The organism is Anaeromassilibacillus sp. An172 (assembly GCF_002160515.1).
Taxonomy (GTDB): domain Bacteria; phylum Bacillota; class Clostridia; order Oscillospirales; family Acutalibacteraceae; genus Limousia; species Limousia pullorum.
The window spans coordinates 1-57,671 of record NZ_NFKS01000017.1; the positions used below are offsets into that span (position 1 = coordinate 1).

Sequence of the window (57,671 nt, forward strand, 5' to 3'; positions counted from 1 at the left end):
TGGCAGAAGAGTGCGGTATAAGCCAAAAAACCGATGCTGCAAACTGGAAAAATATTGCCGGTATTTCCATAGGGTGGGAACACACAGTGGGACTTAAAAAAGGCGGCACGGTTGTGGCTGTAGGGGCTGATTACGATAAACGCTGTGATGTTGGCGATTGGAAAAATATAAAAGCTGTTGCCGCCGGGTATGATTGTACCGCAGGTCTTAAAGAAGACGGCACGGTTGTGGCAGCAGGCAATAATAATTATTATAAAAGTTATGTGAACTTCTGGAAAAATATTAAGGACATTTCGGCAGGATTTAGGTTTATAGTAGGCGTGAAAAACGACGGCAGTGTTGTGTCTACAGGAAATAACGTCAATGGTCAGTGTGATGTTAGTAAATGGAAAAATATCGTGTCTGCATCGGCAGGCTGGCACCACACAGCAGGATTAAAAAGCGACGGAACAGCTGTTGCTGTAGGAGGAAACACATACGGTCAATGTAATTTAAAGGGCTGGGAAAATATGGTTTCTGTTTCAGCAGGTATGAATCACACAGTTGGACTTAGAAAAGACGGTACTGTAGAAGCTGTGGGGGATAACCACCACGGCCAGTGCGATGTAGAGGACTGGAACGATATAGTGGCTGTTTCCGCAGGCAACAAATATACGTTAGGACTTAAAAGGGACGGAACGGTACTTATAACCAAAAATTTAGATTACGGTCAGAGCGATGTGGAGAAGCTTATGGAGGATTTATAAGGCTTGCAGATAAACTGAGTTCACATTTATAAAAATATGTTTTTGGTCGGTGTATTATTTAACACAATCTCCGTAAAAAGACATATTTTTTATCATTTACCGTTGTGTTACCGGACGGATATACAATCCGCCCCTACGATGTATAGTTCTATAAAAGAAAATAAAGAAACAGCCATGGTTCAAAAATAAAACCATGGCTGTAAATTTATAATTTTAAAATCAAACCCTACCGAGGGCGAACCATTCCAAAGAATAAGAAAAAGGTTTCGCCCGCCTTGAAACGGTGCTGATTTCTTAAAGAAAGTTTTACAAGGCGGAAACAAAAGACTCGCCCGACCTGAAACGGAAGTCAATTTTTATATCCTCCCTTTGCAGGTCGGATATAAAAAAGTCGGATATAAAAATCACTCGAAGAATTTGGAGTGGATGGCTGCAACAGCTGTGTCGGCGTCGTTCTTGTCGATGAGAACGGAAACCTTGATTTCGCTGGTGCTGATCATCTGAATGTTGATGTGTGAGTCATAGAGAGCCTCGAACATCTTGGAAGCAACGCCTGCGTGGCTTTCCATACCTGCGCCTACGATGGAAACCTTTGCAATGTTGTCATCGTAAAGAACTTCCTTAGCGCCGATTACGTTGATGTAGTCCTTGAGGATTGCAACAGCCTCTTCACCCTTTGACTTAGCAACAGTAAAGGAGATGTCCTTTGTATCGTTGCGTCCGATTGACTGGAGGATAATGTCAACGTTTATGTCCTTTGCAGAAAGCTTTGCAAACATCTTGAATGCAAGGCCTGGTCTGTCAGGAATACCTGTTACAGAAATTCTTGCTACATCTGTGTCTTTTGCTACGCCGCTGATTAACATTTTCTCCATTTTTGCATTCTCCTTTACCAATGTACCCGGGGCTTTTGTAAGACTGGAGAGAACCTCGAGTTCAATATTATATTTCTTAGCCATTTCAACTGAACGGTTGTTGAGAACCTGAGCACCAAGTGTAGCGAGCTCAAGCATTTCGTCATAGGAAATTTCTTTAAGCTTAATAGCTTTTTTAACCTTTCTCGGGTCAGCTGTGTAAACGCCTTCAACGTCTGTGTAAATCTGACAAAGGTCAGCGTGAAGAGCTGTAGCGATTGCAACTGCGCTTGTGTCTGAACCGCCTCTGCCGAGAGTGGTTATATCGTCATATCTGTTAAGACCCTGGAAGCCTGCAACGATTACGATGCGTCTCTGGTCAAGTTCTTTTTTAATTCTGTCAGGAACAACTCTCTTAATTCTTGCGCTGGTGTGAGCGGAAGTTGTCTGGAAGCCTGCCTGCCATCCCAAAAGGGAAACAACAGGATAACCCAGCTTTTCAATAGCCATTGCAAGCAAGGAAATTGAAATCTGCTCGCCGGCTGACAAGAGCATGTCTGTTTCTCTTTTTGAAGCGTGGGGATTTATCTCCTTTGCCTTTTCTATAAGGTCGTCTGTTGTGTCGCCCTGTGCCGAAACAACAACTATAACATCGTTTCCTTTGTTATATGTGTCTGTAACGATACCTGCAACATTCATCACACGCTCGGCGTTGGCAACAGAGCTTCCGCCGAATTTCTGGACAATAAGACTCATATTATAGTACTCCTTTTTTGCTTATTATAGATCACCGATTCTCAAAGCTGAGAGGACGCAAACGTCCTTTGCTTCAAGGTCGGAGATTTTATTTTTAATCATGCCGTAAGGCATGGGGTTGGTGATAACAGCGATTTCGCTTTCCTGAGCTTCCTCAAGAACAAGAGGCTCGACATTTCCGTCGAATACTTCTTTTGCAATATCATATGCACAATGTTCGTCTTTGGATTTAAGACGGAGATACATAGCTGTAACTGACTCATCGTAAGGAATAACAAGATCCTCGCCGCCGTCTGTCCAGAAAATTCTCTTTCTGGCTTTTAAGTGCTTGCAGCAGTCCACAATGTCGGCAACCACTGCGCTGGCGGTTGGAAGCTTTCCTGCTCCTCTTCCGTAGAAAACAACGTCTCCTGTGCAGTCGCCTCTTACCATAATTCCGTTGAATACGTCGTCAATATCGGAAAGCTGGCTCTTGTTTGGAACAAACATAGGAGCTACAAAGATATCAAGCTTCTTGTTTTCCAAAAGCTTAACCTGTCCGATAAGCTTTATTACGCCGCCCCATTTTTCTGCATATTTTACGTCCTCGAGGGTTATGGCTGTGATACCCTCTGTGTGAACGTACTGGGGATAAACATGTTTGCCGAAGGCGAGAGAAGCCAAAATACATATTTTGCGGCATGCGTCGTGTCCTTCGATGTCTGCGGCAGGGTTTCTCTCTGCATATCCCAGCTCCTGTGCAAGCTTTAATGCGTCCTCAAACTGCATGCCGTCGTTAATCATCTTTGTGAGGATGTAGTTTGTTGTGCCGTTGAGAATACCTGCAACCTCGTCAACATTGTTAGCCACAAGGCACTGGTCCATAGGTCTGATAATCGGGATACCGCCGCCTACGCTGGCTTCAAAAAGGAAGTTTGCGTTGTTTTCCTTGGCAATAGCCAAAAGCTCTGCGCCGTGTGCGGCAACAAGCTCTTTATTTGATGTGACAACGCTCTTTCCTGCCTCAAGACAACGCTTTACATATTCGTAAGAGGGGTGGACTCCGCCCATAACCTCGGCAACAACCCTTATGTCAACGTCGTTTACTATGGTTTCAAAATCCTTTGTAAATCTGTCGGCAAGTGGGTGGTCCGGAAAATCTCTGAGATCCAATATGTATTTTATGTCGATTTCTTCACCTAAAGCGGTGAAAAGTTTGTTTTTGTGTGTTGTGATAATTTCTGAAACGCCGGAGCCTACGACTCCGTGTCCCATAATTGCGATAGAAATCATATTTGCGCCTCTCTTTCGGTTTTTCTGAAAAGACAAACAGTATTCCGGTGACACCGGTATCCGGATTTAATCTAATATCGGCGTCACCATATTTTAGGTTAAACTGTCAATCAAGTGTGACCGGCATCAGACGAAGATGGTGAGGTCGGTGAAGTGTGATCTTCTGAAGATGAAGGCGGTTCCGTTGGTTCCGTGGTTGGCTCTGTGTTAGAGTTGTGGCCCTCGGTTGTCCGTTCTTCAGTATTGTCGGTTTTGTTTTCATTCTCGGAAGAAGTCGGTTCGGTATTGTGAGCGGTTTCAGAACAATAGGACGGTAAATTATCCTCTGCATAATATCCTATGTCTGTATTGGAACATGAGGATGAAGCCAGAAGTCCGGTGTCTTTGCAATACCTTGCGGAGATAAGTGTATCCGGCAGCTCATAGTTTATGTTTTTCTTGTCTGAAAGGTACTCCGCCATAACCTTTTGGAATATGGTAAGGGAGTTTATAGAGCCGTTTCCTGTGATTGTCTGAGGCTCGTCATAACCTGTCCAAACAGCCAGTGAAGCATAAGGTGAGCATCCGCAGAACCAAGAGTCTTTTCCTGAGTCTGTTGTACCTGTCTTACCGATAATATCCCAGCCGCTTACTCTTGCTCTCCAAGCCTGAGTGTGCTGAGCTGTTGTAACATTGTAGTGAAGAAGTCTGTTCATAATGCCGGCGGTTTCCTCGGAATAAACCTGTACGCCGTCGTTGCTTCTGTTGTCCAAAATAATATTGTCATTCTGGTCTGTAACGTAGTAATAGGTGTAAGGTTCGTAATACTTGCCGCCTGTAATAAGGTAATTGTAAGCGGAAGCCATTTCTCTTACGGTAACGCCTCCGGAAAGACCGCCAAGAGAAAGACCGCCCAGATTTACGCTGTCCTGCTCAGGGTCAAGGTTTTCAAATCCGAAGCCGTTTGTGGCTTTGTCATAGCAGTAAGAAACTCCTGCCAAATCAAGAACTCTTACGGCAACGGCGTTAGATGACCATTCAATGGCGTCGGCTACAGTCATGTAGTCGTTGTAATATCCGTATACGTTGTTTGGTCCTGAGTGCCACTGACCGTTATAATATGCCCATTTGTCATATGGCTGGTCTTCTACCAAGCTTGAATAATTCAGTTTTTCCTGCTCAATAGCCGATGGATAAGGCAAAACCGGCTTTATTGATGAACCGGGCTGCAAAGGTGTGTTTGATCTGTCGAAAAGAAGCTTTCCTTCACGCTCGTCTGAGCTTCCTACTGTTCCGACAATTCTTCCGTCGGATTCAATAAGTGTAAAAGCTGTCTGCAAATCCTCGTCTGAAGCAAAGCTGCTTACGGAAAGAGCAGTATCTTCCATAAACTCCTGCATCTCTATATCCATGGCACAGTATATCTTGAGACCCTCTGTGTAAATTTTCTCCTCGGCTGCATCCTCGGTGATGTTGTATTTCTCTGCAAGGTCTCTGCGCAGATCACGGAACATTACATCTATATACCAGTTCCATTCCTGTGTATCGGTATCATCGTCTTCATCTTCATCTGAATACCGGAAACCTACAAATTCCATATTTTCAGATTCTTCCAAAGCATCGTTATATTCGACTTCGGTAATCTTTCCCTGGTTATACATTTCATATAAAACGTCCTCACGGCGTTCCTTGTTGTTTTCAGGATAAACAAGCGGATTCCACAGAGAAGGGTTTTGGGTTATTCCCGCAATGGCGGCACACTCGGCTATTGAACAATCTGAAATATCCTTGTCAAAATAAAGCTTTGCCGCTGCCTGAACTCCCTGACAGTTGTTTCCGAAGTTTACAACATTTAAGTAAGCCTCAAGGATCTGGTCTTTGTTGTACTCGTCCTCAAGCTTTAAAGCACGGAAAATTTCTCTTATCTTACGTGTAAGGCTAACGTCATTGTCAAGGGTAACATTCTTGATAAGCTGCTGGGTAATGGTGGAGCCGCCGTAGCTGTCCTGACCTGTGAAAAGGTTTAAAACAGCGCCGCCTGTTCTTATCCAGTCAACACCGTTGTGTTCTTTAAAGCGCTTGTCCTCAATTGCAATAATTGCATCTTTCATGGCTTTGGGTATTTCGTCGAAATCAACCCATACACGGTTTTCCGTGTCGTAAAGGGTCTGATATTCCTCAAATTTACCCGTTTCCGGATTTTCGCAGTAAATAAAGCTTGTAAGGTTCAAGGATTTTGCCTCAAGGTCAATTCCCAAAGGTTCGTTGGCTATTCCTATAACATATGAAACAGCGGAAACAGTCAGGATAATACCTGCAAAGATACAAACCATAATCACCGTAACAAGCAGTTTTCTCAGCATTGTAAAAAATGTCTTTACTCCCGATGTTTTTTCAGCGGTCATATTTCCGGAATTGTTCCGGTTCTGTTGGTTCTTTTTCATTTCATGTCCTCCGTATTCCTTTAAGAACAATTCTTGTTATTGTTACGACAGTGTTGCAAGCGCTTGTTTGACATGAGAACGTGTAAAAATTTAATAATATGAAATTTTAAAGGTACGATTATTCAGGGTCGGCAAAAGGCTTTCCGCAGTCTGCATTTGTATACAGCTAATTAGTATTATACCATTTATTCAAAAGGAAATAAATGTTTTTTGAAATTTATATTTTAAATTTTATTTTGTGTTTTGTATCAAAAATTATGTATATTAACGATATTATCTGAAAAAATAACAACGGAGGTGTAAAATAATGAGAAAAATACTGCTTATATCCGCAGCCGCAGTTTTTGTGTGCGCAATTATTTCCATAACTGTGTCAAGCCTGGATAACGGCGCTGACACTGTATTGGCAGAAAAAAGCTACGCTGACGCAGATACAAAGGAGATTTATGTTTTGAAAGAATACAAGGGGCTGGTTGCGGTGTTTAAAGAGGGTGGGGAGGTACCTATAAAAATAACCCAGACAAGAGTTGATACTCTTCCGCCCTATGACGCTCAAAAGCTTACAGAGGGAATAGCCGTTGAGGGTGAGGAAAAGCTTAGGGAAATTCTTATGGATTTTTGCAGCTGAGAACCGGTTTTTTACAATGTACAAAAACAAAGAAAGTATATTTTTTGTTGACAGAAACATTGTCTGGGTGTAAAATTATTATGCCAGAATATACTATTGTGGGTATCTGTGCCCTGGCTTAATAACTGTTGTTTTCAAAGTTTATTAGGACGGGAAAATGTTTTGTGCGTTTTTTCACAAGAAGAGGTTTTTATATATTATTTTAAAGATGTATTTTATTATGTCTTTAAACAAGCGAAAGTTTCTCGGGGAAGATAAAACACAAATGAAAAAGTCATAAATCTTTTATGGCTTTTCAGAAATATTCCCAAAAAATTCCAAAAGAAAACGGAGGTAGAGATAATGAGCTTTTCGATTCTCGGAACCGGCAGAGGGGTTCCGGCTTATGCCATGACCAACGACGAACTGTCCACAATGGTTGACACAAGCGACGAGTGGATTGTTCAGAGAACAGGCATAAAAACGAGACACATCTGTAAAGAAGAAACCATGACGGATATGTGCGTAAAAGCTGCAAAGGAAGCGCTGGAGGACGCCGGTATCACAGCGGAAGACCTTGATCTTATAATCTGCGCAACCTTGAGAGGCGAATATATCACACCGTCACAGGCATGTGTTGTACAGAGAGAGATAGGCGCAAAATGTCCGGCATTTGACGTAAACGCAGCTTGTTCCGGCTTTGTTTACGCATTTGACGTTGCGGACGGATTTTTTGCAAGAAACCGTGTTGAAAAGGTTCTTGTAATCGGATACGACAACCTTTCAAACACAATGGACTGGACAGACCGTTCCACCTGCGTTCTTTTCGGCGACGGCGGCGGCGCAGTTGTTTTAGGAAAGGGCGACGACCTTCTTTCAATCCACATTACAGCAAAGGGTAACCCCGATGTTCTCTATGCTCCAAGGGGAGAGAACCTTTCTCCTTTTGCAAAGGAACAGCGCAAGCCTGCTATTTTTATGAATGGCCACGAGGTGTATAAATTTGCGGTTACATCTTTGGTAAAAGGCGTAAGAAAAGCGGTTAAGGATGCAGGTCTTACAATGGACGATATCGACTATGTAATTCCTCATCAGGCAAATATGAGAATAATCGAAGCTGCGGCGGACAAGCTGGGTATTCCGAGAGAAAAGTACATATGTACTATCGGGGAATACGGCAACACATCAGCCGGCTGTATGCCAATAGCTTTGGACGTAGCAAGAAGAGAAGGCAAGTTCAAAAAGGGCGACATCATTGTGTTCTGCGCTTTTGGAGGAGGACTTACGTCAGGAAGCTGCGTAGTAAGATGGGCTATGGACTGATTGTCTGATAATTAAGATTTTTACCGCATTTACGGAATTATCCGGCGGAAAAATATATTGTCCCAAAATATGCGAAAACAAAAATTAAGTTTTTGTAGGAATGGAGAGTAGTTTATTATGATATCTACAGTTATAAATGAACAGCTGGGAATTAAATATCCAATTTTCCAGGGCGGTATGGCATGGGTTGCCGACGCTTCTCTGGCTGCCGGTGTTTCAAACGCAGGCGGACTTGGAATAATTGCCGCTATGAATTCAAACGGAGAACAGCTCAGAGCTGAAATCAGAAAAGCAAGAGAGCTTACAGACAAGCCTTTCGGCGTAAACATCATGCTTATGAGCCCATTTGTACAGGAAGTAGCTCAGGTAGTAGTAGAAGAGAAAGTTCCGGTTGTTACAACAGGAGCAGGAAACCCGGGTAAATACATGAAAGCATGGAACGAAGCAGGTATCAAGGTTATCCCTGTTGTTCCTTCAACTGCCCTTGCAAAGATGGCAGAGAGAAACGGCGCATTTGCGGTTATCGCAGAGGGCGGCGAAAGCGGCGGCCACGTTGGCGACCTTACCACAATGGCTTTGGTTCCTCAGGTAGTTGACGCAGTTTCAATCCCTGTAATCGCAGCAGGCGGTATTGCAGACGGCAGACAGGTTGCAGCTGCATTTATGCTGGGTGCAGTAGGTATTCAGGTTGGAACAAGATTTTTGGTTGCAGAGGAATGTACAATTTCTCAGGAGTACAAAAACAAAATCTTAAAGGCTAAGGACATAGACACAGTTGTTACAGGTAAAAGACTCGGTCACCCTGTACGTTCAATTAAGAACTCATTTACAAGAGAGTATACAAAGGCTGAGTACGACAGCAGCAACGTTTCTGACGAAGAGCTTGAAAAGATGGGCTTGGGCGTTTTGAGAATGGCTGCAAGAGAAGGCGAAGTTTCCAAGGGCTGCGTATTGGCAGGTCAGGTTGCTTCAATGGTTAAGAAAGAACAGCCTGCAAAGGAAATCATAGAGGAGCTCTTTGAGGGCGCAGAAAAAGTATTGGGCGGTGCAATGAAATGGGTAAAATAGCATTTGTTTTTTCAGGACAGGGAGCCCAGTACACAGGAATGGGCAAGGAGCTTTACGAGTGCTCACCGGCAGCAAAAGCCGTTTTTGATATGGCAGATTCCATAAGACCGGGAACATCAGAGCAGTGCTTTACAGCAGACGCTCAGACACTGGCGGTAACAGCAAACACACAGCCCTGCGTTTTCGCCTGCGATTTGGCAGCAGCCTGCGCAGTTGAGGAAAAGGGCATAAAGCCTGACTACATATCAGGTTTCTCACTGGGAGAAATCGCCGCACTGGGATATTCAGGAATGCTTTCATATGAAGAGGCTTTCAAGCTTGTATGCAAGAGAGCAGAGCTTATGGACAAGGCTGCAAAGGAAAACAAGGGCGCAATGGCTGCGGTTATGAAGCTTTCTCCTGAAAAGGTAGAGGAGATTTGCGCAAAGTTTGAAAAAGCATGGCCTGTAAACTACAACAGCCCTGCACAGATAGTTGTTGCCGCATCCGAAGAGGATATAGACCCTCTCTGCGACGAGGTAAAGGCTCAGAAGGGCAGAGCAAAGAAGCTTGCAGTAAGCGGAGCTTTCCACTCACCGTTTATGCACGACGCAGCGGTTGGCCTTGCAGAATATATGGAGAACATTGAATTTGCAGAGCCTAAGGTTCCTGTTTACGCAAACGTAACAGCACAGCCTTACGAGGGCGAATACAAGAAGCTTACAGCGGCTCAGGTTGAAAGTCCTGTTAAGTGGATTTCAATAGTTGAAAACATGATTGCAAACGGAGTTGATACCTTTATCGAAGTGGGTGTAGGCAAAACACTTTCAGGCCTTATCGGAAAGATAAATCCGGATGTAAAGGTTTATAAGGTTGAAAACAAGGCAGATTTGGACAATCTTGCAATCTAATCCCATGACAGAAATTTCTGTCTGAGATTGTTTATATATAAAAAGTATTATTAAGGATTAAAAGAAAAAGGAGAATAGAGATATGCTTAATTTGAAAGGCAAAACAGCGGTTGTAACAGGCGGTTCAAGAGGAATCGGCGAGGCTATTGCGGTAAAGCTTGCAGGACTTGGCGCAGATATCGCTATAGTTTATGTAGGCAGTGAGGAAGAAGCTCAGAATGCCAAGGCAAAGGTTTTGGAGCAGGGCGTTAAGGTAGAGCTTTACTACTGCGATGTTTCCGATTTTGCAGCAAGCGAGGAAACCGTAAAGAAAATCATTGAAGATTTCGGCGGCATTGACATTCTTGTAAACAATGCAGGTATTGTAAGAGACTGCCTTGTGCTTTCAATGAAAGAGTCAGATTTTGACAGCGTTATCAATGTAAACCTCAAGGGCGCTTTCAACATGATAAAGCACACATATTCTCACTTTATGAGAAAGAGAAAGGGAAGAATCATCAGCATTTCTTCCGTAGTAGGACTTAACGGCAACGCAGGACAGGCTAACTATTCCGCTTCAAAGGCTGGAATTGTAGGCATGACCAAGTCAGTTGCAAAGGAGCTTGCAGGCAGAGGCGTTACCTGCAACGCTATTGCTCCGGGATATATTGAAACAGACATGACAAATGCTTTGAGCGATAAGGTTAAAGAGCAGGTTGCAGCTTCAATTCCAATGAAGAAGCGTGGCAAGCCGGAGGATATCGCAAATGCAGTTGCATTTTTGGCTTCCGATGAGGCTTCATACATCACAGGTGAGGTTCTCAGAGTAGACGGCGGTATGGCAATGTAATTCAGCATAGTAAAAAAAGTAAGGAGTGTGCATATGAGAAGAGTAGTAGTCACAGGTTTGGGTGCAGTAACACCGGTTGGAAACGACGTAGAAACCATGTGGAATTCCCTGATTAACGGTATCAGCGGAGTAGATGTAATCACAAATTTTGATACTTCCGACCTTAAAGTAAAGATTGCCGCTCAGGTTAAAGACTTCGATGCGACAAAGTACATAGAGAAAAAAGAAATAAGAAAAACAGACCTTTATACCCAGTATGCAGTTGCAGCAGCTCAGCAGGCTATTGACGACAGCGGCATTATGGGAGCAATAGCAGAGGACAGATTCGGCGTTTATGTAGGCGCAGGAATCGGCGGTATGCACGCATTTACAGACAACGTGCTTGCAATGGATAAGGGCGGCGCAAGAAAGGTTTCCCCTTACTTCGTACCAATGATGATTGCAAATATCGCAGCAGGTACAGTTGCTATTAGATTTAAGGCAAAGGGCGTTTGCGTTCCGATAGTTACAGCCTGCGCAACAGGTTCTCACTCTATCGGCGAGGCTTTCCACGCAATCAAAAACGGCTATGCAGACGCAATTATCGCAGGCGGCGCAGAGGCTGCTGTTACTCCTCTTTCAATCGCAGGATTCAGCAACTGCAAGGCACTGACCACAAATCCTGACCCAAAAACAGCTTCTGTTCCTTTTGACAAGAGAAGAGACGGCTTTGTAATAGGCGAGGGCGCAGGCATTCTCATCCTTGAGGAGTACGAGCACGCAAAGGCAAGAGGCGCAAAGATTTATGCAGAAATCTGCGGCTACGGCAATACCTGCGACGCTCACCACATCACAGCTCCCGACCCGGAGGCAGAGGGCCCTTCAAGAGCTATAAAGCTTGCTTTCGAGGAAGCTCAGGTTACCGACAGCGATGTTATTTACATCAACGCTCATGGTACAAGCACACCGCTCAATGATAAGACAGAAACAAAGGCAATTAAGCTTGCATTGGGCGAGGAGAGAGCAAGAGAAATCAATATCAGTTCCACAAAATCCATGACAGGTCATATGCTTGGAGCTGCCGGCGGTGTTGAAGGCGTTGTTGCAGCATTGGCAATTAAAGAGGGAATTATTCCTCCAACAATCGGCTATGAAGTTCCGGACGAGGAATGTGACCTGAACTACACACCAAACAAGGCAGAGAAAAAAGATATCACAGTTGCGGCTTCCACAAGCCTTGGCTTCGGCGGTCACAATGCATGTATCGTATTCAGAAAGGTGGAGGAACAATGATGTATACAATCGACGAAATTAAGGAAATAATCAACGCTTTGGATAATTCTTCCGTAACAGAAGTTGAGCTTACCTGCGGAAACGGCGAGAAAATAAAGCTTAAAAAGAAAAGTGAAGTTAAGGTAGTTGCAGCAGAGCCTATAGAGGTTCCTGCCGCTCCTATGGTTATTCCGGCTGCTCCTGCGGCTCCTACAGCTCCTGCTGTACCTGCTGCTGAGGCTGCTCCTGTTGCTGAGGGCAAGGAAATCAAGTCCCCGATGGTAGGCGTATTCTATGCAGCAGCTTCCCCTGACAGCGACCCATATGTTCAGGTTGGTCAGGCAGTTAAGAAGGGCGACACACTCTGCATTATCGAAGCTATGAAGCTTATGAATGAGATTAACGCAGAGGAAAGCGGAGTTATCACAGAAATCTGTGTTAAAAACGGTGACCTGGTTCAGTTTGGTCAGCCTTTGTTCAAAATTAAATAATAAACCTCAGGTGTAGAGGATAAGTATAAAGAAGGGGGCAGAAAGCCATGAATCAGGAAGAAATTAAGAAGATTATACCCCACAGAGATAACATGCTTCTTGTAGAAGAGGCTGAAGTTATAGACGAGAAAACCTCAAAGGGAAAAATCACCATTAAAGGCGACGAGTTTTTCCTTAGAGGTCACTTCCCCGGAAATCCGGTAGTGCCGGGAGTTATTCTCTGCGAAATGATGGCACAGGCAAGCTGTGTGCTCCTTGCCGGAAAAGCAGAAAACTGCACACCGTATTTCACAAAGATGAACAACGTAAAATTTAAAAATAAGGTTCTTCCGGGAGATACTCTGGAGAGCGTTTGCGAGCTTGTAAAAAGCAGAGGTCCTTTCTATTTTGTAAATACAAAGGGTTATGTTAACGGCAAGCTTTGTGTTGAAGCAGAGCTGTCATTTGCCCTTATTAAAAATGAAGAGTAATGGAAGTGAGTAAAGTTGTTTTCTAAGATACTTATTGCAAACCGTGGCGAAATAGCGGTAAGAATTATCAGAGCCTGCCGTGAAATGGGCATAAGTACAGTGGCAATCTATTCAGAAGCAGACAAGGACGCTCTTCATGTTGAACTTGCTGACGAAAGCTACTGCGTAGGAGGCCCTCTTGTTACAGACAGCTACCTTAACATGGCGGCTATTCTCACTGTTGCCATTGAAACAGGCGCTCAGGCTATTCACCCCGGCTACGGACTTTTATCAGAAAATGCAAAATTTGTTTCCCTGTGCGAACAGTGCAACATAGAATTTATAGGCCCTTCCTCCCGGATGATTTCCCTTTTGGGAGACAAGGACATGGCAAGAAAGACAATGCGTAACGCCGGAGTTCCTGTAACTCCCGGCTGTGACGTATGCGAAAGCCTTGAGCAGGCAAGAGAAGAAGCCGAAAGAATCGGTTTCCCTCTCCTTATAAAGGCAAGATCAGGCGGCGGCGGACGTGGTATCAGACGTGTTGACTCAATGGACGAGTTCGATAACGCTTACAATTCCGCCCAGAGCGAGGCTGCCAGCGCATTCGGCGACGGCGCAGTTTATATTGAAAAGTTTTTGCATCCTGTTAAGCATATCGAAATGCAGATTCTCTGTGACAAGTACGGCAATGTTCTCTGCCTCGGAGAAAGAGAATGTTCCGTTCAGAGAAAGAACCAGAAGCTTATTGAGGAAAGTCCAAGCCCTGCAATTACAGATGAAATCCGCAAGGGCATGATGGAAGCTTCCGTAAAGGCTGCAAAGGCTGTTGACTATGTAAACGCCGGAACAGTTGAGTTCCTTTTGGATAAGGACAACAACTTCTACTTTATGGAGATGAACACAAGACTCCAGGTTGAACACGGCGTTACAGAGATGGTAACAGGCATGGATATCGTTCAGTGGCAGATAAGAATTGCCGCAGGCGCAGAGCTTAACAAAAAGCAGAGCGAGGTATTTATCCACGGCCACGCCATCGAGTGCAGAATAAATGCTGAAAATCCTGACGAGAACTACCGTCCAAGCTGCGGAACAATTCAGAGACTTCATGTTCCCGGCGGTTCTTTCGTAAGATTTGACACAGCTATATATCAGGACTACACAATTCCTCCTTTCTATGATTCAATGGTTGGAAAGCTCATTGTTCAGGCAAGAACAAGAGAGCATGCCATAAGAAAAATGAAGATGGCTCTTTCTGAATTGAATGTAATAGGAATTGACCATAATAGGGATTTGCAGATTGAAATTTTAAGCGACCCGAGATTTTTGGACGGAAGCTATACAACTGATTTTATGATAGATTTTGAAGAAAAGAAAAAAGCGAGGAAGAAATAAGGCATGGATTTGTTTACTTTTTTAAAGCCAAAAAACGAGCTTGAAGGCGCTTCTGCCGATACCGAGCTTAACCGCCCCTTTGTGCCTGACTCAATGTGGGTCAAGTGTCCCGGATGCGGAGCCATGCTTCTTATGTCGGACATCGAAGAAAACGATAAAATCTGCACAAAATGCGGTTACCATTTCCGTCTTACCGCCAGAGAGAGAATAGCTCTCCTTGCGGATAAGGACAGCTTTAAGGAATTTGACGCAGACCTGAAAAGCAAAAATATAATTGATTTCCCGGACTACAACAGAAAGCTCAAAAGCGCAAAGCTTAAAAGCGGCGAAAACGAGTCTGTTGTAACAGGAAGATGCACAATGGGCGGCTATGATACCGTTCTGTGCGTTATGGAGCCGGGCTTTATGATGGGCAGTATGGGAACCGTCACCGGCGAAAAAATTACAAGAGCTTTTGAGTATGCCACAGAAAATATGCTTCCGGTTGTTGTATGCACAGTTTCCGGCGGCGCAAGAATGCACGAGGGTATCATGTCCCTTATGCAGATGGCAAAGACCTCGGGAGCTGTAAAGCGTCACAGCGACGCAGGACTTTTGTACATAACAGTTCTTACAGACCCTACAACCGGCGGTGTTACAGCATCTTTTGCAATGGAGGGAGATATTATCCTTTCCGAGCCTAACGCTCTTATCGCCTTTGCAGGCCCGAGAGTTATCGAGCAGACTATAAGACAGAAGCTTCCAAAGGGCTTCCAGACCTCAGAGTTTGTTCTGGAAAAGGGCTTTATTGATGCGGTTGTAAACAGAAAAGACCTTAAGGTTACTTTGGTAAGACTTTTGGGACTTCATAGTACAAACAAAGCAGGGGAGGTGGAGAACTGATGTCAGCATTTGATAAAGTAATGGCGGCAAGAGACGCCAAAAAGCCTACTACGGTAGATTTTATTGAGAATATGTTCGGCGACAGCTTCTTTGAACTCCACGGCGACAGAAGATTCGGCGACGACAAGGCGGTTATCGGCGGACTTGCAAGCCTTAACGGTATGCCTGTAACAGTAATCGGACTTGAAAAGGGCAGAAACACAAAGGAACGTATGGAGAGAAACTTCGGTTCAGCTCATCCTGAGGGCTATAGAAAAGCTCTCCGCCTTATGAAGCAGGCGGAAAAGTTCCACAGACCTGTACTTTGCTTTGTTGATACCAGCGGCGCATTCTGCGGAATCGGCGCTGAGGAAAGAGGTCAGGGACAGGCTATTGCCGAAAACATAATGGAAATGATGACTTTGAAAACCCCTGTTCTCTCAATTCTCATAGGCGAAGGCGGAAGCGGCGGCGCTTTGGCTTTGGCTGTTGCAGATGAGGTTTGGATGCTGGAAAATTCAGTTTATTCAGTAATTTCTCCTGAGGGCTGCGCAAGTATTCTCTGGAAAGACGAAAGCCGTGCAGCAGACGCCGCACAGTGCCTGAAGCTTACAGCACAGGATTTGTTCAAGCTTGGTGTTATCGAGAGAATTTTAAGAGAACCAAAGGTTGAGGACAAGAAGATTTTTGAAAGCCTTAAAATGCTCATTGCAAGAACCTTTGAAAAAAATCTTGCAATGCCTGTTGAAGAGCTTTTGGAGGCAAGATATAACCGATTCAGAAAAATCGGCGATTGCACTGACCTGTAATTTATAAAATATAAAAACATAAAAGGAGAGATGCGCTTGTATCTCTCCTTTCGCTTATATAGGTTAAAAACAGGAGGTTTTATGAAGAGGGTTATTGTTAAATCTGTTTATGATGCCTTTGAGTATGTTATGCAGCACTACTACCCGGCAGGGTTTAAAGAGTTTGCGGAAAAGTCCGACGCCTATGCTGTTATTTCAATTCAGGACACACATACAAAGGGTTTCGGTTTCACTTTTTCGGAAAATCAGTTCTGCAAAGGTGTCCTTACTTTGTATTTTGACGATATTGTAAAAGAGGTTGAGGGTGCAGTTTTGTTTAATGAGGAAATGGCTGAAAAAATCATCGCTTTTATTGAGGAACATAAAAAGGAAGAAACTCTCCTTGTGCATTGCTACGGAGGCCAGTCCCGCTCAAGGGCGGTGGGAGCTTTTGCGGTGAAAATGCTGGGCGGAGATAATTCCCATTATTTAAAAACAGGAGTGCCAAACATGCACGTTTACGACACTTTAATAAAAGCTTACAGTGAAAAAAGGCAAAAAGAAACCGTGGTTTGAAGCCACGGTTTTGTTTTACATGTTTTTAAGCTTTTGGGCGGTGGTTGTGTCACGGGAAATTATTCTTGAATCCAGCTCATAAGAGGATATGGAAATAATCTCTTCATTTATAAGACCGATTATCATGCCAACAGCCTTGTCGCCCATTTCCTTTAAAGGCTGGGATAAGGTTGAAATGCTTGGATGACATTTCTTTGAAAGGATTGAATTATCAAATCCAATAACAGCTATATCCTGAGGAACTTTATATCCGTGCTCGTAAAGAGCCTTTATAAGGTCGCAGGCGGTGGAGTCATCGTGGGCAAAAAGCGCCTGACTTTTAATCTCGTTGCTGTTGAGATAATTTTTAATGTGATTAAAGGGAAGAAGACTTTCGATTGATTCAACAACCGGAAGTTCAATTATATCGCACAGCTCATAGCCCTCCTCTTTCAGAGCGTCTCTGAAGCCGTTGAACTTTGAAGCTGATGTGGACACGTTTGTGGGACCTACATAGCCGATTTTTGTAAAGCCTAAAGAAAGCAGGTGAACTGCGATTTTTCGTCCTCCGTTATAGTGGGATATGCTTATGGAGTTAAAGCCTTTAAGCTCCTTTGTAATGGCTACAACAGGAATGTTTATTCCCGTGTAGGTTTTAACGCTTTTGGAGGAGGAAACAGGGACGGTTATTATTCCGTCAACTCCTATAGCTCTCATTTCATTGATGAGATTTTTCTCCCTATCCAGATTTTTGTTAGTGCACATTACAACTATACTGTAGCCCTCGTAGTTTGCGGTTGATTCTACAGCCGCAAGGATTTCAGTAAAAAAGGGGTTTATAAGGTCGGGCAAAATAACGCCTATAAGGTTTGACTTGCTTTTTACCACAGCGCCTTTTCCTTCACCGGTCTGGTAATTGAGCTTTTTTACCCAGTAAAGCACATTTTGCTTTGTTTCCGGTTTTATTGACGGGTGATTGGACAGCACTCTTGAAACGGTAGCCTGGGAAACACCCGCCTTTTCTGCGATTTCTCTCATACTTGCCATATTTAGTGTTTATGCCGGCAAAATAACTGCCGGCTTTTCCTTTCAGTTTAATATAATATTATTCTCATGTATGAATGAATGTATAATGTTATGAAATGCTCTGCAAAAAATACAAAAACGATACATGCTTAAAACAATAGAAAAAACGGTTTACATAAGAATATCATAGCATAACATTGACTTTTAAGCAAGAATTATTTTAAAATTCTGTTGCATTTGCAACAGAATAAGGGCGGTTTTTATGCATAATGTATCATTGCGTTTCATTTGCTATGCATAACAGCAGGATTTTAATGGGTCTTAAAATGCCTTTATATGAATGTAAAGTGAATTAAAAACAGGCATTAAATGGTATAATTGTATATATTATTTAAATTATTAAAATTTTTTCAATAAGGTATTGACAAAAGACTAATTATGTATTACTATATTCATGTAACAAAGATGTATCAATGAAACGTGATACATCGAAATAAATTATATACAAAGAAAGGGTGTTTAATGTGAAGCTGGATTATGGGAAGATGGCAAGAGAAATCATCGAAAAAGTAGGCGGAAAAGAAAATATCTCATCCGTTACTCACTGTGCCACAAGACTCAGACTCATCGTTAAAAACAGAGACATTATCGACGACGGAAAGGTTACTGAAATTGAGGGCGTTAAGGGCGTGTTTTATAACGCCGGTCAGTATCAGATAATTTTGGGAACAGGCGTAGTAAACCGTGTTTATGACGAATGCTGCGCAATGGATATTTCCGTTTCAACAAAAGAAGAAATCAAAGAACTTAAAGAAACCAATAAAAATAAGCTTCAGAAAGCTGTTCGTACACTGGGCGACGTGTTCGTTCCTATTATTCCTGTTATAGTTGCAACAGGTCTTATCCTTGGTTTAAAGGGCGCATTGCTCAATGATAACTTCCTGGGACTTTTCGGCGCAAGCTCTGCCGATATTCCTCAGAATGTTTTGGTTCTTTTGGACGTTTTGTCAGGTACAACCTTCTCATTTATGCCTGCTCTTGTTTGCTGGTCAGCATTTAAGACATTCGGCGGTAATCCGGTTTTGGGTATTGTTTTGGGACTTATGCTGGTTTCAACCTCATTGCCAAACGCATATTCCGTTGCAGACCCGTCAAGCGGAGTTACACCTCTTTACCTGTTCAACTTTATCCCGATTGTAGGCTATCAGGGCAGCGTGCTTCCTGCTTTTGCAGTTGGTCTTATCGGTGCAAAGTTTGAAAAATTCCTTCACAAAAAGGTTCCTGCAACTTTTGATTTGCTCATAACTCCTTTTGTGGTTTTGGTTGTTATGATGTGCCTTGCTCTCATCGTTATCGGACCAATCCTCCACGTTGTAGAACAGTTCGTTTTGAATACACTTACAATGTTTATGGGCTTGCCTTTCGGTATCGGCGGATTCCTCATCGGTTTCTTCTGGTCAATTATAGTTTTGACAGGTATACATCACCTTTCAAATATTTTGGAAATCTCAATTCTCACACAGACAGGCTTCAACCCTGTTAACGCAATTTACACCTTTGGCGGATTTGCAAATGCAGCTTGCTGTCTTGCACTTACATTAAAGAGCAAGGATAAGCCTACAAAGCTTTTGGGAAAGAGCGCAACAGTTTCTTCACTTTTGGGTATCGGTGAGCCTGCTCTTTTCGGTGTAATTCTTAAAAACAGTATCAGACCGTTTATGATAATGTGTCTTTGCAGCGGATTTGCCGGAATGGCTTCCTCACTTTTGGGACTCCAGGGTACAGGTAACGGTATCAGCACAGTTCCGGGACTCTTGCTCTTCGTATATTCACCTTATCAGCTCCTTTGCTACATAGGCGTTGCAATCTTCACATTCGCATTGACATTTGCAGCTACATGGTTCTTTACAAAGGCCGAATAATTAAATTATAATCAAATACAGATAATTATATGGGAGTGAAAGTATGGAAAACAATATTATCAGTGGTAAAAAATACCGTATCACAATGCTTACCCAGCGTCTTGTAAGACTTGAGTACAGCGAAAACGGAGTTTTTGAGGACAGACCTACTCAGGCGGTAATCAACAGGGATTTCGGAAAAACAGAATTTACAGCGGAAGAGAAAAACGGTGAACTGATAATAGAAACTCCGTACCTGAAGCTTACATACAATAAAAAAGAATTTTCCAACAACGGTTTAAGCATAAAGGTTTTGGGAAATTGCAGCAATTACCGCAGTACATGGTACTACGGAGACGACTTTATGGATTTGGGAGGCACTGCCAGAACTTTGGACAAAGCCAACGGCAGCGTCCCCCTTTCCAAGGGACTTATTTCAAAAAACGGTTTTTCAGTATACGACGACAGCAAGTCCCTTGTGATGACCGACGACGGGTTTGTTAAACCACGTGAAAATCAGGTTACCGATATTTACTTTTTCGGTTACGGACATGACTACAAGAGCTGTATAAAAGATTTTTATCACCTCTGCGGAAGTCAGCCTCTGCTCCCGAGATTTGCGCTGGGCAACTGGTGGAGCAGATACTATAAATACACCCAGCAGTCCTATATGGAACTTATTGAAAAATTTGAAAATAAGGGTATTCCTTTTTCAGTGTCCGTTCTTGATATGGACTGGCATCTTGTGGATATTGACCCTAAGTACGGAAGCGGCTGGACTGGTTATACCTGGAACAGAGAGCTGTTCCCAGACCCGAAAGCCTTTATGACCTGGCTTCATGAAAAGGGACTTAAAATCACACTTAACGTTCATCCTGCCGCAGGTGCAAGAGCCTTTGAGGATAACTACAAGGAAATGGCTCAGGAACTGGGCGTTGACTGGGAGAAGGAAGAAACAATAGAGTTTGATATTTCAGATAAAAAATTTCTCGATGCGTATTTTAAATACCTGCATCATCCTAATGAGGAAATGGGTGTGGATTTTTGGTGGATAGATTGGCAGCAGCAGTCCCATACAAAAACCGAGGGCCTTGACCCATTGTGGATGCTTAACCACTTTCATTATTTAGACAGCGGAAGAGAAGGCAAAACTCCTCTTACTTTCTCCAGATATGCGGGCATCGGAAGCCACAGATACCCCATAGGATTTTCAGGAGATACATATATAACTTGGGACAGCCTTGATTTTCAGCCCTATTTTACATCAACTGCGAGCAATGTGGGCTACGGCTGGTGGAGTCACGATATCGGCGGGCACATGCATGGTTATCGTGACAGTGAGTTACAGCTCCGCTGGATACAGTACGGTGTGTTCTCGCCAATAAACAGACTGCACTGCTCAGATAACATTTTCTGCGGAAAAGAGCCTTGGAACTACGATATAGGCACAGAAATCGTTATGACAAAGTTTTTAAGACTCCGTCATAAGCTGGTTCCTTATCTCTATACAATGAATGTTTGTCTGAGAGAGGAGGGCAGACCTCTTATTCTGCCAATGTATTATGAGTATCCGGAAGCAAAGGAAGCCTATAATTTTAAAAATCAGTATTATTTCGGAAAAGACATGATTGTTTGTCCTATAACCTCTCCTTCAAATAAAAAATCCTGTCTCGGCAAAGTCACAGGATGGCTTCCTTCCGGCTACTGGTACGATATTTTCACAGGCACAAGATATAAGGGCGGCATGACTAAGGACTTTTACAGAAACAATGAGAGTATTCCTGTTTTTGCAAAAGCCGGAACCGTGCTTCCGTTAAGCGCAGAGGTTGAAAACTCTGCAAAAAATCCTGAAAGCTTTGAGGTTCTTGTTTTCGCCGGCGACAGCGGAAGCTTTAAGATGATTGAGGACAAAGATGAGAAGGCTGAAACAAGGCTTGAAACAGAATTTGTCTACAGCTGGGGAGATGCTCCTAAGCTTACAATTTCCGCTTCCGGATGTTTTGAAAGCGTTCCGGAGAACCGCCGCTACAGCGTTAAGGTTTACGGACAGAGCTTTGAAAATGCTTCTGTTTTGGCAGATGGAAAACCTGTGGACTATGAGGTTTCACAAAAGGAAAAATCCTCTTATACAATTACTCTGCCTTATATGAAATCCGATACAAAGCTTGAAATTGTCTTTGGCAACAACGAACTTGCAGAAAATCCTGTTTTGGACATGACTGAAAAAATCCTCAATATGGCAAGTATCGGGTACGATAAAAAGCTTGAAATTTTCACAGCAGTTAAAAATAATATGGATGAAAAAAATGTCTGCGCAAGCCTTTTGACCATGAAAGACGAGGGCGACACAACAGTTGACTCGATAGTTGAACTTATATGTGCTCAGTGATGTAAAAATTTAGAATTAGTGAAAAAACGCCAACACTTTTCAACCTGAAAAAATATAAAAATATACAGAAAATACCATCAAGTATTATCCGGAGAAAAGGTTCTTAAATTGAGAACCTTTTTTCTTTTGTGGAAAAATAACTGGTAAAATTGAATAATAAATCATATACAAATGTTGGGTTTTGTGAGCTTGTGTGAAAGAAAAGAAAAAAATCTTCGAAAAATTTAATTCCAAATCGGAAAAATGTTTTAAAAAAAAGAGAATGTTATTGCGTTTTTTGTAGTGTTTTTTTGTCATACCGTTCTTTTTAGAAAATATACACGAAATTTTAATATTTTTTTCGTGAATTTACTTGAAATTGACTGTATAATTTGTTATTATATATGTGTATGAATAAGGTTTAATTTATTATTGTATAGAGGCATATTCTGCGAAAGGGAGTGTCAGAAATGAACTACTCATTAAATGATTCGAGATATCCGTTGGATCTTTTTCACGACGGTGACGCCGTAAGAGCTTATGAACTTTTGGGTTCCCATTTTGTAAAATGGAATGACCGTGACGGAGTTGTTTTCCGTGTTTGGGCACCTAATGCTCTTTCCGTGTCCGTTGTAGGCGATTTTAACGGATGGGACAAAACCGCAAACTTCATGTACAAAATAAGCGAGCCGGGAGTATGGGAGCTTTTTATTGAGGGTATACAGCAGGGTGAAATATACAAATATTGTGTGGAAACTCCAACACATGAAAAAGTGCTTAAATCAGACCCTTACGGATTCTGCTTCCAGATGCGCCCCGACAATGCTACCGTAGTTTATGATATAGACGGTTATAATTGGAACGACAATGCTTGGGTAAAACACAAAAGCGAAACAAATCACAGGGACTGCCCTTTGAATATCTATGAAGTTCATGCAGGTTCATGGATGAGAAAAGAGGACGGCTCCTCTTTGAGCTACATAGAGCTTGCCGACAAGCTTATTCCTTATGTTAAGGAAATGGGCTTTACTCATATTGAGTTTATGCCTCTCACTGAGTACCCTTATGACGGTTCATGGGGTTATCAGGTTACAGGTTACTTCGCACCGACAGTTAGATACGGAAATCCTAAGGATTTTATGTATTTTATTGATAAATGTCACCAGGAGGGCATAGGCGTTATTTTGGACTGGGTTCCTGCCCACTTCCCAAGAGACGCCCACAGCTTGGGTAAATTTGACGGCACATGCTGCTATGAATATGCCGATACAAGAAAAGGCGAGCACAAAGAGTGGGGTACATATGTTTTTGACTATACCCGTTATGAGGTTATCAGCTTCCTGATTTCCAGTGCAATGTTCTGGCTCGATATGTACCACATAGACGGTATTCGTGTTGACGCTGTTGCTTCAATGCTTTACCTTGATTACAACAGAAGAGACGGCGAGTGGGTTGCAAACAAATACGGCGGCAAGGAAAACCTTGAAGCTATTGAATTTTTGCAGAGACTCAACACAGCTACTCACCTGTATCATCCTGACGTTATGATGATTGCAGAAGAAAGCACCTCATGGCCTTTGGTTTCACGTCCTGTTGCCGACGGCGGTTTGGGCTTTGACTATAAATGGAACATGGGCTGGATGAACGATATGCTTCATTACATGACCCTTGATCCCCTTTGGAGACCTTTCAACCACGACAACCTTACATTCAGCTTCTTCTATGCATTTTCAGAAAACTTTATTCTTCCTATTTCTCACGACGAGGTTGTGTATGGAAAGGGTTCTTTGATAAACAAAATGCCGGGAGACGAAATTCTTAAGTTTGCAAACGTGAGAACATTTATGGGCTATATGATGAGCCATCCTGGAAAGAAGCTTTCCTTTATGGGTTCTGAAATAGGCCAGTTCAACGAATGGAACTTCAATGCTCAGATTGAGTGGGAATTGCTTGACAAGAAACAGCACAAGCAGATTCAGGATTTCTTCAGAGACATAAACAAATTCTATCTTGAAAACAAGCCCCTTCACGAGATTGATTTCTCTTGGGAAGGCTTTAACTGGATTCACCACGACGACTATACACAGAGCATCATAGCTTTCAGAAGAATGGATAAGAGCGGCGACGAGATTATCTCCGTATGCAACTTCCAGCCTTTGGAAAGACAGAACTACTGCATAGGCGTTCCGAAATACGGCGTATACGCAGAGGTATTCAATACCGACGCAAAGAAGTACGGCGGCATGGGAATTACAAACGGAAAGAACATTAAAACCGTTGACGAGGCAATGCACGGCTACGAGCAGTCAATAAGCCTTGATATTCCTCCTATGAGCGTTATGTACCTCAAGTGTGTAAAGGAAACAAAGAAGCCTGAAAAGAAAAAGGCTACGGTGAAAAAATCCACATCAAAAACCGCAGACAAAGAAAAGATTTCAAAATCTGCCAAAGCATCAAAAGCAGACAAAAAATAATTATTAAACAATAATATTGTAGCCTGCCGAAGATGTCTTTACGGCAAGTTGAATATAAATTTAAATCAGCATAAATATTGTTTGGAGGTAGCTATTATGATTCCTAAGCAAGAAGTTGTAGCAATGTTGCTTGCAGGCGGTCAAGGCTCACGTCTTGGTGTGCTTACAAAGAAATTGGCAAAGCCCGCTGTTCCATTCGGCGGTAAATACAGAATTATTGACTTTCCGCTGTCCAACTGCGTTAATTCCGGCATCGAAGCTGTCGGCGTTTTGACACAGTATCAGCCATTGGTACTCAACGAGTACATCGGCAGCGGCGCACCATGGGACCTTGACGGTATGCACTCAGGCGTTACATGCCTCAGCCCATATCAGGCAGTTGAGGGCGCAGACTGGTATTCAGGTACTGCAAACGCCATCTATCAGAACATTTCCTACATCGACAGATACAATCCTGAGTATGTTGTTATCCTTTCCGGTGACCACATCTACAAGATGGACTATTCTAAGATGATAGCTTATCATAAGGAAAAAGAAGCAGCTTGCACAATCGCAGTTATTGACGTACCTCTTTCAGAGGCATCTCGTTTCGGTATCCTCAACACAAATCCGGACGGCTCAATCTATGAGTTCGACGAGAAGCCTGCTGTTCCTAAGAGCACAAACGCTTCCATGGGTATCTATGTATTCAGCTGGGGCGCACTTAAAAAGTACCTCATCGAGGATGAAGCTGATCCTAATTCCAGCAACGACTTCGGTAAGAACGTTCTTCCTGCAATGCTTAACGCAGGCGAGAGAATGTTTGCTTATCCATTCGAGGGTTACTGGAAGGACGTTGGAACAATCGACAGCCTTTGGGAGTCCAACATGGATCTTCTCGACCCTAATACAACATTGGATCTTAAAAACATCTATTCCCGCAACCCAATGATGCCTCCTCACCATATCGGCGAAGAAGCAGAAATCCAGAATTCTCTTATAGCTGACGGATGTAACGTAGACGGAAAGCTCGAGTTCTCTGTATTGTTTGCAGGCGTAAAGGTTGGCAAGGGTGCAGTTGTTAATTCTTCAATCATCATGCCTGGCGCAGTTATTGAGGAAGGCGCAGTTGTTCAGTATGCAATAGTTTCCGAAAACTCTGTAATCGGAAAGAACGCTGTTGTAGGTGCAAATCCTGAGGATGTAGAAAACAGAGCTGACTGGGGAATTGCTGTTATCGGCGATAATCTTAAAATCGGCGAGGGTGTTGTTGTTCCTCCTAAAGCTATGATAGATCATGACATGGAGGTATAAGAATCATGAGAAGCAATAATATTTTAGGTCTTATTTTTTCCAACATAAATGACGATAAAATTCCTGAGCTTACCGCTAAAAGAACTATGGGCAGCGTGCCTGTAGGCGGCAAGTACAGAATGATAGATTTTCCTCTTTCAAACATGACAAATTCAGGTATCAACAACGTAGGTATCGTTGCAAGAAACAACTACCTCTCCCTTATGGATCACGTTGGTACAGGCGCTGCTTGGGACCTTTCCAAGCGTCATTCAGGTTTGACAGTTTTGCCTCCTGTTGGAACAAACAGTTCCCTCAACAAGGTTGAAACAATCTACAGCATCAGAGGCTACATAAATCACTGTCAGGAAGAGTATGTTTTGATGTGCTCCAGCGACTTCGTTGCAAATGTTGACTATCAGAAGGCATTCTATGAGCACATGAAGACAGGCGCTGACATTACAATTATGTATAAATACATGCAGATTCCTGCAAAGCGTACAAATCCTGTAGTTCTTTCCTTCGACGTTAACAAGAGAATCACAGAGCTTTTGATTAAGCCGGGCGCAGATGACAACTACTACAACATGGCAACCGGTACAATCATCATCAAGAAGGACCTTCTTCTTCAGCTTATCGAGGGCTGCGTAAGCTCCAACAGATTGAACTTCAACAGAGACGTTCTTCAGGTAAATGTTGATAAGCTCAAAATCTGCGGATATGAAATCGAAGGCTACTGCCGTTTCATCAACTCAACAGCAGATTACTTTGATGTAAACATGAGCCTTATGGACGCAAACGTAAGAGCACAGCTCTTCAACAGCGACCGTCCAATCTACACAAAGGTTAGAGACGATATGCCAAGCCGCTATGGTCTTGGAAGCCACGTTAAGAACTCCTTGGTAGCTCAGGGCTGCGTTATCGACGGTGAAGTTGAAAACTGCATTATTTCCAAGGGCGTTTACATTGCTAAGGGCGCAAAGATTAAGAACTGCGTAATCATGCAGGATTCAAAGATTGGCCCTAACACAAACCTCAACTATGTTATCATTGATAAGGACGTAGAGGTTAAGGAAGGCAGAAATCTTATGGGATTTGTAACCTGCCCAACATATATTCCAAAGCAGTCAATCGTTTAATTTAATAAATATGGGCAATGCGGTAAAACGCATTGCCCGATAAAATAAAAGTCGGATTGAAAAAGATGCCGGCTGATTTGTCATAAAGAATATATTGAGAACATCTCAAGGAGGAATTACAGTTGAGAATTTTATATTGTTCTTCAGAAGCACTCCCATATGCCGGCAGCGGCGGTCTTGCCGACGTAGCAGGAAGTCTTCCACATACATTGTGCAAAAAAGGTGAGGATTGCAGAATAGTAATGCCTCTTTACGGCACAATTTCTCAGGAACTCAGAAACACTTTGAACTTTATCACAAACTTTACAGTTCCTGTTGCATGGCGTCATCAGTACTGCGGACTTTTCTGGGCTCGCTGGAATGACTGCACATACTATTTCATAGACAACGAATACTATTTCAAGAGAAACGCTCTTTACGGCTTCTATGATGACGCCGAGAGATTTGCATTCTTCTCAAGAGCTATTCTTGAAATGCTCCCATATATCGATTTCCATCCGGATATCATCAATGCCAACGACTGGCAGACAGCTCTTGTTCCTACATACTACTATCTTTTCTATTCAAAGAATCCATGGTATGCAAACATCAAGAATATTATCACAATTCATAATATTCAGTACCAGGGCGAGTATGGCTGGGAAGTTAACACAGAGTGCGTTGGTATTCCAAAGAGCGACGAGTATCTTTTGGAGATGAACGGAAACCTGAATTTCCTCAAGGGCGCAATCGAAACAGCAGTAAGAGTTACAACAGTTTCTCCAAGCTATGTTTCAGAAATCAGAGACCCATGGTTCAGCCACGGTCTTGACCCTGAGCTCAATCTCCGTTACTATAAGCTTTGCGGTATCCTCAACGGTATCGACGTTGACAACTACAATCCTGAAACAGACCCGAATGTTTATGCAAACTATTCTTTGAACAACATGGCAGGCAAGGCAGAGTGTAAGCGTAAGCTCCAGGAAAGACTTTCTCTCGAGCAGAGAGCAGACGTTCCTATGGTTGCAATGGTAACACGTCTTGTTTCCCATAAGGGTCTTGACCTTGTAAGAATGGGGCTTGAGCATCTCATGAACACAGAGGATATGCAGTTTGTAATCCTCGGTTCAGGCGACGCAGAGTACGAAGATTACTTCAGATACATGCAGAATAAGTATCCGGGCAGAATTTGCGCTTGCATCGGCTTTATCCCAGAGCTTGCAAGAAAGATTTATTCCGGTGCAGATATATTCCTTATGCCTTCAAAGGCAGAGCCATGCGGACTTTCACAGATGATAGCTTTGCGCTATGGTACAATTCCTGTAGTTCGTGAGGTAGGCGGACTTAGAGACTCTGTTCACGACAGTATGGACGGTTTCGGTAATGGATTTACATTCAGAAACTACGATACAGCAGACATGCAGAACGCAGTAAGACGTTCTCTCCAGGGTTACAGAGATCACGACGGCTGGCAGCAGCTTGTTGAAAGAGCTATGAAGAGCGACAACAGCTGGTCACGTTCCGCAGATGACTATATCAATGTTTACCGTGACACTCTTAATTGGGACTAATTTTAATATCTGAAATTTTTCAAAACAATATTCTCTTTGCAGAGGGAGAAACGGTAACCTTTATGGGTTGCCGTTTCTTTTTTTATTTGTGGGGTAATATGTATGAATGGGTTTACTATTTTATCATTCTTAGAATGTGTGCTGTTTCTTTTTTATCAAATCTTTTTGGCAAAATTCTTATCTGTGGGAAAGAGAAAGAAAGCGTTAGTTTTAACTGTGGCTTTTGAACTGGCAGCAGCGTTTATTTTGTGCGGCTCCATTGTATACTCTTATGTAAACAATATAAATTTTATAAATATGCTTCGCTTGATATTGATATCTGTATTTTTAATGTTGTTTATTATATTTCAGTTTTTCCTCAGAGAACGTATTCCCATAAAAAGGGGAAAAACAGCCATTTGTATTATTCTCAGTTTAGTAATATCAGTCTTAGCGGCAAAAGGTATTTTTATAATTGAAAGCAATATAAAAAGCTTTGATACTCCGGAACAGGCTATCGAATACTCAGTAGGACAGCATGTTTTTGAAGATTATACAGTTATCAATGAAGGAAACTATTGCTTTGTAGTAGATGCAAAAAGTGATGTATCCAGCGGAATATACCCGTTGTACTATTCGCAAAAAGATTTAAAGACCGGAAAATGGAGTATGCTTTTCATGGTGGAGAATTCCGTGGAGAAACAGCTGGACAGTGAATCTCTGTTGATGAACACTTTAATTTTCTGTAAGTATATGCCGGAAACAGATAAGTGTTTTGTTTTGGCTGAAAACAGAAATGATAAACTTAAATTTATGGAAAGCGTCACCGATAAAAACGACGTGTCCTTTGAACCGATTTTTACAAAAGAAGACATAGAAAAGGATGAAACAATTCCAACATTCTTTTATGATGTGTTGGACTGTGAAAACGAAAAAATAGAAATAAAAATAAACGGCGCATCCAGAACTATAGATGTACCAGAAAAATAGAGAGTAATTAGGAAATCGTAATATGGAATGAAAATATTATCGACTTTATTGACTTAAAGAAAATCGGAAATACAGACCATTATTTGGCGGATAAAGCTGTTAAACTGTACGGAAAAGAATCTTTAAATTATAATAAAAAGCTTTGCGACAACTTGTGTTTATTAAAGATAGTTTTTATAGATAACACATACTTTGAGGTTGTTTGCAATGAAGTTTTAATTAGAGATTCTATATTCGATGCTGATAGAAAAATCAAAGTGTGATTTTATAGAAAAGGAAATAAAAAAACAGACACAACGCATTTACGTTGTGTCTGTGTAATTTGGTTGCGGAGGCAGGATTTGAACCTACGACCTTCGGGTTATGAGCCCGACGAGCTACCGAGCTGCTCCACTCCGCGATATATATGAAGCACTTTCGTGCGCTTCATCGTTTCAGCGTATTTTATTATATCAATTGGAAAGGCGTTTGTCAATACTTTTTTAAAAATTTTTTATTATTTTTATTCTTTATAAAAATATACTGAAAAATGTATTTTGCATTGCTATTTTTCTATGGAAATAAATTGCATTTCGATGGGTTTATTGGTATAATAATATGAAAGCCGTTAAGCGGCACTAAATTTACAAAGAAAGAGGAGTGTTCAACATGTGTCAGAAAACACCGTATTACATTACGACCGCTATCGCTTACACATCCCGCAAGCCACACATCGGCAACAGCTACGAGATTGTATTGACAGACGCTATTGCGAGGTACAAGCGAATGCAGGGATACGACGTGTTTTTCCTTACCGGTACTGACGAACACGGTCAAAAAATAGAGGAGTACGCAGCCGCCGCAGGTGTTTCTCCAAAGGAGTATGTGGACAAGGTTGCAGGTCAGATTCGTGAAATCTGCGATATGCTCAACGTATCCTACGACAAGTTTATCAGAACTACAGACGATTATCACGAAAAAGTGGTACAGAAAATATTTAAAAAGCTTTACGAACAGGGCGATATTTACAAGAGTGAGTACGAGGGTCTTTACTGCACACCTTGCGAGAGCTTCTGGACAGAGGCTCAGCTTGTAGACGGAAAATGCCCTGACTGCGGCAGAGAGGTTAAAAAGGCAAAGGAAGAGGCTTACTTCCTTAAAATGTCAAAATACCAGAAACAGCTTGAAGAGTTTATCGAAAACAACCCTGACTTTATTTTCCCTGAGAGCAGAAAGAAAGAGATGCTCAACAACTTTATAAAGCCGGGACTTCAGGACCTCTGCGTTTCAAGAACCAGTTTCAAATGGGGTGTTCCCGTTGACTTTGACGACAAGCATGTTATCTATGTTTGGATTGACGCCCTTTCAAACTACATCACTGCTTTGGGTTACGACCCGGACGGAAGCTCAGATCTTTATAAAAAATACTGGCCTGCCGACGTTCACATTATCGGCAAGGACATTTTGAGATTCCACACAATCTACTGGCCTATTATGCTTATGGCTTTGGGCGAGCCTTTGCCTAAGCAGGTATTCGGTCATCCATGGCTTTTGTTCGGAACAGACAAGATGAGCAAATCCCGTGGAAATGTTATCTATGCTGACGACCTTATCAATCTCCTTGGTGTTGACGCAGTTAGATACTATCTCCTGTCTGAAATGCCATATACAAGCGACGGTTCAATAACCTATGAAACAATTATCGAAAGATACAATTCAGACCTTGCCAACACTTTGGGCAACCTGGTAAACAGAACTATCGCCATGAGCAACAAGTATTTCGACGGCGAAATTCTCCCCGGCGATGTTAAGGAGCCTGTGGACGATGACCTGATAAATACAGCTCTCACAACAGTTGAAACAATAGATAATCTTATTAAGCAATACAGAATGAGCGACGCTCTTGACGCTCTCTTCAATCTTGCACGCCGCTGCAACAAGTACATCGACGAAACAGCACCTTGGGTTCTTGCAAAAGACCCGGAGAAGAAAGGCCGTCTTGGAACTGTACTTTACAATCTTTTGGAGGGTATTCGCTTTACCGCAGTGCTTTTGGCTCCGTTTATGCCGGACACTTCAAAGAAGATTTTTGAACAGCTCAACTGCGACGTAACCGATTACGAAAGCCTTAAAACCTTCGGCGGCACAAAGGTTGGCGGCAAGGTTGGAACTCCTGTTCCTCTCTTCTCAAGAATTGACACTGAAAAGATGCTCAAGGAAATTGCCGAGAAGCAGGAAGAGGCTGCAAAGAAAGCCGACCCGAAATCCGACAGAGAAGAAAAGAAAGCAGAGCTTGAGGGTATCGCACAGATAGGCATAGAGGACTTCTGCAAGGTTGATTTGCGTGTTGCAGAAATCAAAGCCTGCGAGCCTGTAAAGAAAGCCAAAAAGCTTTTGAAGCTCACCCTTGACGACGGCGCAGGTGAAAGAACTGTAGCCAGCGGAATTGCAAAGTTCTACAAGCCGGAAGACCTTATCGGACACAGAGTTGTTCTCGTTTCAAACCTGAAGCCTGCAAAGCTCTGCGGTGTTGAAAGCTGCGGCATGATTCTTGCTGCAACCTGCGGCGAAGAAGTAAAAGTAATCTTCGTAGATGACATGACCCCCGGCTCCAAAATCAGTTAATTTTAGTTCCGCTTATTTTGATTCCGCCTTGGAAAGGTTTTAGCTGGAGGTTGCCGTTGTGCATGCGGCGGGTAATACTTCCTTTTGGCGGTAGAAATTCCTATTCTCACAGATAGGATTTGTTTTGATTCCGTCTATTTTAATTCCGCCTTGGAAGGGTTTAAACTGGAGGTTACCGTTGTGCATGCGGCGGGTAAAACTTCCTTTTGGCGGTAGAAATTCCTATTCTCGCAGATAGGAATTGTTTTGATTCCGTCTATTTTAATTCCGCCTTGGAAGGGTTTAAACTGGAGGTTGCCGTTGTGCATGCGGCGGGTAAAACTTCTTTTTAGTGGTGAGAGTTCCTATTCTCTGAGTGGAGTTATTTTATCACTTCACGTAGGGGCGGATTAACATATCCGCCCGGTAGCAGTAGGGTTTCTGTTAAAAATAAGTCAGTTTATAAAGCTGAATTTAATTAACAGATGAACCGATTCCACAATTATAAAAATGTTAACGCAGAAGCAGAATTTTTAATTAAACAATAAACAGATAGCGGGCGGATAAAATCCGCCCCTATTTTTAAACAATAAAAATAATCAACCCTAACCGAGAGCGAGCCATTCCAAATAAAAAAGGAAAGGTTTCGCCCGCCTTGAAACGATGTTTATTTCTTAGTCAAACCTTTGCAAGGCGGAAATAAAAAAAGAGAGGTTAAAAAGCTATGGAACCTAATTTTCACAATATATTTGACGTCCACGCCCATTATTATGATGAATGGTTTGACGAGGATAGAGAAAGCCTTTTCGAGCTTTTGCCGCAAAAGGGCGTTTGCAATGTTATAAACGCCGCCGTTGATTTGGAAACCGCTGAAACAATAAAAAACTACAGTGAAAAGGTGGACTATTTTTATTTTGCAGCAGGCTTTCATCCGGAAAATCTTGAAAACCTGCCTGAGGATTATCTCGAAAGAATAAAGCCCTATCTTTCCCACAAAAAGTGTGTGGCTCTTGGCGAAATAGGACTTGACTATTACTGGGATATTCCAAAGGATAAGCAGAAAAAGGTTTTTGAAGAACAGCTTATTCTGGCAAAAGAGCTGGACATTCCTGTTATTGTCCACGACAGAGAGGCTCACGGCGACACACTGGAAATGCTCAGAAAATACAAGCCTAAAGGAATTCTGCATTGCTTTTCCGGAAGCGTTGAAATGATGCGTGAGGTTGTAAAGCTGGGCATGAGTATCAGCCTGGGCGGAGTTGTAACTTTTAAAAACGCCAAACACAGTGTAAACGTGGCAAGCGAAATTCCCCTTGACCGCCTTATGCTGGAAACAGACGCTCCCTACATGGCTCCTGTGCCTTTCCGTGGCAAAAGATGCGACAGTTCAATGATTATCTACTGTGCAAAAAAAATCGCCGAGCTGAGAGGCCTGCCCACCCAGAAGCTTCTGGACATAACCAAAGAAAACGCAGAAAAAATGTTTTTAAATAAATAATTAAACAGAAAAACCGTGGTTTTCAATGAACCACGGTTTTTGTTATAAAGAATTATATTATTTTAAAAGCGGAGCAACGTCTGTGCTGTGTCCCATTATTATAAGTGTTTCGTCACGTCTGAAAACGTGGTCAGGACTTGGGAGAGGGCTTATAACGTCGCCCATCTTTGTTGCCAAAATGCTTATATTGTATTTTGAACGTATTGATTTTTCAATAATACTCTTTCCTACCCAAGGTGTTGGCACGGATATTTCGTATATTGCATACTCAGGTGTAAGCTCGATGTAGTCAAAAACATTCTTTGCGCCGAATTTCATGGCAAGACGCTCTGCTGTTTCCTTTTCGGCATAGATTACATAGTCTGCGCCGTTTCTCAAAAGGAGCTTTTTGTGAACCTCTGTATCGGCTCTGGCGATTACGAATTTTGCTCCGAAATCCTTCAAAAGAACTGTGATTTCCAAAGCACTTGGGAAGTTGTCGCCGATTGCCACAACGCAGATGTCAAAGTTTGCAACTCCGAGAGAACGGATAAACTCTTCATTCGTGCAGTTGCCTATTTCGACATTTCTCACATATTTTAACGCGCTTTCGGCACGCACTTCATCTTTGTCAATGGCAAGAACTTCGTTGCCCTCTTCGATGAGCTTTTTTGACATGAATATTCCGAATCTGCCAAGACCAATAATAAGAACGCTTTTCATTTTTGTTTCCTCCGTAAAAGGTCTGTTTTCTTTTATGTTTTTCTAAGTGGTAAAATTTATTCTAAATCAGCCGATTTGAATTTTTTCCTGTGGAAGTCTTGAAAGCGGTGAAAGATGTTCCGCTGAGAATGCGAAAAGAATTGTGAGAGAACCAACTCTTCCGAATATCATAAGAAGAACAAGAATTATTTCCGAAACAACGGAAAGTCCCGGGGTTATTCCCAAGGTAAGTCCTACGGTAGCAATTGCCGAAACACATTCAAACATGGCGGCGTTAAGTGTAACACCTTCAATGGCTGAAACCGCCATTGTTGCTGCTACGGAAAGCACAAGGTACATTGCCACAACGGTGAAAGCTCTTTTTGCTACATCGTCGTCAATTCTTCTTCTGAAACATTCGATTGACTTCTTTCTTTTAAATGTGGAAATAATACTTAAAAGAAAAACCACAAATGTGGTTGTTTTAATACCGCCGGCGGTAGAACCCGGGGAACCGCCCACAATCATAAGACAGATTATCAAAAACTGGCTGGCATGGGTGAGATTTGCAAGGTTTACCGTGTTAAATCCTGCGGTTCTGGCGGTTACAGACTGGAACAGGGAATTTAAAATCTTTTCACTTATTGACTTGCCCTGAAACTCAGTTCCCTTAATCTCGCAGAGGAAAATAATCAAAGCACCGGAGATTATGAGAAATGCGGTAAAGGTGAGAACAATTTTACTGTGAAGCCTTAAATATTTAAAGCGTCCCTTGTTTGTAACAATATCGTTCCAAACAAAAAATCCGAGACCGCCCACTATAATAAGAAGCATGATAATCAGATTAAAATACCAGTCTGCCTGTACGCTTGTAAGGGAAGAGAAAGCCTGTCTGTATCCCATAAGGTCAAAACCTGCGTTGCAGAATGCGGAAATGGAATGGAATATAGAATAAAAAATACCCATACCGATTCCAAGCTGTGGTATAAAGTAAAAGGACAGCAGAAACGCTCCGATTGCTTCAATAAGCATAGAGCCCATAAAGATGAACTTTGTGATCTTGACTATTCCTCCAAGCTGAGGCATCGCAACGGATTCCTGCATGAGAACACGCTGGGATAAGCCGATTTTTCGCTTAGTAAGGGTAATAAGAGAAATTGCCAAGGTCATAAATCCTATACCGCCTATCTGTATCAGCGCCAAAATAACAATCTGTCCGAACATGGACCAGTATTGATATGTATCAAACCTTATAAGTCCGGTAACACAGGTGGCTGAGGTTGCGGTAAAAAGTGAATCTACAGGGGATGTGAATATCCTTTCCTTTGAAGATATGGGAAGCATCAAAAGCAAAGTTCCCAAAAGGATTATAACACAATAGCCCAAGAGTATCTTTTTCATAGTTGAAATATTTCTGATTTTTTTCATAACAGAAATCTTTCCTATATCGCTCAAAAAATCATCTCCCGAACAAAATTTTTTTATTTGAAAATAAGCCTTCAAAAATACACATGTGAAAGCTTAGGATATATTATAGCACATAAAAAATAAAATACAATTTCTTTTCAATTATTTTTTCAGTTCTTATCACAAAGTAAAAATAAGGCGGTTATTTATAGCGGAATTTGTGTTTTTTGAACGTAAAAAAGTAAATTAAGGTAATATTTGAGAGTTTTATTTTTCTTATTGTGTGAAAATCAATTTATAAATCTGCCGGCACTTTCAAAAAAGGGTTTATTTTTTCATAGTTACATGATATAATATTAAAGATTATTTATAATGTGTAGTATGCCTATTTTCAGACAGAGGTTTTTGCACGTTTAAAATGACAGTCACAGATTCATGTAACGAAAAAAATGCTGTTGTTTTTCCTATTAAAAATGAAAACAGCAGGTCTTAATAGAAAGAAATCCCTCGGGATAGATGAAAGGATGAACAGTTTATGAGTCTTCTTAAAACATTGTTCGGCAATTACAGTAAAAAGGAGCTTAAAAGAATTCAGCCCATCTGCGACAAGGTTCTTGCCTTGGAGGATAAGTATGCGGCGATGACCGATAAAGAATTAAAGGCCCAGACACCTTTGTTTAGAGAAAGATTTGAAAAGGGCGAGTCTTTGGACGATATTCTGCCTGAGGCTTTTGCCGTTTGCCGTGAGGCTTCCTGGCGTGTGCTTGGAATGAAGCACTTCCCTGTACAGATTATCGGCGGTATTGTTCTTCACCAGGGAAGAATTGCAGAAATGAAAACCGGTGAAGGTAAAACACTTGTGGCTACACTTCCTGCATACCTCAACGGTCTTACCGGAAGAGGCGTACATATAGTAACCGTCAACGATTACCTTGCACGCCGTGACTCCGAATGGATGGGTAAGCTTTACAGATTTTTGGGACTTACCGTTGGACTTATAGTTCACGACCTGGATAACGATAAGAGAAAAGCCGCTTATGATGCGGACATCACCTACGGTACAAACAACGAATTGGGCTTTGACTACCTCCGTGACAACATGGTTGTTTACAAGGAGAAAAAGGTTCAGAGAGAGCATGTGTTCGCTATCGTGGACGAGGTTGACTCAATCCTCATCGATGAAGCCAGAACACCTCTCATTATTTCCGGTAAAGGCGACAAGTCCAGCGACCTTTACGAAAGAGCAGATAAATTCGCTCAGACCCTTACATGTCACAAGTTTACAGAGATAGACGCTAAAGAGGACATGGAGGATTATTATAAGGAAAACAAAATCGACTTTATAGTTGACGAAAAGGCAAAGACCGCAACACTTACCCAGCTTGGTGTTAAGAAAGCGGAGGAATATTTCCAGCTTGAAAACCTTACAGACCCTGAAAACCTTACAATCCAGCACCACATAAACCAGGCTATAAAGGCCCGTGGAATTATGAAAAGGGATATCGACTACGTTGTTAAGGACGGCGAAGTTATAATCGTTGACGAGTTCACCGGACGTCTTATGTACGGAAGAAGATACAACGAGGGACTTCATCAGGCTATTGAGGCAAAAGAGGGCGTTAAGATTGAAAGCGAAAGCAAAACCCTTGCAACAATCACATTCCAGAACTTCTTCCGTCTTTACAAAAAGCTTTCCGGTATGACCGGTACAGCGGCAACAGAGGAAGCCGAGTTCCGTGAAATCTACATGCTGGACGTTGTGGAGATACCAACAAACAAGCCTTTGGCAAGAAAGGATTTGCCTGACCTTGTTTTCCGTACCGAAACAGGAAAGTTCAACAATGTTATTGAAGATATAATCAAGTGCCACGAAAAGGGACAGCCTGTCCTGGTTGGTACAATTTCCATTGAAAAATCAGAAATCCTCAGCAAGATGCTCAAGCGCAGAGGAATTGAACATAACGTGCTCAACGCAAAACAGCACGACCGTGAAGCTGAGATTGTTGCTCAGGCAGGTAAGTTCGGTGCAGTTACAATCGCCACCAACATGGCAGGACGTGGTACCGATATTATGCTGGGCGGTAATGCTGAGTACATGGCTAAAGCCAAAATGAGAAAGCAGAACATTCCGGAAGAGCTTATTGCCGAGGCAACAGGTTTTGCTGATACAGATAACGAGGAAATCCTTGAGGCAAGAAGAATTTACAAGGAATATTACGACAGCTTTAAGGACGAGATAAAGGAAGAGGCTGAAAAGGTAAGAGCAGCCGGCGGACTTTATATCATGGGTACAGAGCGTCACGAGTCAAGACGTATTGATAACCAGCTCCGTGGACGTTCAGGACGTCAGGGCGACCCGGGTACCAGCCGTTTCTATCTCAGCACCGAGGACGACCTTATGCGTTTGTTCGGCGGCGACAGAATGAAAGCCATGATGCAGCGCCTCAATGTTGACGAGAATACACCTATCGAAAACAAGATGCTTTCAGGAATTATCGAAAGCTCACAGGAAAAGGTTGAAAGCCGTAACTTTGCAATAAGAAAGAACGTATTGCAGTACGACGACGTTATGAACAAACAGCGTGAGATAATCTACGGACAGAGAAATCAGGTTCTCGACGGAGAGGATCTCCACGATACAATTATAAAGATGATAGAGGAAACTATTTCCGACGCTGTTTCCAGATATGCTCACAAGGACAGCCACTGGGAGGACTGGAACCTTACAGGTCTTAAAGATTTCTTTAGAGGCTGGGTAATCACAGACGAGGAAAAGTACACCTTTACAGAGGAACAGCTTGAGGACTTGAAGCCTGAAAAGCTCACAGAAATGATAACCGAGGACGCAATGGCTATCTATAAGGAAAATGAAGCAATGCTTCCTGCTGAGGTTATCAGAGAGATGGAGAGAGTTTACCTCTTGAAGAGCGTTGACGTTCACTGGATGGATCACATCGACAACATGGAACAGCTAAAGCAGGGTATCAGACTTAGAGCTTACGGTCAGCGTGACCCGGTTGTTGAATACCGTCTCGAGGGCTTCGACATGTTCGATGAAATGATTGCCATGATAAGAGAGGACACCTCAAGAGCAATGCTGGTAGCTCCAAAGCGTTATGTAAAGATTATGGAGAAGCAGGCAGAGCTTGCAAGACTCAGAGAAGAGGCAGCAAAGAAAGCCGCAGCGGCTCATCAGGTGGTTATCAATCAGGAACAGCAACAGCCTAAGCCTGTTACAGTTCCGGCGGCGGTTCAGGCATCTCTCAAGAGAGAGCAGGTGGCAAAGCCCACTGCAACTTCCGGCGACGGCACAGACACTTCAAGAAAGACAGTTGTTAAGGGCAAGAAGGTTGGCAGAAACGACCCATGCCCATGCGGAAGCGGCAAGAAGTACAAGAAGTGCTGCGGAAAAGACCTTTAATAATTAAAAAATTATGGGCGCACATATCTGTGCGCCCACAGTATCCAGAATAAAGAAAATAAAAGTTAAATAAGAGCGAGCCATTCCAAAGAATAGAGAAAAGGTTTAGCCCGACCTGTGTAGAACATAAAGATTAGATGAACATTTGCAGGTCGGATATAAAAAATAAAGGTTTCGTCCGCCTTGAAACGACGCTTATTTTTAAAGTGAAGTTCTGCAAGGCGGATATAAAAAATACGCCCGACATGTGATGATGTTAATTGAAAAATAAAACCTTTGTATGTCGGATATAAAAAACTCGCCCGACCTGTGTAGAACATAAAGGTTAGATGAAACATTTGCAGGTCGGATATAAAATAAAAAGGGTGGAGGAAAAAATGAAAGTTAGGACAAGATATGCCCCAAGCCCAACAGGATTTATGCATGTTGGAAATCTTAGAACTGCATTGTATGAGTATCTTATCGCTAAATCTCAGGGCGGTTCTTTTGTATTGAGAATTGAGGATACAGATAGAGAAAGACTTGTTGAGGGCGCAGTTGACGTTATATATAATACATTGAAGATTGCAGGCTTAAAGCACGATGAGGGTCCGGATATCGGCGGCGATTACGGTCCTTATGTTCAGAGCGAAAGAAAGGATATGTATCTTCCTTACGCTATGAAGCTTATCGAGGAGGGCAAGGCTTATAGATGCTTCTGCTCCAAGGAAAGACTTGAGAAAATCCAGAACGAGAACGTGGGCGGCGGCTACGACAGACACTGCCGTGATTTGCCTCAGGAGGAAATCGACATACTTCTTGCCGAGGGCGTTCCTTATGTTATAAGACAGAAAATGCCTACAGAGGGAAGCACAACCTTTGTTGACGCAGTTTTCGGTGAAATCACAGTTGACAACAGCGAGCTTCAGGACCAGATTCTTATTAAGACAGACGGATACCCGACATATAATTTCGCCAATGTTATCGACGACCACACAATGGGTATCACACACGTTGTAAGAGGCTGCGAGTATTTAAGCTCCGCTCCTAAATATAATCTCCTCTATGAAGCATTCGGCTGGGAGGTTCCGACTTACGTGCATCTTCCTCTTATTATGGGTAAAAACGAGGACGGCTCTGTTTCCAAGCTTTCAAAAAGACACGGCGCAACAGGCTTTGAGGATTTGCTTAGAGAGGGCTATCTCCCTGAGGCTATCATAAACTATATAGCACTTCTGGGCTGGTGTCCTGCTGATAATCAGGAGATTTTCTCCCTTAAAGAGCTTGAGCAGGTTTTCTCTGCGGACAGAATAAGCAAGTCACCGTCAGTATTCGACTATGACAAGCTTACATGGTTTAACGGCGAGTACATCAGAAGGATGTCCCTTGAGGAGTTCACAGAGCATTGCATGCCTTATTACAAGGAGTTTTTCGGTGACAAGGAAATGCCATGGGAGAAGCTCAGCGCAATTTTGCACCAGCGTGTTACAAAGTTTACACAGATTCCGGAAATGGTTGATTTCTTCAAGGAGATTCCGGAGTACGACGTTTCTATGTTTGTAAATAAGAAGAGCAAAACAAATATGGAAAACGCTCCTGTTATGCTCAAGGCAGTATACGATAAGCTTTCTTCCCTTGAAAGCTGGACTCAGGAAGCTATCCACGACGCTCTTATCTCCCTTGCAACAGAGCTTGGAGTTAAGAACGGAACAGTTATGTGGCCGGCAAGAATTTCAGTTGCCGGAAAAACAGTAACACCGGGCGGCGCAGTGGAAATTCTCGACATTTTGGGCAGAGAAGAGTCCTTGAAGAGAATGGAAGCCGGACTTGCAAAGTTTGAATAATGAGGGACGGAGGAAAGATTATGCCGGAAAATAAAAAACCAGTTGCCGAAGAGCCGGTAATGGCAGGCAACTTTATTCACGATATTATTGAAGAGGAAATCGCCGAGGGCGGCAGATGTGAGGGAAAAAAGGTTCACACACGTTTCCCTCCGGAGCCTAACGGTTATCTCCACATAGGCCACGCAAAGGCTATCTGCATTGACTTTGGTACAGCGGAAAAGTACAAGGGTATCTGCAACCTGAGAATGGACGACACAAACCCTACAAAAGAGGATGTAGAGTATGTTGACGCCATAAAGGAAGATATTCACTGGCTGGGATTTGACTGGGAAGACAGATTTTACTATGCTTCCGAGTATTTCGACGACATGTACAACTATGCCGTTGAGCTTATAAAGAAGGGCCTTGCATATGTGTGCGAGCTTACACCTGAGCAAATGAGAGAGAACCGTGGCGATCTTTCCACACCTGCAAAGTCACCATACCGTGACAGACCTATTGAGGAAAGCCTTGACCTTTTTGAAAGAATGAAGAACGGCGAGTTTGAGGACGGAAAAATGACACTCCGTGCAAAAATTGACTTGGCTTCCGGTAACTTCAACATGCGTGACCCGGTTATCTACAGAATTAACCGTTTGAAGCACCACAGAACAGGGGACAAGTGGTGCATATATCCTATGTACGACTTTGCTCACCCAATCGAGGACGCAATGGAGGGCATCACCCACAGCCTTTGTTCCCTTGAATTTGAGGACCACAGACCTCTCTATGACTGGGTTGTAAATAACACATCTGTTCCGTCAAAGCCACGTCAGATTGAGTTTGCAAGACTTGGTATCAACAACACAGTAATGAGCAAGAGAAAGCTCAGAACTCTTGTTGAGCAGAACTATGTAAGCGGCTGGGACGACCCGAGAATGCCAACACTCTGCGGACTTAGAAGAAGAGGTTATACACCTAAGTCAATCCGCAATTTCTGCGACAGAATAGGCGTTTCAAAGGTTAATTCCATTGTTGAATACAGCTTTTTGGAGCACTGCCTCCGTGAGGACTTAAACGAAAGCGCACGCCGTGTTATGGCTGTTATCAACCCTGTAAAGCTTGTTATCACAAACTATCCTGAGGGCATGACAGAGGAATTTAAGGTTGAAAACAACCCTAACCGCCCTGAGGACGGCGAGAGAACAATAACATTCTCCCGTGAATGCTATATCGAAGCCGAGGACTTTATGGAAGAGCCAATCAAAGGCTATCAGAGATTGTACCCGGGCAACGAAGTTCGTCTTAAATCAACCTACATTGTAAGATGCACAGGCTGCAAGAAGGACGAGAATAACAAGGTTGTTGAGGTTTACGCCGAGTACGACCCGGCAACAAGAGGCGGCAACACACCTGACGGCAGAAAAGTACGTGGCACAATCCACTGGGTAGACGCCAACAACTGCGCCGAGGCAGAAGTAAGACTTTACGACAGCCTTTTCACAGTTCCTGACCCGGACACAGGGGACAAGAACTTCCTTGACTACCTAAGCGAGAACTCATTGAAAGTAATAGAAAACTGCAAAATTGAAAAGTCAGTTGAAAATGTTGAGGCTCCAATGAGCTTCCAGTTTATGCGTCTCGGTTACTTCTGTGTAGACAACAAAGACTCCAAGCCGGGTAATCTTGTATTTAACCGCAGCGTATCCCTTAAAGACGGCTTCAAGAAAAAATGATTTTTTGGTTCCGCCGTGCCAAGGCTTTAGTAGAAAGTTAACAACAGCACAGGTTGGGCGAGACGTTATGTTTAGTTTTTGGAATGGTTCGCCCGCATTTAGATTGAACTTTTTTTATTAAAAAATATATTATTATAACGACAACCGCGGTTTTGGGAATTTGGAACCGCGGTTGTTTGACTGTCAGTCCGATAAAATCAATTTGTCTGAAAATGAGTTTATAAAGATAAGTGATAAATATTGATTTTTTTGGGAAAAGCTGTATAATTATATTTGTCGATATATATGTTTAAAATTTTGGAATTTAAACATAAAACAAAGGAGGTAAAAAAGATGAAAGGTAAAATCAGTAAATCGGTAAGCGTTTTGTTGTCGCTTTTTTTGTTGGTTTCAATGAATACAGTGACTTTTGCCGATGAAACATCCGATGAGGAAAAGTTAAAAGGCGATTTCAATATGGATAATGTTGTCTCTGTTGAGGATATAACCTTGCTGCAAAAGTATTGTGCAACGCTTATATCTTTAGATGACGAAAACTATGATTTTTCCACTGCGGATATTGACGGCAACGGAGAAATTTCAATCACAGACGCAACAATTCTTCAGATAGAAATATCATATAGTTCACCAAGCGACCCGACAGAAACAACCGAGCCGACTGACCCGGCAGAAACAACCGAGGAAACAACAGACCCGGTGGAGACAACCGAGGAAGCAACAGACCCGGTTGAGACAACCGAACCAACAGAGCCGGTTGAAACAACAGAGCCGACAGAGCCGACTGAACCGACAGAGCCAACTGAATCAACCGAGCCGGAAAACGATTATTATATTCTTCCGGAATCCGACATAAGGCTTTTGAACATGAGCGATATAAGGGATTTGTCAGCGGAGGAACTGGAGCTTGCGAGAAATGAAATATATGCAAGACATGGCAGATTGTTTGACACGGACTATATACAAGAATATTTCAGCAATCAGAAGTGGTATGATGGAACCATAGCGCCGGAGGATTTCGATTATGACGTTTTAAGTGAAACCGAGCTTGCCAACGTGTGGTTTATCTATTACTATGAGCATAACGATTACTATATGATTCCCGATTCGGATACACGACTGATAACCGTGGACGATATCAAGTATTTTAACGAAACCGAGCTTGAATTTGCAAGAAATGAGATTTATGCAAGACACGGCAGAATGTTTGTAACGGATTATATCAGGGAACATTTTGAAAACCAAAAATGGTACAGCGGAACCATAGCTCCGGAGGATTTCGATTACGGCGTTTTAAGCGAAACGGAGCTTGCCAACGTGTGGTTCATTTATAATTATGAACATGAAATATACTGAAAAGAGGTTTCATTCCGGATTTTGGAATTAAAAGAATAATAAATCAGCCACGGCTTTTTTATAAAGCCGTGGCTTCCTATTTATAAAATCATGTTCAAAAAGAAAAAACCGCCGCAGCAAAATAAAACCTCGGCGGTAAAATTATAATTGAAATAAAACCTAAGTGAGAGCGAGCCATTCTAAAGACTAAACAGAACGTCTCGCCCGACCTGTAACAACGTTAATTTCCTAAACTAACCTTTGCAGGTCGGAAATAAAATAAACGTTTCGCCCGACCTGTGCAAGGCATAAGATTTAGACTAAACCCATGCATCTTAGATATTAAGAAAAAACAAAGTCAAAATAGGGCGAACCACTCCAAAGATTAAGAAAAACGTCTCGCCCGACCTGTGCAGTACATAAAGATTAGATTAAACCTATGCAGGTCGGAAATAAAATAAACGTCTCGCCCGACCTGTAACGACGTTAATTTCCTAAAATAACCTTTGCTGTAAAGTTGGTAAATATAAACCTAACCGAGAGCGAACCATTCCAAAGATTAAAGAAAAGGTCTCGCCCACCGTGTGCTGTCGTTAACCTCCTACGAAAGCCTTGGCACGGTGGAAATAAAAGAGTTAAAAGGAGAGGTCGTCGGCGGTTTCTTCGTCGTCGGGGGATAAGTCTCTTGTTATTGTTGGCTCAGGCTCGGCGGTTGCTGCCTCTTCTGCGTCCTCGAGAATTAAATCCTCTGTTTCTTTTTCGGCGGCTTCCTTTTCAGATTCGTCCTTGAGAACAGCTTTAAGCTTTTCTGCACGGGCGGCTGCCGCTTCGTCAAAAGGATTTACGTCGTAGTCGTCCTCGTTGGAGCAGGCAAGAGTGATGTCCTCGATATCGTCGGAATCATCTTCGGCTTCTTCATAGGAAGCATTGTCGCCGCAGCATGGGCATACGCAGATGCTTTCTTCATAGGCGGTGAGCTTGTCGTAACGCTCTTTAGCCAGCTTGATTTTCTCTATGGATTCTTCTATTGTATGGCAAAGCTCTTCGTTTTTTTCATTTTCCGGGTCACGAAGATTCTTCATGTAATACTTGCCAAGCTCGATGAAAGCCTTGTCGATAACACGGTTTTCACACTGGATTACCGCCTTGATACGGTTTTTCTGTGCGTGAACTCGGTTCTTTTCAACCAAAGCCTGAGCTGTGTCGGACAAAGTTTCCACAGCGTTTGATACACCTGATTTTACATTGTCAATAATACTCATTGTATGTTCCTCCTGTATGTAAATTTGCTTTCGTGCATTGTTTTTAAAAAATAATAACGATTGGGCAATAACTTTCGTTCCCAATAATACTATTATGGCAGAAATTTCGTCCAAAATCAATAATAATTTAAAAAATTGCTTGATGAATTTCAAAGCTGTTGGTATAATGTTGTAAAGGGGAGTGTTTTTAATGCCAAAAACGGAAATCAAGAAAGTTGTATGTCTTAAATGCGGTAAAACCACAGAGGTAAAGCTTTCAACAAGTATAAACGCCGCTGAGGATTTAAACATGAGAAGAGAACTGCTCTCCGGCAGACTTTTTTCCTTTAAATGTTCTGCCTGCGGATATACCGGAAAACTGTTTTATCCTGTGCTTTACAACGACCCAAAAAATAAATTTATGGTTTACCTTATTCCCGATGTTGACAGATTTCAGATTGCCGATAAGGATATTGAAAAGGACTTTGACGGCGGCGTTGACAATGTGAGAAAGCGCATTGTTCCGGATTTCAACAGCTTTTTGGAGAAAATATATATCTTTGAATGTGGTCTTGACGATATGGCGGTTGAGATTACAAAGCTTGCCATAAGCAATGCTGTTGCCAAGAAATTTGACTTGGAAAAGGTTGAGGACGGATATCTTTCCATGTATGACAGAGAGTCAAATACAATGGGATTTACTTTCTTTGTGGGCGAGGACAGAGAGCCGTATATTCAGAGCGTGCGCCTTGAAATCTACGGAAAGTCCATGAAAATCACAGAGGAGTTTGCCGCAAAGGACAGAAAGCTTAAAGGCTTTTTAAAAATTGATAGAGAGTGGTCAGAAAACATTCTCTACCGCTATAAGCAGAGCAAAAACAATAATTGATTTAAAGCGTAAAAATGCAATTTATCTTAATGGGTATCTTGCATTTTTATTTGTTTTATTGAATATACTGAATTTTTTTGTAATTGAAAAAAACTATTGATATTCAATGATGGTTTTGGTAAAATAATATTTAAATATTTCAAAAGGGGGAAGAAATTTGATAAACGCAAGTTACGAAGAAAAGTTTATTAAAGAAGGATTAACATTTGACGATGTTCTGCTGATTCCCGGTGAATCCGACGTTGAACCTAAAATGGTTGATGTTTCCACTCATCTCACAAAGAAAATCAAGCTGAACACCCCGCTTATGACAGCGGCTATGGACACAGTTACCGAAACAAGAATGGCTATTGCCATTGCCCGTGAAGGCGGTATCGGTATCATCCATAAGAATATGAGCATTGAACAGCAGGCAGACCAGGTTGACAGAGTTAAGAGAAGTGAAAACGGCGTCATCGTAAATCCCTTCTATCTTGCTCCTTATAACACAGTTAACGAGGCCAATAACCTTATGGCAAAATATAAGATTTCCGGTGTGCCAATCTGCGAAAACGGCAAGCTCGTTGGTATTCTTACAAACAGAGACCTCCGCTTTATGACAGAGCAGGACTACAGCCAGACAATCGCAAGTGTTATGACTAAGGAACAGCTTGTTACTGCTCCTGTAGGCACAACCTTGCTTCAGGCTCAGGAAATCCTCAGAAAGCATAAGATTGAAAAGCTCCCTATCGTAAACGAAAGAGGAGAGCTTAAGGGTCTTATCACAATCAAGGATATTGAAAAATCAGTTCAGTATCCAAACTCCGCAAGAGATGAAAACGGCAGACTTCTCTGCGGTGCAGCTATCGGTGCAACTCCTGACGTATTGGAGAGAGTTGACGCTCTTGTTAAAGCAGGTGTTGACGTTCTTGTTTTGGACTCTGCACACGGTCACAACAGCAACATTATAAAGTCAGTTGCAAAGGTTAAGGCTGCTTATCCAAACGTACAGCTCATCGCCGGTAACGTTGCAACTGCTGAGGCTACAGAAGCTCTTATCGCCGCAGGCGCAGACTGCGTAAAGGTTGGTATCGGCCCTGGTTCTATCTGTACAACACGTGTTGTTGCAGGTATCGGTGTTCCTCAGATTACAGCTATTTTCGACGCAGCAAATGCAGCTTCAAAGCACGGTATTCCGATTATCGCTGACGGCGGTGTTAAGTACAGCGGCGATATCGTTAAGGCTCTCGCAGCAGGCGGCAGCGTTGTTATGGTTGGCTCACTTGTTGCAGGATGTGAGGAAAGCCCGGGAGATACAGAAATCTATCAGGGCAGACAGTTCAAGGTTTACCGTGGTATGGGAAGCCTTGGCGCTATGGGTAAGGGCAGCTCAGACAGATACTTCCAGAGCAATAACAAAAAGCTTGTTCCGGAAGGCGTTGAAGGACGTGTTCCTTACAAGGGCCCGCTTTCAGATACAATTTATCAGATGCTCGGCGGACTTAGAGCAGGTATGGGTTACACAGGCTGTGCTACAATCGAAGAGCTTCACCAGAAGGCAAAGTTCATCAGAATTACAGGCGCAGGTCTTAAAGAGAGCCATCCTCACGACATTCAGATCACTAAGGAAGCTCCAAACTATTCTTATTCAAGCTGATTGTAAAATATTTCTATACGATACAGACGTCCTTTCGGCGTCTGTATTTTTTATAAAATTATTATATTTTTTAAAGTTTTTAAAAATATGTTGACGGATATTGTTAATTATGATAATATATCCTTAATGTTGTAGACAATAAACAACGTAAAGGAGAAGTGAGTATGAACAATTTCGACCCTATGACAGGAGAGCCGATTAACAATAATAATCAGCAGAATACAAACGGTCAGAATTATAATCAAAATTATAATCCTAACCAAAATCCAAATTACAATCCAAATTACAACCAAAACTACAACGGTAATCCGGGAAACGGCTACACACCGCCTAATAACGGATATACACCGCCAAACGGAGGTTATCAGAATAACGGATATAATGGTTATCCAAACGGCGGCTATCCAAACCGCCCTAACGGACGTTTGCCTATTCAGAACAGAAGCATTATCATGTATATTTTGCTTTCTATAGTGACCTGCGGAATTTTCGGATTTTACTGGATGTACTGCGTAAACGAGGACGTAAATAATTCCCTGGGAGAAAACGATATGTCAGGCGGAATGGTTGTGCTTCTCACAATCGTTACCTGCGGTATTTACGGATTTGTATGGGCTTATTCTCTGGGAAATAAGATTTCAAGAATTAAGAGAATGATGGGCGACCCTTATGCAGAGTCAAGCCTCGGCGCACTCTATCTTATTTTGTCTATCTTTACAACCTACATAGTTCCTCTTGCAATCGCTCAGAACGAGCTTAACAAGTACGCAGAGTTCAGAGAGTAATGAAAGAAAGAAGAAATAAAGTATTGAGGGCGTTTGCTGTTTTAGCTGTGGCAGGCGTCCTCTACGGACTTATCACCGGATGGCTGGGATTTGGAATCCCCTGTCCGGTTCATTATTTTACAGGCTTTAAATGTCCCGGCTGTGGTGTTTCCAGAATGTTTATTTCACTTATGAAATTGGATTTCAAAAGCGCATTTGAAGCCAACAGACTTCTGCTTGTGACTTTGCCGGTTATAGCGTCCCTTCTTTTTGTGTATTTTTTTAGATATATAAAAACAGGTTCAAGGAAAATTTCCAAAGCAGAGAATATAATATATTTAATGCTTATTATATTATTTTTAATTTTTGGGATAGTAAGAAATTGTCCGGGGATAAACTGGTAAAAGAGTGTTTACCGGACAGTAAAAAATAATATTGAAAGAAGTGTATGTTAATGAAAAGGGTAATTAAAATCTGTGCGGCGGTTTTATTGTCTTTGACAATGCTGGGCTGGGCTGTAAGCGCTTCTGAAATATCGGACAGTGATTTTCAGGTTGACCAAAGTGAACTGAATTTCCTGTATGAATTTTGCAGTGAAGCCTTTGTCGATGATAATTATTATTCTCAGGAATTTTTGTCAGCTTATCAGCAGGCGCTTGATAACACCAAAGATGTTTTAGAAAATTACAGTCAGCAGCAGGGTGAGGAAGCATATTGGAATCTTTACAAAGCATTTAATCAAGCCTGCGTTTATACAGATGTTACCGGCGATTTAAACGGCGACGGCATCTGCGATATTTCCGACTGTACCCAGCTGCAAAAGTGTATTGCAGGATTAGAGCCTATGACGCCTATGCTGGCTTTAAAGTTAGGCTTAAGCGGCGACAATCCCCTTGGCGTTGATAAAGTGACAAAGTTGCAGGGCTTTATGGCAGGTACTGACACACTGGAAAACTCGGAAGCTTTTGAAACTTTAAAAGACAATGTGGACACAAGAGATATAAGTCTGAACAGTATTTTTTATGAATCATATCTCAGCAAAGACGAGGTACAGCCCAACGGTATAAAAATTTATCTGTCGCCCTCAAATCAAGACGCAAATATTTATGCAATTGGAAATACTAATGAAATGATACAGTGCAATATAATTGCTGAAGCTGTGGAAGAATATCTTCTTGAACATGGATTTAATGTAAAAAGAGCCCCGATGAATCAGGATATGTATGTTACAATAGATGAATCAAACTATTGGGGAGCAGACCTTCATGTACCTATACATACAAATGCATTTGACGGAAGTTTAACCGGCGGAACATTGATTATGATTTACAATTTTGCAGATACAGAAAATGTAAAGGCGGCGAGAAATATTTTAGACAGTCTTGCACCCATAACTCCCGGTTCTGATTATCCGCTGAAACAAAGAAAGGATTTACATGAACTGAGCGATATTGAGGCTATGTCGGTATATGTGGAGTGTGAACATCACGACACCGTGGAAGGTGCGAATTTTATTATAAACAACACAGATAAAATTGCCGAAGCCATTGCAAAAGGTATTTGCAATTACTACGGTATTGAATGGTAAAAAAGCGAAACTGCCGTGAGGATTACCACGGCAGTTTCGCTTTACAGGATGACATAAATAGTTTATCACACATAATAAAATGCTTGTAAGCTAAATAAGATATATTACGAAAAAATGCCCACCCTATTGGGTGGACACTTTGATGTTGGCATCTCCCTATTTTCCCGGGCCGTCGCCAGCCAAGTATCTTCGGCACCACTGAGCTTAACTTCCGTGTTCGGTATGGGAACGGGTGGACCCTCAGCGTCATCAACACCAACTGTCTCTTGAGGACTTCATTATATTATCACATACACAAGAAAAAATCAAGTTTTTTTTGAAAATTTTTTTATAAAAATCAGATAAATGTAAAAAGTCAATTTATATTTGACGAAGATGTCAAAAGGTTGTAAAATAGATGAAATCAAAAAATAAATTTACGGTAGTGATTATTATGATGAACAACACAGAAAAGGTTTTGATGAGCCTTTCTTCCTTATCAATATACAAAGGAGTATTAGGCAGAAGCGTTCCGAAAGCTTTTTACAGTCTTTTGAAAGCCTCAAAGGAAAACCCGGAAAGCTTTTTGCAGTCTTACGGCGAGTTTTTTGCTCTTCTCAGCGAAAGAGGCTACAGCGACACATTTGCAAAGTCCATGGGCGAAGCCATAATGTTTGACGAAAACTGCTTTACAAGAGCGGCAACCAGCGGTTCAGCGGAAAATCTCCCTGAAAACGTGCTTTTTGCCGCCAAGCGTGACTGCATAAGCCTTATGGAAAGCACAGCCCTTACACCTGAGGACATAATAAACAGCTGTGCTTTTAAATCTGAAATTGAGGACATTATTCCAACCCTGCCAAAATGGGAGCAGGGAAGCTTCCCGAAAGAGCTTGAGCATATTAAAGAGTCTATGGACGAGCTTCTCAATTTCCACAGGGAAAACGGCTGTGGCATGTTTGCCCGATACAAAGCCTTTATCTGGAGAACAGGCGGCATAAGGCCTGTTATGTATCCTGATGTTGTGACTTTGGAAAACCTCAAGGGATATGAAATCCAGAGAAACGCTGTTATCGAAAACACAAAGGCATTTTTACAGGGCAAGACCTGCAACAACTGTCTGCTTTACGGCGACAAGGGTACCGGCAAGTCCTCAACTGTCAAAGCTGTTGTTAATTCCATGAGAAAACAGGGCTTGCGCATTGTTGAAATTCCTAAGGAAAGACTTATGGATTTCCCGCTTTTGGTGGACTCTATCGCCGCAGTACCTCTCAAGTTTATCATATTTATCGATGACCTTTCCTTTAACAAGCAGGACGAAAGCTATGCTTCACTTAAAGCTGTTTTGGAGGGCGGTTTGGCGGCAACACCTAAAAACGCTCTTATTTACGCAACCTCCAACCGCCGCCACATTGTCAAGGAAAGCGTTTCCGACCGTGACACAGACGATTTGAACCGCCGTGACAACATGGAGGAAAGCTTGTCCCTTTCCGACCGTTTCGGACTTTCCGTATGTTTCAGCTCACCGTCAAAGGATAACTTCCTTAAAATTGTCCGTGCCCTGGCTGCTCAAAATGGTGTTGACATGGATGTTACTGAGCTTGAAAAGGGTGCAGAAAGATTTGCTCTTGAGCGTGGAGGACGTTCCCCACGCTGTGCAAAGCAGTACATAGAATCCCTTTTTGTTTAAAAACCCACTTTATTCAGATATGTACTTTTGTGCATATCTGAATATTTATCAATAGATACAGGAAACAAATGATAATTATTCGTGTTTTTGATAATTGTTACGATTTTTATGTAATTGCTTGACAAAGCATAAAATATAAACTATACTGATTTCAGAAATAAAAAGTTTCTTCGTTTCTGTGACTGACGGAACAGTGGATTGACCACAGTGGAGCAGAAACGGCAAAAGCCGACCGTCTGGGCAATCCTCAAACCGTGGATTGCTCTTTTTTATTTTTTTTATTTCCGCCTTGGAAAGGTTCAATTGGTAGAAAACTCACGCCATGCGGCGGGTTGGGGTTTCACTCGTTAGTTGGAATGGCTATTCCCGTCTTTGGCATTTATTTTATTTCCGCCTTAGAGAGGTTCAGCTGGCAGAAAACTCACGCCATACGGCGGTTTTATGTTTTATTTAACAGTGACAATGGCTATTTTCTCATAAAACTTTTATGTGAGCAGAAATGGGATTCCAAGGAAATCTCGCTACTTTGGCGGAAAGGTTACTGAGTTACTGAAAAAATTCATCTGATACGGTAGAATAAGAAATAAAAAAGGGAAAACAGGTTTGAGAAAAAACATTATTGCGGTGAAAGGAATTGATTTTCTATGTTTACAAAAAATTTTGAACAGTGGAACGGTTTTAAAGGCGGAGATTGGCAGAAAGAAATCAACCTCAGAGATTTTATCCAGCAGAACGTAACTCCATACGAGGGCGGCTCAGAGTTTTTGCAGCCTGCAACAGAGAGAACCAAACATCTCATGGATAAGCTCAACCAGCTTTTGACAATAGAACAGCACTTTAACGGTGTGCTTGATATAGACACAACAACAGTATCATCACTTACAGCCTACAAGCCGGGATATCTTGACAAAGAAAACGAGCTTATCGTGGGCTTGCAGACAAACAGACCTTTGAAAAGAGGCGTAAACCCATTCGGCGGAATTAAAATGGCAAGAAAAGCCTGCGAAGCTTACGGCTATAAGCTTTCCGACAAAATCGAGGATGAGTTCCAGTACAGAACCACCCACAACGACGGCGTATTCAGAGTTTACAGCGACGAGATGAGAAAGGTTCGTCATGCAGGTATTTTGACAGGTTTGCCTGACGCTTACGGCAGAGGAAGAATAATCGGTGACTACCGCCGTGTTGCCCTTTACGGCATTGACCTTCTTATTGAAGAAAAGCAGAACGACAAGAGAGAAATCGCAATGGGCGACTTTGACACAGATTCAATCCGCCTCAGCGAAGAGCTTTTCCAGCAGATAAACTTCCTGGGTAAGCTTAAAGAAATGGCTTCAATGTACGGTTATGATATTTCAGAGCCGGCAAAGAACGCCCGTGAAGCTATCCAGTGGACATATTTTGCATATCTTGCAGCCAACAAGGAACAGAACGGCGCCGCAATGTCACTGGGCAGAGTAAGCAGCTTTATCGACATTTATATAGAAAGAGATATTAAAAACGGAGTTTTGGACGAGAGCTCAGCTCAGGAGCTTGTTGATGATTTCGTTATGAAGCTGAGAATGGCAAGACATCTGAGAACTCCTGAATACAACGAGCTTTTCGGCGGCGACCCAATGTGGATTACAGAATCCCTCGGCGGCATGGGCGAGGACGGCAGAACCTTGGTAACAAAGAACACCTTCCGTTTCCTCAACACCCTTTACAACCTGGGACCGGCTCCTGAGCCAAACCTCACAGTTTTGTGGTCTGAAAAGCTTCCGAAAGGATTTAAGGATTTCTGCGCACAGGTTTCAATTGACACAGACTCAATCCAGTATGAAAACGACGACCTTATGCGCCCAATTTACGGCGACGACTATGCAATCGCCTGCTGTGTTTCAGCTATGAAGGTTGGCAAGCAGATGCAGTTCTTCGGCGCACGCTGCAACCTTGCAAAGCTTCTCCTTTTGGCTCTCAACGGCGGTTACGACACATATTCAAAGACACAGGCAGCTCCGGAAATGAGCGTTTATGAGGACGATATTCTCGATTACGACAAGGTAATGGAGAGATTTAACCACTATGAAAAGTGGATTTGCAGACTTTACATCAACACATTGAATGTAATCCACTACATGCACGACAAGTACGCCTATGAGAAAACTCAGATGGCTTTGCACGATACAAACGTAACACGCTTTATGGCATGCGGCGTTGCAGGACTTTCAGTTATTGCCGACTCCCTGAGCGCAATCAAATACGCCAAGGTAAAGGCAATCCGTGACGAAAACGGCTATATTGTGGACTTTGAAACAACAGGAGATTTCCCGAAATACGGCAACGACGACGAGAGAGTTGACAGCATCGCAAAGGATATTCTCCATTCTGTATCAACAGAGCTTAAAAAGACAAAGACCTACAGAAACGCCATCACAACACTTTCAGTTCTCACAATCACTTCAAACGTAATGTACGGAAAGAAAACAGGCGCAACACCTGACGGAAGAAAAGCCGGCGAGCCTTTTGCACCTGGCGCAAACCCAATGCACAACAGAGAGCATAACGGTGCTTTGGCTTCCTTGAACTCAGTTGCAAAGCTTTCCTATGAGGACTGCCGTGACGGTATTTCAAATACATTCTCCATAACACCTACAGCTTTGGGCAACGACAAAGAGGCGAGAACTCAGAACCTTGTGACAATTCTCGACGGCTATTTTGCCCAGCTTGCACATCATATAAATGTAAATGTTATGAACCGTGATACCCTTATCGACGCTTATAACAATCCTGAGAAATATCCTAACCTTACAATCAGAGTTTCAGGCTATGCCGTAAACTTCCACAAGCTTTCAAGGGAACAGCAGAGAGAGGTTATCAGCAGAACTTTCCACGAAAGGGTTTAATATGTTAGGAAAAATACATTCCTTCCAATCTATGGGCACGGTGGACGGCCCAGGCGTGAGATTTGTCGTATTCATGCAGGGCTGTCCTCTGAGATGCGCCTATTGCCACAATCCCGACACCTGGGAGTTTGACACAAAGGAAACTATTTACGCCCAACCGGAAGAGGTGTTTGCAAAGATAAAAAGATGCAGACCATATTTCGGAAAAAAGGGCGGAGTGACCGTTTCCGGAGGAGAAGTGCTTTTGCAGGCAGAGTTTGTCACAGAACTTTTTAAGCTGTGCAAAGAGGAAAACATTTCCACCTGTCTTGACACCAGCGGATGTATTCTCAATGAAAAGGTTTTGAAGCTTTTAGACGTTACCGATACTGTGCTTCTTGATATAAAGATGACTGACACTGAAAGCTACAAAGAATACGTCGGCACAACTCTTGAGCAGGTTATGTCATTTCTTCAGGTGCTGGAAAACAAAAAAATAAACACATGGATAAGACAGGTTATAGTTCCCGGATTTAATGATAGTCAGGAAAATATATCGAAGCTTTGGGAGCTTGTAAAGGACTTTAAATGTGTTAAAAAAATAGAGCTTCTGCCTTTCAGAAAGCTTTGCAGTGACAAGTACAAAGCGTTGAATATTGAATTTCCTTTTGGAAAATACAGCGAATGTTCCCCGGAAAGAATAGAGGAAATGCGCAGTCTTTTGGAAAATTATACAAATAAAAAGCCTAATTCAACTTTTAAATAACAAAAATTACCGCCTGCCGGATTTCAGCAGGCGGTTTTGGTTTAATTTAATTTTTATCAAGCGGTATAGTTATGCAACAACAAAAAGGGTTGCCAATGTAAAAAGCTGACATTGGCAACCCTTTTGTGATATTATAAACCTTTTTATTTATTTGTTATGTGATATAAATTTATAAATAAAATCAGCCTGCTTCAATATTGTTTTTTGAAGTTGATTCGGATAATTTTTTATTCTCTGTACGGTACAAATCATCCCTGATTTTTAAAAGGTCGATATATTTTTTTAGCTCATTAAGACTTTCTTTTTCCAAACCAGCGATGTCCTCAAAAATCATATAATATTCATTTTGTTCCTGTGTACTTAAAAATCTTTGTTTTACGTTGGTTATCCCCATAAGATAATCAAGGGAAACGCAGTAATAATCAGCAATGAGCATAAGAGTATTGAAGTCGGGTTCTCTGCTTCCCTGTTCATAATTGCTTAATAGACCTCTTGACACTCCAAGTTCCTCAGCTAATTTATACTGACTTAAATTGTTTTCTTTACGGAGTTCTTTTAATCTTTGTGGCAATATATGCTGGCTTTTTTTCATTGTTTCCACCTCTGTATAAAATCATTATACAAATAATTTATTGGTAAATGCCACAAATAAAACGATAAGTTTCTAAAATAACTATTGAAGAAACAGAACGTTTCTGATATAATGAAATTAAACTATTAAATAAAGAGGAGTGAGTTTTACGAAATATGACAAACATAATATTTGGGTAAAACCTAAGGAAATTAAGACAGGACTGTGTTCGGAATTTCGAATTTCTAAGGAATAAGGAAAGGAAAATTTATTATGAAGCATAAAGTTTGGTTTGTTTTGTCCGGAGTATTTATAGTTTTGACTTTAATATGTGGTATGTGTATTCCTATAGCAATAAGCAATAGACCATCAAGGGCTGTTTACGAAATCTTTCCGTCAAAATATGACGGATTTTTGCTCATGCTTCCGAATATTTTTATAGCATTAGTGTTTGTGTTTTTAATTTTGGCTGTTGTATTCCTTTGCATAGGCGTTTCTTTGAAAACAAAGGTAAATTAAAACACGGTGGTAAAAGTGGAATAGGGGTGAAATCTGTGAAAAGTTGTAAAAAGTGCGGATATACTTTAGATGAAAACGCTCTTTTCTGCGGAAACTGCGGAGAAAGAGTGGTTTTAGAGAAAGAAAAAGACGGTTATTTTAAGAAACTTTTTTCTTATAATTCATTAGAAGAAGAGGAAAAAAGAAAAGTAAAAAAGAAAAGCTTAATTATAATCATTGCCTTTATTGTTTTAATTGCATTGATTGTATTTCTCGTAAAGGGATGTAACGGCAGCGAAAATGGTATAAATAATGTTCATCAGCATGAAAGTGTGGCTGAACAGGTACAGTCAGAATATGCATATATATCATATTCTGATTTTGTAAGATTATGGAACACTGCGGTTAATGATGAAAATAATTTTACCGACGGATTTTTAATAGATGAGGATATTAATTATAATTTTCAAATTAACCTTTCAGGAAACAGAGTGCTGAAATGCGAAGCAAAGTACGGTGATTGGAGTCTGTATTTTTCTGCAGAGGATAATATAAATGAGTGTTTGGAGGATTTGCTGAAGATTACCATTTCTGATATCAGCGAAAATGCCATAGCCTACTGGACAGAACAGCTGAAGCTTACCTCTGAGGACGAGGGCTTTGTAATTGAGTTTAAAAGTACAGAATATTCGGTAAAGCCATTGGAAAGATACTATACAGAAAAAAGGGTAATTACAGACAGCTATACAGGCTACTCAACCACGGATTTAACACTGTTTGAATTTCAGGGAAATCTGAAACAGCAGTATATAAAATATGTGGAAAAATACACAGGTACAAATCTGGACGCAGAAAGCAAGGCAAAGCTTGGAGTTACGGTTGAAGATATGTTCAGAAACCCGGTGCGTATAGTTTCTGATTTATGGTATTCTCAAATTGAGGAATATACTATAGATTTCAGCAGCGGCGGACTTTATGAAACCGTGGGCATAAACATCGATGTCACTGAGGAAACAGGACATATTGTCAAAGCTTGGGTTTACTGTGCCGACAACAGTCTGCTTACCGATTTCAATGATTTTTGCGATATGGTTTCCGCATCAATGCTTGATATTTCGGGTATGGCCGAAATATCCGAGGATTTGGTTTATTCTCAGGACAGCGGTACTTATTATTGCGTACTTGATGGTTTAAAGGTTGAGCTTACGGTGCAGGGAAGCTATAATCTTCTTGAGATATATCCGTATGAAGCTGCAGATTACCCTATATTCGAGATAATAAGCGACAGTGAAAATGAAGGAAACACAGAGACTGACGAAATTGTCATATCTCTTGCAGAAGCAGTTACTCCTAACGGAATTGATAAGGTAATTTCAAAAATGGAAAAGTCATTGGTTATGGACTGGTATTCTCTGGTGGACAAAGAGCTTAACGAGTTTATAGGAGTATCGGGAAATACAATGGTTTATAC

44 protein-coding genes, 1 tRNA gene, 1 rRNA gene and 1 riboswitch (1 of these 47 running past the window's edge) are annotated in these 57,671 nt (G+C 42.0%); of the genes, 36 read left to right on the forward strand and 10 right to left on the reverse strand.

Annotated features, from left to right (window positions below):
* Nucleotides 1–746, forward strand: a 746-nt coding sequence (locus B5F08_RS08635) for an RCC1 domain-containing protein (RefSeq protein WP_330395813.1), incomplete at its 5' end; no start/stop codon positions are given.
* 404 nt (nt 747–1,150) lie between these two features.
* Here B5F08_RS08635 and B5F08_RS08640 read toward each other — a convergent pair.
* From B5F08_RS08640 to B5F08_RS08650, 3 genes are all read right to left on the reverse strand, one after another.
* Nucleotides 1,151–2,356, reverse strand: a complete 1,206-nt coding sequence (locus tag B5F08_RS08640) for an aspartate kinase (RefSeq protein ID WP_087378359.1) — start codon at nt 2,354–2,356, stop codon at nt 1,151–1,153.
* Between the two features lie 24 nt (nt 2,357–2,380).
* Nucleotides 2,381–3,628: a homoserine dehydrogenase gene (locus B5F08_RS08645; protein WP_087378361.1), complete on the reverse strand. Its 1,248-nt coding sequence runs from the start codon at nt 3,626–3,628 to the stop codon at nt 2,381–2,383.
* Nucleotides 3,629–3,738: 110 nt separating this feature from the next.
* Nucleotides 3,739–6,051, reverse strand: coding sequence for a transglycosylase domain-containing protein (locus B5F08_RS08650; RefSeq protein WP_087378363.1), 2,313 nt, complete (start codon nt 6,049–6,051; stop codon nt 3,739–3,741).
* A gap of 307 nt (nt 6,052–6,358) precedes the next feature.
* On the opposite strand from B5F08_RS08650, the gene B5F08_RS08655 reads away from it, so the two are divergent.
* The 12 genes from B5F08_RS08655 (at nt 6,359) to B5F08_RS08710 (ending at nt 16,579) form a co-directional block, all read left to right on the forward strand.
* Nucleotides 6,359–6,679, forward strand: a complete 321-nt coding sequence (locus tag B5F08_RS08655; protein ID WP_087378365.1) for a hypothetical protein — start codon at nt 6,359–6,361, stop codon at nt 6,677–6,679.
* A gap of 342 nt (nt 6,680–7,021) precedes the next feature.
* Nucleotides 7,022–7,981, forward strand: coding sequence for a beta-ketoacyl-ACP synthase III (locus tag B5F08_RS08660; protein ID WP_087378367.1), 960 nt, complete (start codon nt 7,022–7,024; stop codon nt 7,979–7,981).
* Between the two features lie 117 nt (nt 7,982–8,098).
* Entirely contained in the window at nt 8,099–9,049 is a 951-nt protein-coding gene (gene fabK, locus B5F08_RS08665) for an enoyl-[acyl-carrier-protein] reductase FabK (RefSeq protein WP_087378369.1), read from the forward strand.
* Nucleotides 9,037–9,939 (forward strand): ACP S-malonyltransferase, encoded by a 903-nt coding sequence (gene fabD / locus B5F08_RS08670; protein ID WP_087378371.1) that lies wholly within the window; start codon nt 9,037–9,039, stop codon nt 9,937–9,939. Before fabK ends, fabD begins: the two co-directional genes overlap by 13 nt.
* A gap of 82 nt (nt 9,940–10,021) precedes the next feature.
* Nucleotides 10,022–10,768 carry a 3-oxoacyl-[acyl-carrier-protein] reductase gene (fabG, locus tag B5F08_RS08675; RefSeq protein ID WP_087378373.1) on the forward strand — a complete coding sequence of 249 codons (747 nt, stop codon included), beginning with the start codon at nt 10,022–10,024 and terminating at the stop codon, nt 10,766–10,768.
* A gap of 33 nt (nt 10,769–10,801) precedes the next feature.
* On the forward strand, nt 10,802–12,040 hold the full coding sequence (gene fabF / locus B5F08_RS08680; RefSeq protein ID WP_087378375.1) for a beta-ketoacyl-ACP synthase II: 1,239 nt from the start codon (nt 10,802–10,804) through the stop codon (nt 12,038–12,040).
* Nucleotides 12,037–12,510, forward strand: coding sequence for an acetyl-CoA carboxylase biotin carboxyl carrier protein (gene accB / locus B5F08_RS08685; protein ID WP_204245178.1), 474 nt, complete (start codon nt 12,037–12,039; stop codon nt 12,508–12,510). Before fabF ends, accB begins: the two co-directional genes overlap by 4 nt.
* A 47-nt stretch (nt 12,511–12,557) precedes the next feature.
* Nucleotides 12,558–12,980: a 3-hydroxyacyl-ACP dehydratase FabZ family protein gene (locus tag B5F08_RS08690; RefSeq protein WP_087378377.1), complete on the forward strand. Its 423-nt coding sequence runs from the start codon at nt 12,558–12,560 to the stop codon at nt 12,978–12,980.
* A 15-nt stretch (nt 12,981–12,995) separates the two neighbouring features.
* Nucleotides 12,996–14,354 carry an acetyl-CoA carboxylase biotin carboxylase subunit gene (gene accC, locus B5F08_RS08695; RefSeq protein WP_087378378.1) on the forward strand — a complete coding sequence of 453 codons (1,359 nt, stop codon included), beginning with the start codon at nt 12,996–12,998 and terminating at the stop codon, nt 14,352–14,354.
* Between the two features lie 3 nt (nt 14,355–14,357).
* Nucleotides 14,358–15,236 carry an acetyl-CoA carboxylase, carboxyltransferase subunit beta gene (gene accD / locus B5F08_RS08700; RefSeq protein WP_087378380.1) on the forward strand — a complete coding sequence of 293 codons (879 nt, stop codon included), beginning with the start codon at nt 14,358–14,360 and terminating at the stop codon, nt 15,234–15,236.
* On the forward strand, nt 15,236–16,024 hold the full coding sequence (locus B5F08_RS08705; protein ID WP_087378382.1) for an acetyl-CoA carboxylase carboxyltransferase subunit alpha: 789 nt from the start codon (nt 15,236–15,238) through the stop codon (nt 16,022–16,024). The genes accD and B5F08_RS08705 overlap by 1 nt, the downstream gene beginning before the upstream one ends.
* An 81-nt stretch (nt 16,025–16,105) precedes the next feature.
* Nucleotides 16,106–16,579, forward strand: coding sequence for a hypothetical protein (locus B5F08_RS08710; protein ID WP_087378384.1), 474 nt, complete (start codon nt 16,106–16,108; stop codon nt 16,577–16,579).
* A 15-nt stretch (nt 16,580–16,594) separates the two neighbouring features.
* Here B5F08_RS08710 and B5F08_RS08715 read toward each other — a convergent pair whose 3' ends face one another.
* The gene (locus B5F08_RS08715) at nt 16,595–17,605 is read right to left on the reverse strand and encodes a LacI family DNA-binding transcriptional regulator (protein ID WP_087378386.1); all 1,011 of its coding nucleotides are present in this window, start codon (nt 17,603–17,605) and stop codon (nt 16,595–16,597) included.
* A 503-nt stretch (nt 17,606–18,108) separates the two neighbouring features.
* On the opposite strand from B5F08_RS08715, the gene B5F08_RS08720 reads away from it, so the two are divergent.
* The 7 genes from B5F08_RS08720 (at nt 18,109) to B5F08_RS08750 (ending at nt 29,257) form a co-directional block, all read left to right on the forward strand.
* Nucleotides 18,109–19,506, forward strand: coding sequence for a PTS transporter subunit EIIC (locus B5F08_RS08720; protein WP_087378388.1), 1,398 nt, complete (start codon nt 18,109–18,111; stop codon nt 19,504–19,506).
* Between the two features lie 43 nt (nt 19,507–19,549).
* Nucleotides 19,550–21,874, forward strand: coding sequence for a glycoside hydrolase family 31 protein (locus tag B5F08_RS08725; protein ID WP_087378390.1), 2,325 nt, complete (start codon nt 19,550–19,552; stop codon nt 21,872–21,874).
* A 449-nt stretch (nt 21,875–22,323) separates the two neighbouring features.
* Nucleotides 22,324–24,327, forward strand: a complete 2,004-nt coding sequence (gene glgB, locus B5F08_RS08730) for a 1,4-alpha-glucan branching protein GlgB (RefSeq protein WP_087378392.1) — start codon at nt 22,324–22,326, stop codon at nt 24,325–24,327.
* Between the two features lie 96 nt (nt 24,328–24,423).
* Nucleotides 24,424–25,620: a glucose-1-phosphate adenylyltransferase gene (locus B5F08_RS08735; protein ID WP_087378394.1), complete on the forward strand. Its 1,197-nt coding sequence runs from the start codon at nt 24,424–24,426 to the stop codon at nt 25,618–25,620.
* A gap of 5 nt (nt 25,621–25,625) precedes the next feature.
* Nucleotides 25,626–26,738 carry a glucose-1-phosphate adenylyltransferase subunit GlgD gene (gene glgD / locus B5F08_RS08740; RefSeq protein ID WP_087378396.1) on the forward strand — a complete coding sequence of 371 codons (1,113 nt, stop codon included), beginning with the start codon at nt 25,626–25,628 and terminating at the stop codon, nt 26,736–26,738.
* A gap of 122 nt (nt 26,739–26,860) precedes the next feature.
* Nucleotides 26,861–28,288 carry a glycogen synthase GlgA gene (gene glgA / locus B5F08_RS08745; RefSeq protein ID WP_087378398.1) on the forward strand — a complete coding sequence of 476 codons (1,428 nt, stop codon included), beginning with the start codon at nt 26,861–26,863 and terminating at the stop codon, nt 28,286–28,288.
* Between the two features lie 102 nt (nt 28,289–28,390).
* A complete protein-coding gene (locus B5F08_RS08750; protein ID WP_087378400.1) occupies nt 28,391–29,257 on the forward strand; it encodes a hypothetical protein in 867 nt (288 codons plus the stop codon).
* A gap of 323 nt (nt 29,258–29,580) precedes the next feature.
* Here the strand turns inward: B5F08_RS08750 and B5F08_RS08755 are convergent.
* Nucleotides 29,581–29,657: transfer RNA gene (locus B5F08_RS08755), tRNA-Met, on the reverse strand.
* Between the two features lie 248 nt (nt 29,658–29,905).
* Between B5F08_RS08755 and metG the strand changes: the two genes are divergently transcribed.
* Nucleotides 29,906–31,861, forward strand: coding sequence for a methionine--tRNA ligase (metG, locus tag B5F08_RS08760; RefSeq protein ID WP_087378401.1), 1,956 nt, complete (start codon nt 29,906–29,908; stop codon nt 31,859–31,861).
* Nucleotides 31,862–32,564: 703 nt separating this feature from the next.
* Entirely contained in the window at nt 32,565–33,338 is a 774-nt protein-coding gene (locus tag B5F08_RS08765) for a TatD family hydrolase (protein WP_087378403.1), read from the forward strand.
* Between the two features lie 57 nt (nt 33,339–33,395).
* On the opposite strand, the gene B5F08_RS08770 is transcribed toward B5F08_RS08765, so the two are convergent.
* Nucleotides 33,396–34,040 (reverse strand): potassium channel family protein, encoded by a 645-nt coding sequence (locus tag B5F08_RS08770; RefSeq protein ID WP_087378405.1) that lies wholly within the window; start codon nt 34,038–34,040, stop codon nt 33,396–33,398.
* Nucleotides 34,041–34,106: 66 nt separating this feature from the next.
* Nucleotides 34,107–35,474: a TrkH family potassium uptake protein gene (locus tag B5F08_RS08775; RefSeq protein WP_330395814.1), complete on the reverse strand. Its 1,368-nt coding sequence runs from the start codon at nt 35,472–35,474 to the stop codon at nt 34,107–34,109.
* Between the two features lie 487 nt (nt 35,475–35,961).
* Here B5F08_RS08775 and secA point away from each other — a divergent pair, with 487 nt between their 5' ends.
* From secA to B5F08_RS08795, 4 genes are all read left to right on the forward strand, one after another.
* Nucleotides 35,962–38,847 (forward strand): preprotein translocase subunit SecA, encoded by a 2,886-nt coding sequence (secA, locus tag B5F08_RS08780; protein ID WP_087378407.1) that lies wholly within the window; start codon nt 35,962–35,964, stop codon nt 38,845–38,847.
* A 377-nt stretch (nt 38,848–39,224) separates the two neighbouring features.
* Nucleotides 39,225–40,670: a glutamate--tRNA ligase gene (gltX, locus tag B5F08_RS08785; RefSeq protein WP_087378409.1), complete on the forward strand. Its 1,446-nt coding sequence runs from the start codon at nt 39,225–39,227 to the stop codon at nt 40,668–40,670.
* A gap of 20 nt (nt 40,671–40,690) precedes the next feature.
* Nucleotides 40,691–42,385: a glutamine--tRNA ligase/YqeY domain fusion protein gene (locus tag B5F08_RS08790; RefSeq protein WP_204245179.1), complete on the forward strand. Its 1,695-nt coding sequence runs from the start codon at nt 40,691–40,693 to the stop codon at nt 42,383–42,385.
* Nucleotides 42,386–42,718: 333 nt separating this feature from the next.
* Nucleotides 42,719–43,738 (forward strand): YARHG domain-containing protein, encoded by a 1,020-nt coding sequence (locus B5F08_RS08795; RefSeq protein ID WP_158096269.1) that lies wholly within the window; start codon nt 42,719–42,721, stop codon nt 43,736–43,738.
* 614 nt (nt 43,739–44,352) lie between these two features.
* Here B5F08_RS08795 and B5F08_RS08800 read toward each other — a convergent pair.
* Nucleotides 44,353–44,979 carry a hypothetical protein gene (locus tag B5F08_RS08800; RefSeq protein ID WP_087378413.1) on the reverse strand — a complete coding sequence of 209 codons (627 nt, stop codon included), beginning with the start codon at nt 44,977–44,979 and terminating at the stop codon, nt 44,353–44,355.
* 190 nt (nt 44,980–45,169) lie between these two features.
* Here B5F08_RS08800 and B5F08_RS08805 point away from each other — a divergent pair, with 190 nt between their 5' ends.
* From B5F08_RS08805 to B5F08_RS08825, 5 genes are all read left to right on the forward strand, one after another.
* Nucleotides 45,170–45,847 carry a CpXC domain-containing protein gene (locus tag B5F08_RS08805; protein WP_087378415.1) on the forward strand — a complete coding sequence of 226 codons (678 nt, stop codon included), beginning with the start codon at nt 45,170–45,172 and terminating at the stop codon, nt 45,845–45,847.
* A gap of 157 nt (nt 45,848–46,004) precedes the next feature.
* Nucleotides 46,005–47,483: an IMP dehydrogenase gene (gene guaB / locus B5F08_RS08810; protein ID WP_087378417.1), complete on the forward strand. Its 1,479-nt coding sequence runs from the start codon at nt 46,005–46,007 to the stop codon at nt 47,481–47,483.
* Between the two features lie 164 nt (nt 47,484–47,647).
* Nucleotides 47,648–48,268 (forward strand): DUF4234 domain-containing protein, encoded by a 621-nt coding sequence (locus B5F08_RS13540; protein WP_242968382.1) that lies wholly within the window; start codon nt 47,648–47,650, stop codon nt 48,266–48,268.
* Nucleotides 48,268–48,651, forward strand: a complete 384-nt coding sequence (locus tag B5F08_RS08820; RefSeq protein ID WP_087378419.1) for a DUF2752 domain-containing protein — start codon at nt 48,268–48,270, stop codon at nt 48,649–48,651. The genes B5F08_RS13540 and B5F08_RS08820 overlap by 1 nt, the downstream gene beginning before the upstream one ends.
* Before the next feature lie 50 nt (nt 48,652–48,701).
* Nucleotides 48,702–49,835, forward strand: a complete 1,134-nt coding sequence (locus tag B5F08_RS08825) for an N-acetylmuramoyl-L-alanine amidase (protein ID WP_158096270.1) — start codon at nt 48,702–48,704, stop codon at nt 49,833–49,835.
* 143 nt (nt 49,836–49,978) lie between these two features.
* Here the strand turns inward: B5F08_RS08825 and rrf are convergent.
* Nucleotides 49,979–50,095, reverse strand: a 5S ribosomal RNA gene (rrf, locus tag B5F08_RS08830).
* 137 nt (nt 50,096–50,232) lie between these two features.
* Here rrf and B5F08_RS08835 point away from each other — a divergent pair.
* The 3 genes from B5F08_RS08835 to pflA all read left to right on the forward strand — a co-directional run bounded on the left by B5F08_RS08835 (nt 50,233) and on the right by pflA (nt 55,131).
* A complete protein-coding gene (locus B5F08_RS08835; protein WP_242968384.1) occupies nt 50,233–51,501 on the forward strand; it encodes an ATP-binding protein in 1,269 nt (422 codons plus the stop codon).
* 168 nt (nt 51,502–51,669) lie between these two features.
* Nucleotides 51,670–51,750, forward strand: a riboswitch (ZMP/ZTP riboswitch).
* A 395-nt stretch (nt 51,751–52,145) separates the two neighbouring features.
* On the forward strand, nt 52,146–54,386 hold the full coding sequence (gene pflB / locus B5F08_RS08840; RefSeq protein ID WP_087378423.1) for a formate C-acetyltransferase: 2,241 nt from the start codon (nt 52,146–52,148) through the stop codon (nt 54,384–54,386).
* A gap of 1 nt (nt 54,387) precedes the next feature.
* Nucleotides 54,388–55,131: a pyruvate formate-lyase-activating protein gene (gene pflA, locus B5F08_RS08845; protein WP_087378425.1), complete on the forward strand. Its 744-nt coding sequence runs from the start codon at nt 54,388–54,390 to the stop codon at nt 55,129–55,131.
* Between the two features lie 181 nt (nt 55,132–55,312).
* On the opposite strand, the gene B5F08_RS08850 is transcribed toward pflA, so the two are convergent.
* Nucleotides 55,313–55,723 (reverse strand): helix-turn-helix domain-containing protein, encoded by a 411-nt coding sequence (locus B5F08_RS08850; RefSeq protein WP_204245180.1) that lies wholly within the window; start codon nt 55,721–55,723, stop codon nt 55,313–55,315.
* 252 nt (nt 55,724–55,975) lie between these two features.
* Between B5F08_RS08850 and B5F08_RS08855 the strand changes: the two genes are divergently transcribed.
* Entirely contained in the window at nt 55,976–56,221 is a 246-nt protein-coding gene (locus tag B5F08_RS08855) for a hypothetical protein (RefSeq protein WP_087378427.1), read from the forward strand.
* A 35-nt stretch (nt 56,222–56,256) separates the two neighbouring features.
* Nucleotides 56,257–57,671, forward strand: partial view of a zinc ribbon domain-containing protein gene (locus B5F08_RS08860; RefSeq protein WP_087378429.1) — the 5' portion only. It continues 1,159 nt past the right edge of the window; only the first 1,415 of its 2,574 coding nucleotides appear in the window; it begins with the start codon at nt 56,257–56,259; the stop codon falls past the right edge of the window.

Excerpts from the sequence above, each read along its gene's own strand:
- B5F08_RS08640 (WP_087378359.1), bottom strand. The coding sequence starts at position 2,356 with ATGAGTCTTATTGTCCAGAAATTCGGCGGAAGCTCTGTTGCCAACGCC.
- B5F08_RS08645 (WP_087378361.1), bottom strand. The coding sequence starts at position 3,628 with ATGATTTCTATCGCAATTATGGGACACGGAGTCGTAGGCTCCGGCGTT.
- B5F08_RS08650 (WP_087378363.1), bottom strand. The coding sequence starts at position 6,051 with ATGAAAAAGAACCAACAGAACCGGAACAATTCCGGAAATATGACCGCT.
- B5F08_RS08655 (WP_087378365.1), top strand. The coding sequence starts at position 6,359 with ATGAGAAAAATACTGCTTATATCCGCAGCCGCAGTTTTTGTGTGCGCA.
- B5F08_RS08660 (WP_087378367.1), top strand. The coding sequence starts at position 7,022 with ATGAGCTTTTCGATTCTCGGAACCGGCAGAGGGGTTCCGGCTTATGCC.
- fabK (WP_087378369.1), top strand. The coding sequence starts at position 8,099 with ATGATATCTACAGTTATAAATGAACAGCTGGGAATTAAATATCCAATT.
- fabD (WP_087378371.1), top strand. The coding sequence starts at position 9,037 with ATGGGTAAAATAGCATTTGTTTTTTCAGGACAGGGAGCCCAGTACACA.
- fabG (WP_087378373.1), top strand. The coding sequence starts at position 10,022 with ATGCTTAATTTGAAAGGCAAAACAGCGGTTGTAACAGGCGGTTCAAGA.
- fabF (WP_087378375.1), top strand. The coding sequence starts at position 10,802 with ATGAGAAGAGTAGTAGTCACAGGTTTGGGTGCAGTAACACCGGTTGGA.
- accB (WP_204245178.1), top strand. The coding sequence starts at position 12,037 with ATGATGTATACAATCGACGAAATTAAGGAAATAATCAACGCTTTGGAT.
- B5F08_RS08690 (WP_087378377.1), top strand. The coding sequence starts at position 12,558 with ATGAATCAGGAAGAAATTAAGAAGATTATACCCCACAGAGATAACATG.
- accD (WP_087378380.1), top strand. The coding sequence starts at position 14,358 with ATGGATTTGTTTACTTTTTTAAAGCCAAAAAACGAGCTTGAAGGCGCT.
- B5F08_RS08705 (WP_087378382.1), top strand. The coding sequence starts at position 15,236 with ATGTCAGCATTTGATAAAGTAATGGCGGCAAGAGACGCCAAAAAGCCT.
- B5F08_RS08710 (WP_087378384.1), top strand. The coding sequence starts at position 16,106 with ATGAAGAGGGTTATTGTTAAATCTGTTTATGATGCCTTTGAGTATGTT.
- B5F08_RS08715 (WP_087378386.1), bottom strand. The coding sequence starts at position 17,605 with ATGGCAAGTATGAGAGAAATCGCAGAAAAGGCGGGTGTTTCCCAGGCT.
- B5F08_RS08725 (WP_087378390.1), top strand. The coding sequence starts at position 19,550 with ATGGAAAACAATATTATCAGTGGTAAAAAATACCGTATCACAATGCTT.
- glgB (WP_087378392.1), top strand. The coding sequence starts at position 22,324 with ATGAACTACTCATTAAATGATTCGAGATATCCGTTGGATCTTTTTCAC.
- B5F08_RS08735 (WP_087378394.1), top strand. The coding sequence starts at position 24,424 with ATGATTCCTAAGCAAGAAGTTGTAGCAATGTTGCTTGCAGGCGGTCAA.
- glgD (WP_087378396.1), top strand. The coding sequence starts at position 25,626 with ATGAGAAGCAATAATATTTTAGGTCTTATTTTTTCCAACATAAATGAC.
- B5F08_RS08750 (WP_087378400.1), top strand. The coding sequence starts at position 28,391 with ATGAATGGGTTTACTATTTTATCATTCTTAGAATGTGTGCTGTTTCTT.
- metG (WP_087378401.1), top strand. The coding sequence starts at position 29,906 with ATGTGTCAGAAAACACCGTATTACATTACGACCGCTATCGCTTACACA.
- B5F08_RS08765 (WP_087378403.1), top strand. The coding sequence starts at position 32,565 with ATGGAACCTAATTTTCACAATATATTTGACGTCCACGCCCATTATTAT.
- B5F08_RS08770 (WP_087378405.1), bottom strand. The coding sequence starts at position 34,040 with ATGAAAAGCGTTCTTATTATTGGTCTTGGCAGATTCGGAATATTCATG.
- secA (WP_087378407.1), top strand. The coding sequence starts at position 35,962 with ATGAGTCTTCTTAAAACATTGTTCGGCAATTACAGTAAAAAGGAGCTT.
- gltX (WP_087378409.1), top strand. The coding sequence starts at position 39,225 with ATGAAAGTTAGGACAAGATATGCCCCAAGCCCAACAGGATTTATGCAT.
- B5F08_RS08790 (WP_204245179.1), top strand. The coding sequence starts at position 40,691 with ATGCCGGAAAATAAAAAACCAGTTGCCGAAGAGCCGGTAATGGCAGGC.
- B5F08_RS08795 (WP_158096269.1), top strand. The coding sequence starts at position 42,719 with ATGAAAGGTAAAATCAGTAAATCGGTAAGCGTTTTGTTGTCGCTTTTT.
- B5F08_RS08800 (WP_087378413.1), bottom strand. The coding sequence starts at position 44,979 with ATGAGTATTATTGACAATGTAAAATCAGGTGTATCAAACGCTGTGGAA.
- B5F08_RS08805 (WP_087378415.1), top strand. The coding sequence starts at position 45,170 with ATGCCAAAAACGGAAATCAAGAAAGTTGTATGTCTTAAATGCGGTAAA.
- B5F08_RS13540 (WP_242968382.1), top strand. The coding sequence starts at position 47,648 with ATGAACAATTTCGACCCTATGACAGGAGAGCCGATTAACAATAATAAT.
- B5F08_RS08820 (WP_087378419.1), top strand. The coding sequence starts at position 48,268 with ATGAAAGAAAGAAGAAATAAAGTATTGAGGGCGTTTGCTGTTTTAGCT.
- B5F08_RS08825 (WP_158096270.1), top strand. The coding sequence starts at position 48,702 with ATGAAAAGGGTAATTAAAATCTGTGCGGCGGTTTTATTGTCTTTGACA.
- B5F08_RS08835 (WP_242968384.1), top strand. The coding sequence starts at position 50,233 with ATGAAATCAAAAAATAAATTTACGGTAGTGATTATTATGATGAACAAC.
- pflB (WP_087378423.1), top strand. The coding sequence starts at position 52,146 with ATGTTTACAAAAAATTTTGAACAGTGGAACGGTTTTAAAGGCGGAGAT.
- pflA (WP_087378425.1), top strand. The coding sequence starts at position 54,388 with ATGTTAGGAAAAATACATTCCTTCCAATCTATGGGCACGGTGGACGGC.
- B5F08_RS08850 (WP_204245180.1), bottom strand. The coding sequence starts at position 55,723 with ATGAAAAAAAGCCAGCATATATTGCCACAAAGATTAAAAGAACTCCGT.
- B5F08_RS08855 (WP_087378427.1), top strand. The coding sequence starts at position 55,976 with ATGAAGCATAAAGTTTGGTTTGTTTTGTCCGGAGTATTTATAGTTTTG.